This window comes from Arthrobacter sp. NPDC058288, assembly GCF_042880995.1.
Classification (GTDB): domain Bacteria; phylum Actinomycetota; class Actinomycetes; order Actinomycetales; family Micrococcaceae; genus Arthrobacter.
Map to the genome: position 1 here is coordinate 57672 of NZ_JBHVYH010000004.1, position 57671 is coordinate 115342.

At 65.5% G+C, this 57671-nt stretch carries 53 protein-coding genes, 1 tRNA gene and 2 riboswitches (2 of these 56 cut by a window edge); of the genes, 39 read left to right on the forward strand and 15 right to left on the reverse strand.

The genetic code is table 11. The annotated features are described in order from the left end of the window. Nucleotides 1-500 carry the 5' portion of a response regulator transcription factor gene (locus tag ACFVWT_RS12905; RefSeq protein WP_390248296.1) on the reverse strand. Its footprint begins 211 nt before the window's first position, so the window shows 500 of its 711 coding nt (coding positions 1-500); it begins with the start codon at nt 498-500; its stop codon lies off the left edge, out of view. A gap of 279 nt (nt 501-779) precedes the next feature. Between ACFVWT_RS12905 and ACFVWT_RS12910 the strand changes: the two genes are divergently transcribed. Both ACFVWT_RS12910 and ACFVWT_RS12915 read left to right on the forward strand, forming a co-directional pair. Then, nucleotides 780-1037 (forward strand): hypothetical protein, encoded by a 258-nt coding sequence (locus ACFVWT_RS12910; protein ID WP_043479064.1) that lies wholly within the window; start codon nt 780-782, stop codon nt 1035-1037. 7 nt (nt 1038-1044) lie between these two features. Then, nucleotides 1045-1914, forward strand: a complete 870-nt coding sequence (locus ACFVWT_RS12915; protein WP_390248298.1) for an FHA domain-containing protein — start codon at nt 1045-1047, stop codon at nt 1912-1914. 77 nt (nt 1915-1991) lie between these two features. On the opposite strand, the gene ACFVWT_RS12920 is transcribed toward ACFVWT_RS12915, so the two are convergent. From ACFVWT_RS12920 to ACFVWT_RS12930, 3 genes are read right to left on the reverse strand one after another with little or no spacing between them, the layout of a single operon-like run. After that, on the reverse strand, nt 1992-3647 hold the full coding sequence (locus tag ACFVWT_RS12920; RefSeq protein ID WP_390248300.1) for a DNA repair helicase XPB: 1656 nt from the start codon (nt 3645-3647) through the stop codon (nt 1992-1994). A gap of 40 nt (nt 3648-3687) precedes the next feature. Continuing rightward, nucleotides 3688-6192 (reverse strand): helicase-associated domain-containing protein, encoded by a 2505-nt coding sequence (locus ACFVWT_RS12925; RefSeq protein WP_390248302.1) that lies wholly within the window; start codon nt 6190-6192, stop codon nt 3688-3690. Between the two features lie 10 nt (nt 6193-6202). Further along, complete coding sequence (locus ACFVWT_RS12930; RefSeq protein ID WP_390248304.1) at nt 6203-6436, reverse strand: hypothetical protein; 234 nt, start codon at nt 6434-6436, stop codon at nt 6203-6205. A gap of 184 nt (nt 6437-6620) precedes the next feature. Between ACFVWT_RS12930 and ACFVWT_RS12935 the strand changes: the two genes are divergently transcribed. Genes ACFVWT_RS12935 through ACFVWT_RS12945 form a run of 3 tightly spaced genes read left to right on the forward strand, consistent with a single transcriptional unit; the run spans nt 6621 to nt 8941 of the window. Further along, a complete protein-coding gene (locus tag ACFVWT_RS12935) occupies nt 6621-7004 on the forward strand; it encodes a cold-shock protein (protein ID WP_011690655.1) in 384 nt (127 codons plus the stop codon). An 8-nt stretch (nt 7005-7012) separates the two neighbouring features. Then, the gene (locus ACFVWT_RS12940; protein ID WP_390248306.1) at nt 7013-7546 is read left to right on the forward strand and encodes a DUF3027 domain-containing protein; all 534 of its coding nucleotides are present in this window, start codon (nt 7013-7015) and stop codon (nt 7544-7546) included. 45 nt (nt 7547-7591) lie between these two features. Further along, nucleotides 7592-8941, forward strand: coding sequence for an MFS transporter (locus ACFVWT_RS12945; RefSeq protein ID WP_390248783.1), 1350 nt, complete (start codon nt 7592-7594; stop codon nt 8939-8941). Nucleotides 8942-8963: 22 nt separating this feature from the next. On the opposite strand, the gene serC is transcribed toward ACFVWT_RS12945, so the two are convergent. After that, nucleotides 8964-10094 carry a phosphoserine transaminase gene (serC, locus tag ACFVWT_RS12950; protein ID WP_390248308.1) on the reverse strand — a complete coding sequence of 377 codons (1131 nt, stop codon included), beginning with the start codon at nt 10092-10094 and terminating at the stop codon, nt 8964-8966. Nucleotides 10095-10475: 381 nt separating this feature from the next. Between serC and ACFVWT_RS12955 the strand changes: the two genes are divergently transcribed. From ACFVWT_RS12955 to ACFVWT_RS13000, 10 genes are all read left to right on the forward strand, one after another. Further along, complete coding sequence (locus ACFVWT_RS12955; protein ID WP_390248310.1) at nt 10476-11171, forward strand: metal-dependent transcriptional regulator; 696 nt, start codon at nt 10476-10478, stop codon at nt 11169-11171. A 110-nt stretch (nt 11172-11281) separates the two neighbouring features. After that, nucleotides 11282-11525: riboswitch (cyclic di-AMP (ydaO/yuaA leader) on the forward strand. 3 nt (nt 11526-11528) lie between these two features. Continuing rightward, nucleotides 11529-12347 (forward strand): M23 family metallopeptidase, encoded by an 819-nt coding sequence (locus ACFVWT_RS12960; protein WP_390248312.1) that lies wholly within the window; start codon nt 11529-11531, stop codon nt 12345-12347. 113 nt (nt 12348-12460) lie between these two features. Continuing rightward, nucleotides 12461-12654: riboswitch (cyclic di-AMP (ydaO/yuaA leader) on the forward strand. A 52-nt stretch (nt 12655-12706) separates the two neighbouring features. Then, entirely contained in the window at nt 12707-13399 is a 693-nt protein-coding gene (locus tag ACFVWT_RS12965) for a C40 family peptidase (RefSeq protein WP_390248314.1), read from the forward strand. 140 nt (nt 13400-13539) lie between these two features. Next, entirely contained in the window at nt 13540-14304 is a 765-nt protein-coding gene (locus ACFVWT_RS12970; RefSeq protein WP_390248316.1) for an NlpC/P60 family protein, read from the forward strand. Nucleotides 14305-14527: 223 nt separating this feature from the next. Next, complete coding sequence (locus ACFVWT_RS12975) at nt 14528-15028, forward strand: HNH endonuclease (RefSeq protein WP_364121712.1); 501 nt, start codon at nt 14528-14530, stop codon at nt 15026-15028. Between the two features lie 47 nt (nt 15029-15075). Further along, nucleotides 15076-15693, forward strand: coding sequence for a molybdenum cofactor guanylyltransferase (locus ACFVWT_RS12980; RefSeq protein ID WP_390248318.1), 618 nt, complete (start codon nt 15076-15078; stop codon nt 15691-15693). A 60-nt stretch (nt 15694-15753) separates the two neighbouring features. Continuing rightward, the gene (locus ACFVWT_RS12985) at nt 15754-16125 is read left to right on the forward strand and encodes a DUF6457 domain-containing protein (RefSeq protein WP_390248320.1); all 372 of its coding nucleotides are present in this window, start codon (nt 15754-15756) and stop codon (nt 16123-16125) included. Next, nucleotides 16122-17612, forward strand: a complete 1491-nt coding sequence (locus tag ACFVWT_RS12990; RefSeq protein ID WP_390248322.1) for a molybdopterin molybdotransferase MoeA — start codon at nt 16122-16124, stop codon at nt 17610-17612. The genes ACFVWT_RS12985 and ACFVWT_RS12990 overlap by 4 nt, the downstream gene beginning before the upstream one ends. A 71-nt stretch (nt 17613-17683) precedes the next feature. Further along, entirely contained in the window at nt 17684-18556 is an 873-nt protein-coding gene (gene fdhD / locus ACFVWT_RS12995; RefSeq protein ID WP_390248324.1) for a formate dehydrogenase accessory sulfurtransferase FdhD, read from the forward strand. Nucleotides 18557-18732: 176 nt separating this feature from the next. Continuing rightward, nucleotides 18733-21759 carry an alpha-mannosidase gene (locus ACFVWT_RS13000; RefSeq protein ID WP_390248326.1) on the forward strand — a complete coding sequence of 1009 codons (3027 nt, stop codon included), beginning with the start codon at nt 18733-18735 and terminating at the stop codon, nt 21757-21759. 189 nt (nt 21760-21948) lie between these two features. Here the strand turns inward: ACFVWT_RS13000 and ACFVWT_RS13005 are convergent, their stop codons facing one another. Both ACFVWT_RS13005 and ACFVWT_RS13010 read right to left on the reverse strand, forming a co-directional pair. After that, nucleotides 21949-22680, reverse strand: coding sequence for a hypothetical protein (locus ACFVWT_RS13005; RefSeq protein WP_390248328.1), 732 nt, complete (start codon nt 22678-22680; stop codon nt 21949-21951). Beyond that, nucleotides 22677-23426: a hypothetical protein gene (locus tag ACFVWT_RS13010; RefSeq protein WP_390248330.1), complete on the reverse strand. Its 750-nt coding sequence runs from the start codon at nt 23424-23426 to the stop codon at nt 22677-22679. Before ACFVWT_RS13010 ends, ACFVWT_RS13005 begins: the two co-directional genes overlap by 4 nt. A gap of 182 nt (nt 23427-23608) precedes the next feature. Here ACFVWT_RS13010 and ACFVWT_RS13015 point away from each other — a divergent pair, with 182 nt between their 5' ends. Both ACFVWT_RS13015 and ACFVWT_RS13020 read left to right on the forward strand, forming a co-directional pair. Then, nucleotides 23609-25306 (forward strand): ABC-F family ATP-binding cassette domain-containing protein, encoded by a 1698-nt coding sequence (locus tag ACFVWT_RS13015; protein ID WP_390248332.1) that lies wholly within the window; start codon nt 23609-23611, stop codon nt 25304-25306. Next, nucleotides 25303-27216, forward strand: coding sequence for an ABC transporter ATP-binding protein (locus ACFVWT_RS13020; RefSeq protein ID WP_390248334.1), 1914 nt, complete (start codon nt 25303-25305; stop codon nt 27214-27216). Before ACFVWT_RS13015 ends, ACFVWT_RS13020 begins: the two co-directional genes overlap by 4 nt. Here ACFVWT_RS13020 and ACFVWT_RS13025 read toward each other — a convergent pair. The 3 genes from ACFVWT_RS13025 to ACFVWT_RS13035 form a co-directional block, all read right to left on the reverse strand. Next, nucleotides 27213-27653, reverse strand: a complete 441-nt coding sequence (locus ACFVWT_RS13025; RefSeq protein WP_390248336.1) for an NUDIX domain-containing protein — start codon at nt 27651-27653, stop codon at nt 27213-27215. The two genes, ACFVWT_RS13020 and ACFVWT_RS13025, sit on opposite strands and share 4 nt — an antisense overlap. Further along, complete coding sequence (locus ACFVWT_RS13030) at nt 27650-28207, reverse strand: DUF6314 family protein (RefSeq protein WP_390248338.1); 558 nt, start codon at nt 28205-28207, stop codon at nt 27650-27652. The genes ACFVWT_RS13025 and ACFVWT_RS13030 overlap by 4 nt, the downstream gene beginning before the upstream one ends. Before the next feature lies 1 nt (nt 28208). After that, nucleotides 28209-28281, reverse strand: a tRNA-Arg gene (locus ACFVWT_RS13035). Nucleotides 28282-28366: 85 nt separating this feature from the next. Here ACFVWT_RS13035 and ACFVWT_RS13040 point away from each other — a divergent pair. Further along, a complete protein-coding gene (locus ACFVWT_RS13040; protein WP_390248340.1) occupies nt 28367-29167 on the forward strand; it encodes a DUF998 domain-containing protein in 801 nt (266 codons plus the stop codon). Here the strand turns inward: ACFVWT_RS13040 and ACFVWT_RS13045 are convergent. Then, entirely contained in the window at nt 29139-29762 is a 624-nt protein-coding gene (locus ACFVWT_RS13045) for a hypothetical protein (protein ID WP_390248342.1), read from the reverse strand. The two genes, ACFVWT_RS13040 and ACFVWT_RS13045, sit on opposite strands and share 29 nt — an antisense overlap. 115 nt (nt 29763-29877) lie before the next feature. On the opposite strand from ACFVWT_RS13045, the gene ACFVWT_RS13050 reads away from it, so the two are divergent. From ACFVWT_RS13050 to sucD, 6 genes are all read left to right on the forward strand, one after another. Further along, nucleotides 29878-30726 (forward strand): inositol monophosphatase family protein, encoded by an 849-nt coding sequence (locus tag ACFVWT_RS13050; protein ID WP_390248344.1) that lies wholly within the window; start codon nt 29878-29880, stop codon nt 30724-30726. Nucleotides 30727-30770: 44 nt separating this feature from the next. Continuing rightward, nucleotides 30771-33263: a DNA helicase PcrA gene (gene pcrA, locus ACFVWT_RS13055; protein WP_390248346.1), complete on the forward strand. Its 2493-nt coding sequence runs from the start codon at nt 30771-30773 to the stop codon at nt 33261-33263. A 55-nt stretch (nt 33264-33318) separates the two neighbouring features. After that, complete coding sequence (locus ACFVWT_RS13060) at nt 33319-34650, forward strand: glycosyltransferase (protein WP_390248348.1); 1332 nt, start codon at nt 33319-33321, stop codon at nt 34648-34650. Nucleotides 34651-34664: 14 nt separating this feature from the next. Then, nucleotides 34665-35372, forward strand: a complete 708-nt coding sequence (locus ACFVWT_RS13065; protein ID WP_390248350.1) for a hypothetical protein — start codon at nt 34665-34667, stop codon at nt 35370-35372. Nucleotides 35373-35596: 224 nt separating this feature from the next. Then, entirely contained in the window at nt 35597-36766 is a 1170-nt protein-coding gene (gene sucC, locus ACFVWT_RS13070; RefSeq protein ID WP_043478540.1) for an ADP-forming succinate--CoA ligase subunit beta, read from the forward strand. Between the two features lie 11 nt (nt 36767-36777). Continuing rightward, complete coding sequence (gene sucD, locus ACFVWT_RS13075) at nt 36778-37680, forward strand: succinate--CoA ligase subunit alpha (protein WP_043478543.1); 903 nt, start codon at nt 36778-36780, stop codon at nt 37678-37680. 142 nt (nt 37681-37822) lie between these two features. On the opposite strand, the gene ACFVWT_RS13080 is transcribed toward sucD, so the two are convergent. Both ACFVWT_RS13080 and ACFVWT_RS13085 read right to left on the reverse strand, forming a co-directional pair. Then, nucleotides 37823-38305: an SRPBCC family protein gene (locus ACFVWT_RS13080; protein ID WP_390248352.1), complete on the reverse strand. Its 483-nt coding sequence runs from the start codon at nt 38303-38305 to the stop codon at nt 37823-37825. After that, complete coding sequence (locus ACFVWT_RS13085; RefSeq protein ID WP_390248785.1) at nt 38302-38664, reverse strand: ArsR/SmtB family transcription factor; 363 nt, start codon at nt 38662-38664, stop codon at nt 38302-38304. The genes ACFVWT_RS13080 and ACFVWT_RS13085 overlap by 4 nt, the downstream gene beginning before the upstream one ends. Nucleotides 38665-38841: 177 nt before the next feature. On the opposite strand from ACFVWT_RS13085, the gene ACFVWT_RS13090 reads away from it, so the two are divergent. The 9 genes from ACFVWT_RS13090 (at nt 38842) to ACFVWT_RS13130 (ending at nt 49423) form a co-directional block, all read left to right on the forward strand. Beyond that, a complete protein-coding gene (locus tag ACFVWT_RS13090; protein WP_390248354.1) occupies nt 38842-39246 on the forward strand; it encodes a tautomerase family protein in 405 nt (134 codons plus the stop codon). A 206-nt stretch (nt 39247-39452) separates the two neighbouring features. After that, nucleotides 39453-40454: a 5-dehydro-2-deoxygluconokinase gene (gene iolC, locus ACFVWT_RS13095; protein ID WP_390248356.1), complete on the forward strand. Its 1002-nt coding sequence runs from the start codon at nt 39453-39455 to the stop codon at nt 40452-40454. Further along, nucleotides 40451-41422: a deoxyribose-phosphate aldolase gene (locus ACFVWT_RS13100; RefSeq protein ID WP_390248358.1), complete on the forward strand. Its 972-nt coding sequence runs from the start codon at nt 40451-40453 to the stop codon at nt 41420-41422. Before iolC ends, ACFVWT_RS13100 begins: the two co-directional genes overlap by 4 nt. 42 nt (nt 41423-41464) lie before the next feature. Further along, on the forward strand, nt 41465-43393 hold the full coding sequence (gene iolD, locus ACFVWT_RS13105; protein ID WP_390248787.1) for a 3D-(3,5/4)-trihydroxycyclohexane-1,2-dione acylhydrolase (decyclizing): 1929 nt from the start codon (nt 41465-41467) through the stop codon (nt 43391-43393). A 51-nt stretch (nt 43394-43444) separates the two neighbouring features. Beyond that, complete coding sequence (locus tag ACFVWT_RS13110) at nt 43445-44956, forward strand: CoA-acylating methylmalonate-semialdehyde dehydrogenase (protein ID WP_340532004.1); 1512 nt, start codon at nt 43445-43447, stop codon at nt 44954-44956. Between the two features lie 39 nt (nt 44957-44995). After that, on the forward strand, nt 44996-45907 hold the full coding sequence (locus ACFVWT_RS13115; RefSeq protein ID WP_390248360.1) for a sugar phosphate isomerase/epimerase family protein: 912 nt from the start codon (nt 44996-44998) through the stop codon (nt 45905-45907). A 36-nt stretch (nt 45908-45943) separates the two neighbouring features. Beyond that, complete coding sequence (locus tag ACFVWT_RS13120; protein ID WP_390248362.1) at nt 45944-46957, forward strand: Gfo/Idh/MocA family protein; 1014 nt, start codon at nt 45944-45946, stop codon at nt 46955-46957. 116 nt (nt 46958-47073) lie between these two features. Continuing rightward, nucleotides 47074-47946 carry a sugar phosphate isomerase/epimerase family protein gene (locus ACFVWT_RS13125; RefSeq protein ID WP_390248364.1) on the forward strand — a complete coding sequence of 291 codons (873 nt, stop codon included), beginning with the start codon at nt 47074-47076 and terminating at the stop codon, nt 47944-47946. A gap of 10 nt (nt 47947-47956) precedes the next feature. Beyond that, a complete protein-coding gene (locus tag ACFVWT_RS13130) occupies nt 47957-49423 on the forward strand; it encodes a sugar porter family MFS transporter (RefSeq protein ID WP_390248366.1) in 1467 nt (488 codons plus the stop codon). 109 nt (nt 49424-49532) lie between these two features. Here the strand turns inward: ACFVWT_RS13130 and ACFVWT_RS13135 are convergent, their stop codons facing one another. Then, complete coding sequence (locus ACFVWT_RS13135; protein WP_390248368.1) at nt 49533-49982, reverse strand: MarR family winged helix-turn-helix transcriptional regulator; 450 nt, start codon at nt 49980-49982, stop codon at nt 49533-49535. Nucleotides 49983-50146: 164 nt separating this feature from the next. Between ACFVWT_RS13135 and ACFVWT_RS13140 the strand changes: the two genes are divergently transcribed. From ACFVWT_RS13140 to ACFVWT_RS13165, 6 genes are all read left to right on the forward strand, one after another. Then, nucleotides 50147-51397, forward strand: a complete 1251-nt coding sequence (locus ACFVWT_RS13140) for an MFS transporter (protein ID WP_390248370.1) — start codon at nt 50147-50149, stop codon at nt 51395-51397. A gap of 196 nt (nt 51398-51593) precedes the next feature. Continuing rightward, nucleotides 51594-52589 (forward strand): substrate-binding domain-containing protein, encoded by a 996-nt coding sequence (locus ACFVWT_RS13145; protein WP_390248372.1) that lies wholly within the window; start codon nt 51594-51596, stop codon nt 52587-52589. A gap of 52 nt (nt 52590-52641) precedes the next feature. Then, nucleotides 52642-53691, forward strand: a complete 1050-nt coding sequence (locus ACFVWT_RS13150; RefSeq protein ID WP_390248374.1) for an ABC transporter permease — start codon at nt 52642-52644, stop codon at nt 53689-53691. Nucleotides 53692-53704: 13 nt separating this feature from the next. Beyond that, on the forward strand, nt 53705-54622 hold the full coding sequence (locus ACFVWT_RS13155) for an ATP-binding cassette domain-containing protein (protein ID WP_390248376.1): 918 nt from the start codon (nt 53705-53707) through the stop codon (nt 54620-54622). 37 nt (nt 54623-54659) lie between these two features. Next, on the forward strand, nt 54660-55766 hold the full coding sequence (locus ACFVWT_RS13160; RefSeq protein ID WP_390248378.1) for a Gfo/Idh/MocA family oxidoreductase: 1107 nt from the start codon (nt 54660-54662) through the stop codon (nt 55764-55766). Then, nucleotides 55763-56797: a Gfo/Idh/MocA family oxidoreductase gene (locus ACFVWT_RS13165; RefSeq protein WP_390248380.1), complete on the forward strand. Its 1035-nt coding sequence runs from the start codon at nt 55763-55765 to the stop codon at nt 56795-56797. Before ACFVWT_RS13160 ends, ACFVWT_RS13165 begins: the two co-directional genes overlap by 4 nt. Nucleotides 56798-56903: 106 nt before the next feature. Here ACFVWT_RS13165 and iolB read toward each other — a convergent pair whose 3' ends face one another. After that, a protein-coding gene (gene iolB / locus ACFVWT_RS13170) for a 5-deoxy-glucuronate isomerase (protein WP_390248382.1) crosses the window boundary here: on the reverse strand, nt 56904-57671 show its 3' portion. It continues 135 nt past the right edge of the window; the window shows 768 of its 903 coding nt (coding positions 136-903); the start codon falls outside the window, past its right edge; the stop codon is at nt 56904-56906.

The window sequence follows — 57671 nt, forward strand, 5'->3', positions numbered from 1 at the left end:
AGGAGCTTGAACTCGGTCGGCGAGAGTTCAATGACGGTGCCGCCGCGCCGCACCTCGTGCGCGTCGTCGTCGAGTTCAAGGTCGTCCACACGGATGACCGCGTCGTCGTCGACAAGGGGCTGGGTGCGCCTCAGCACGGCACGGATCCGGGCCACCACCTCGTCCAGGCTGAAGGGCTTGGTGACGTAGTCGTCACCGCCCACGGTGAGGCCGGTGACCTTGTCCTCGGTGTCGTCCTTGGCGGTGAGGAAGAGGACGGGGAAGTGCTTGCCGGAGGCACGCAGCCGGCGGGTCACCGTAAACCCGTCCATGTCCGGCAGCATGACGTCGAGCACGGCAAGGTCGGGGGCATGGAGCTCGGCGGCGGCGAGGGCGTCGCGTCCGTTGCCGGCCGAGACAACCTCGAAGCCTGCGAACCTCAAGGAGGTGGAGAGCAGCTCGCGGATGTTTGGTTCATCATCGACGACAAGCAGCTTGGCTTCGGGACCGTTCTTTTTCATACCTCCCATGATGCTCCCAGAATCTGGGAGTTTTCTGAATGAATGTTGGGTGTCCCATGAATGGACCCGGGTGCTGGGCACCGTATTGCGGCGTTGGCCCTGTCCAGGTGCCGGCGCGCAGGCTCACATGACCCCTGCCGGGAACCCTTTCCGTGGAAAATTCGTTCGCGCCGCGAAGGGTTTCCACCGCTACCAGCCGGTACTAGAGTGAGGCCACTGAGTCCACCAGGATTCGGGACAAATCGTACATGCGGCACCCAATGAAGGGGATTTTCCACCATGACGGAAATAAACGCGCCCGAAAGTACCCGTACGGCCGACCGCAGTATCCGCGACTGGGCGGACCTTGCTGAGGAAATGTGGTCCTACCTGACGGGGAAGGGCGCTGCGATCAACTACAACTTCATCGACATGACAGTGGAGGTTCCGCGTGACATCGGCCCCGACGCCCCGCGCGCTACCTGGAAGCTCAACGGCAGCCTTCGGGTAACCACCAGCGACAAAGATGCCCTGGGGTCAGACGAGAACCGGAGCTGAACCGGACGTGAACGGATTCCGCCTCGACATGGATCTGGACTTCTCCTTCACCGATGAGTCCGGAACGGTAACGCGGGGAACGGCCCGGGCCGGCGGCAGTGAAGTACGCATCGCCGTGGACGGCCTGGAATCGTTCAGTTCCAGTGGCATGCCGTCGCTCGATGACATCCGCCCGCTGGCCCAGACCTTGGCGGACCGGGGACTAACGGTGGTGGTTGACGGTCCGGACGGACATATCGTGAGCCTCGGCGCGGTCACCAGCCCGGCATCGCAGCGGCTCATCACACGCTCGCCCCATATCAAGCTGGGAAAGCTCGGTGCCTTGGCGCCGCTCATGAAGCGTGGACGGCGCCCGTCGCGGGGATTCTCGCTAATGCCCCCGCAGACACCGCTGCCGTTGCTGCCGACCGTCAGGCGGAAAATCGTCCGCCGTGTCACCACCACCCACCACACACGGGGGAGCGGCAGGCCACGGCTCATTTTTGTCCAGGACTCGGCCACTTGGAACGGCCAGGTGCCGCGCGAATTCACGCTGAGCAGGGAGATCGTGAGGATAGGCAGCGAAGCAGCCTCGGACGTCCAGCTTCCCGGGCTGGACGGCCTCCATGCGGAAATAGTCCATAACGCCGACGACGAGTATGTATTGGTGCCGCACGGAAAGGTCACTGGCAGCGTCGCGTCAACGGGCGAGTCCGTCCTTCGCACGGGGGCGCGAATCCAGATGGGGCAGTGGTGCCTGGCATACTTCCGCGAGGAATTCGCTGACCACGGGCGTCCCTTCGGCGGGCGCAGCGGCGGGGAACTGGCCTACCAGGCGCCGCAGCTTGATCCGCGGACCGGAACCACGGAGCGTGACGGTTCATGGGGGGTCAGCTGACCGCCGTCCGCGGGTAGCCTTGCGGGACAGCGGGACAGCGGGACAGCGGGAACACGGGGCCTGGCGCTGCGGCGGCCTCAGGTGGCGGTAGGATTCCGTCCAACGTCTTTAGCGTCCATGATCCGGTACGCGTATCCCTGCTCGGCCAGGAACCGCTGGCGCTTGGCCGCGAAGTCCTGGTCAAGGGTGTCCCGCGCCACCAGGGAGTAGAACCGCGCCGCGCGGCCGTCCTGCTTGGGGCGCAGCAGGCGGCCCAGGCGCTGGGCCTCCTCCTGCCGGGAACCGAACGAGCCGGACACCTGGATGGCTACCGAAGCTTCCGGGAGGTCGATGGAGAAGTTGGCCACCTTGGAAACCACCAGGGTCTGCACCTCGCCCGCGCGGAAGGCCTCGAACAGCTTCTGGCGTTCCTTCACTGACGTGTCACCTTTGATCACGGGGGCCTGGAGCCGTTCACCCAGCTCGTCCAGCTGGTCTATGTACTGGCCGATGACCAGGAGCTGCTCACCCCGGTGCTGCTCCACGAGTTGTTCCACCACGGTGGTTTTCGTTTCGGAGGTGGCGCACAGCCGGTACTTGTCGGCGTCCTCGGCCATCGCGTAGGCGACACGTTCGTCGTGCGGGAGGTCCACCCTCACTTCCACGCAGTCCGCGGGCGCGATGTAGCCCTGGGCCTCGATGTCCTTCCAGGGGGCGTCGTAGCGCTTCGGACCGATCAGGCTGAAGACTTCGCCCTCGCGGCCGTCCTCGCGCACCAGCGTTGCCGTCAGCCCCAGCCGCCGCCGGGCCTGCAGGTCCGCGGTCATCCGGAAGATGGGTGCCGGCAGGAGGTGGACCTCGTCGTAGATGATCAAACCCCAGTCGTGGCCGTCCACCAGTTCAAGGTGGGGGTAGAGGCCTCCGCGTTTTGTCGTCAGGACCTGGTACGTCGCGATGGTGACCGGGCGGACTTCCTTGACCGAGCCCGAGTACTCGCCGATCTCGTCCGCCGTCAGCGAGGTCCGCTTGAGCAGTTCGTCCTTCCACTGCCGGGCGGACACGGTGTTGGTCACCAGGATCAGGGTTGTGGTGGAGCTCGTGGCCATGGCCGCCGCACCCACCAGCGTCTTGCCCGCACCGCAGGGGAGCACCACGACGCCGCTGCCGCCGGCCCAAAAGTTCTCGGTGGCCAGTTGCTGGTACGGCCGGAGCTTCCAGCCGGATTCGTTGAGCATGATGGGGTGCGGCGTGCCGTCCACGTAACCGGCCAGGTCTTCGGCGGGCCAGCCGATCTTGAGGAGCAGCTGCTTCAGCTGCCCGCGTTGGGAGGAGTGGACCACCACGGTCTCGCCGTCGATCCGCGGACCCAGCAGCGGCTGGATCTTCTTGGCGCGGCAGACCTCCTCGAGCACTGGATAGTCGCTGGTCCGCATCACCAATCCGTGCTGCGGATCCTTTTCCAGCCGCAGCCTGCCGTACCGGGACATCGTTTCTTCGATGTCTATCAGCAGGGAATGCGGTACGGGAAAGCGCGAATACTTTAACAGCGTGTCCAGTACGCGTTCCGCGTCCAGCCCTGCCGCGCGGGCGTTCCACAGGCCCAGCGGAGTAAGGCGGTAGCTGTGCACGTGTTCCGGCGCCCGCTCCAGCTCGGCGAAAGCGGCGATGGCGTGCCTGGCTTCCGTTGCCTTCTCATGGTCCACTTCGAGCAGGATTGTCTTGTCGCTCTGGACGATCAGGGGACCGTCGTTCACGGCGTCCAGGCCCTTAGGCCGCAGGTTGGTGGGGTGCTGGTCACTGCTGGAATTCCTCTTCCGCCTCAATGTCGATGATCCGGTGGATGGAGAGCACTCGTTCAGTTTCGCGGGCCGGGTCGAAGACCCTTACCCGTCCGCCGCTCACAGAAACCGGAACAACTGTTTCCCTGCTGGAATTCCCTTGGCTGTCCACAACGTTCATTACCACTGCCTGCCGGAGACGGATGGCCCTTTGCAGGGTTTCGAGCCCGAGCTGTGTTGCTGCCTCTCCGCTTGTTCCCGACGACGGGCGGTGGCCCCCGTTGCCGTTCGCGCCGTGGGGCGCGGCGTGGCTGCGAAGAATCGCCAACTGGGCATCGACGTCGGCCTCCGCCGGCGCCGTGCGCGGCGCGCTGTACACGGGCCGTCCGCTGCCTGGAACCGATGTGGTCCGGCGCAGCCGGATCAGCGTTGACTGCGGTTCCTCGACGGCCGGTGACAATCCCAGTGCACGCAATACCTGCGCAGTTTCCTTCGGGGCCGCGTGGGAGATGAGGACAGTAGGGGCAATGCGGACCAGCCCAAGCCCTGACGCGCTGGATTCCTTGACCAGTTCGAGCAGGGCATCTTCGTCATCGCTCTGAATGAAGCTGGAGGCCACGCCCACCCGAAGTCTGCCGTGCCGTGCAGCGGTGTCCTCCACCAGGTATTCGAGCGGCTGCGGTACGGCAGTGGCCGAGTGTTCGCGCAGGAAACCCAACAGGCTGGCGGCATCGTGGCCGGCGTCGAGCGCGCGGCGGACGGATGCCACGGAGAACCGGTAGATGGTGGCGGGTCCCTGGCCTTCGGCGTCGGCCATCACGAGGAGCTTCTCGCTCAACTCCGGTGCCAGGTAGCCCGGTGCCACGGCGGTGAGGTCAGCCTGCAGCAGGACGTGGTTGAGAGCGGCCGGCAGATGCTCTCCCAGGATTTCCAGAGCCTCATCGGGTCGTTCCGCGGCGATGGCCGAGCCCAGCTGGCTGAGTGCGCCCGAGCCGATGAGGCCGAGCATCTCCGCTTCGGCCAGGACACCCCGGATCAGCGAACTGAACCGCCTGGCCATCCGGGGCTGGGTCCATTCGGCCCGTTGAAGCACCGCCGCGGCGTCCAGTACCGGCGCCTTGCCGTCCGCTTCCTCGGCCTCAAGGGTCAGTTCGTTGAGGATCTCCAGGATCCGCTTCCGGACCACGGGCGCGTCCGGCCGCTGGGCTTCGGCGGATAGTGCGTTGATGGTGGCGCCGGCTGCTGCCCGGTGCGGAGCGGGACCCGCACCCGGACCCGTGGCGGGCTGGCCCACCAGGGACGGGGCGCGCTCGCTGGCCAGCCATGCGTTCACGAGCCAGAGCCACTGTTCCTGCCGCGGCAGAGTCAGCCACTCCAGCTGTTCCGGCTGAACCCATGAGGAGCTGTCAACATCCAGCCGGAGCAGTCCGGCCAGGGCGCAGAGCTCAACCAGCAGACCGGCGCGGTGCAGATCGATCCGGAGCGAGTCGGCCAGCCGCTTCATTTCACGGACGCCGACGCCGCCGCTCCGCAAGGTAACGAGCGGTTGCTCGCGCACGGCGTACAGCAGTTCGCCGGTCAGGCGGAGGGTTTCGGCAATGGCGCCCAAGGCGGCGTTGCGCCGCAGCGCCGCCGTGGTCTGTCCAAGCCTGGGTGCCGGGGGAGTCAGTGTGAAGTCCTCGATTACGGCGCCGCCGCGGAGGGCGATCCCCACGCTGTGCGGCAATTCCACGTGGGCGGCATCCAGTGGGACCAGCAGGCCCCTTGCCAGGAGCCAGTCCACGGGGCCGACGTCGGAGCCTTCGTTGAGCACGGACGCCCGCCGTTGCGCCTGCGGTACGGCCCCCATGGCCCAGTTCCCGAAGCGGGCAAGGAGGGCCGTGGTGCGCTCCGGGGCGGTGGCGAGGATCTGTTGCAGGGCATCCGGCGTGGCCGTCCAATGCTGCAGCGACAGGGCTGCTTCCATGGGAGTCGTGGCGGGATGGATGGCGGCTCCGCTGTGGTGCAGTTCGGCCACAAGTTGCACCACGCGCTGGGCGAACGCCGGCTGCAGCCGGACCAGTTCCGTATAGCTCCGGCCCAGTCCTGCCGGGTAGATCCCGACGACGTCACGGAGGCTTCCCACCGGAAGGTAGAAACGTTGGCGGGGACCGGCCGGCACGACGGCACCGTGCGGCGGCTCTGCACGGTGCACAAGGGCCAGTTCTTCAAGGGACTGCAGGATCCGTTCGATGGCGGACAGCGAGGCGCCGTGGATGGCTTTCTTGAGTCCTGCAGCCGAAGCGCTGTGGGCCGTGTCCGTATTCGTGCAGAGATGGAGGGTCTCCAATACCTGCATCTGCGGCCGGTTCAGCCGCTCCAGGGCCCGTTGCACGCTGACCCTCGCGCTGGCCCGGGCAGCGAGGGCCGCAAAGTCCGGAACGTTCGGTGAGACCAGGTCCGGCCGCGCGGAGAACAAGGCCCGCAACGAGTCGTCGCTGCGTGCCTCCAGTTCCTTGCTGAGCGCGCGAATAAAGGACATCAGTCCAACGTTACCGCCCGCCGGACTTTCCTGCCCGGCGGCGGGCGGCAACGCCGTCGATCACCAGGACGATCATGATGAGGAAAGCCAGTGGCAGGCCGTACAGGGCCAGGGAAGTCACCCACACCGGGGCGGCGCTGCCGGCAAAGGCAATGGCCATGACGGCGCCCACGGCAGCCAGCGAAAGAACGGCAATAACCGCCGCAACGATCATCAGTGGCCGCCGGTAGCGGGAGGGTGTCATGGAAGTAACGCTAACAGCCCGGCTGTGCCCGTGCCGCAAAGCGGGAATCCGGGCCCGGGCAGGATAACCTTGAAGATACAGACCAACATGGTCCAGGCAGTCATACCCTGAACCCGCATAACAATGCGGATGCGGTGGCCGCCGGCCGTGTCACAGGAAGTCCAGAACGAAGAAGGTTGATTACGTGCCTACCGGCAAGGTCAAGTGGTATGACAAGGAAAAAGGCTTCGGATTCCTCGCAGGTGAGGACGGCCAGGAAGTATTCCTGCCCAAATCCGCGCTGCCCGAGGGCGTAACGGAACTCAAGGCCGGTACCCGCGTGGAGTTCGGCGTTGCCGACGGGCGCAAGGGAGCCCAGGCCCTCGGCCTGCGCGTGCTGGACAAGACACCGTCCATTGCCAAGGCAAAGCGTCCCAGCGCCAAGGACCTGGCGCCCCTCGTCCAGGACCTGGTGACCGTGCTGGACAACCTGTCCGGAACGTTGTCAGCCGGTAAGTACCCGGAAGGCAACAAGGCCAAGGCGATCGCCGCTGCCCTCCGTAAGGTTGCCGACGAGCTGGACGCTTAGGCATCCGCATGACTTCCCAACCTGACCAGAGCACCCCCAGGCCGGCGTCAAAGCCCCGCACCGGCGTTCCTGTGTGGCGCACCGGCAAGCCGGATGCGGTGCTCGCCGCGGCCGTGGACTTTGCCCGGGCTGCTGTTGAGGGCATCGCCCCGGCCGAGCAGATCGGACAACATCTGGGCGCCAAGAGCGAAGGGGACCGTGTTGTCACTCATCTCTTCGAGTCGAGGCTGGCCGGGTACCAGGGGTGGCAGTGGTACGCCGTGATCACGCGCAATTCCCGGTCCAAGGTCATTACAGTGAACGAACTTGGCCTGTTGCCCTCGGAGGATTCGATCCTGGCGCCGGAGTGGGTGCCGTGGGCCGAACGGGTGCGCCCGGAGGACGCGCAGGAAGATGAATCCAGCGCCGACATCGTGGATGCAGGGCCGTCCGTTTCGGAGGGCGATGAGCTTGCCGACGCCGACGACGAGGATGCTGTTTCGGATGACGGCGCCGGCGACGCGCCGGAGGACGAATCCGGCTCCGCCCGCGAGGTCGACTAGCCAGTTGGAACCATGGGGGACTGAACTACCCGGAGGCCGGCGATGATGTCCACCTTCAAGTCCCTGCATATCCTCAATTACCGCCTGTGGTTTGTGGGCGCGTTGATTTCCAACATCGGGACCTGGATGCAGCGCACAGCCCAGGACTGGCTGGTCTTTGACCACCTGACAGACCACGACGCAGGGGCCATGGGTATCACCATGGCCCTGCAACTGGGGCCGCAACTGTTCCTCGCACCCGTGGCCGGGCTGGTGGCAGACCGTTTTAACCGGCGCCACCTCCTGGTGATGACCCAGTCCGCGATGGCCCTGCTGAGCACGGGCCTGGGACTTCTGGTGGTCCTTGGTGCCGGGCAACTCTGGCACGTCTACGCCTTTGCCCTGCTGCTGGGCCTTGTGTCCGCCCTCGATGCTCCCGTGCGGCAAACGTTTGTCTCCGAGCTGGTACGGGACGATTACCTCCCCAACGCCGTGGCACTCAACAGTGCCTCCTTCAACGTGGCCAGGATGATCGGGCCGGCAGTTGCCGGCGTGCTGACGGTGGCCGTGGGACCCGGGTGGGTGTTCCTGATCAACACCGCCACTTTCCTGGCCCTCCTGTTCAGCCTGTGGAAGATACCCGCGTCATCCCTGAGGGTCCTTCCCCGGGCGGCTGCCGGGAAGGGCCGGATCCGTGAGGGGCTGCGATATGTGCGGTTCCGTCCGGACATAGTGGTGGTGCTTGTTGCCGTCTTCATCGTGGGCACGCTCGGACTCAACTTCGTCCTGTTCATTGCGGCCATGGTGGGCACGGAATTCGGGCTGGATGCCAGTGCCTTCGGGCTGATGAACTCCATCATGGCCATCGGCTCCGTGGCGGGCGCATTGCTGTCCGCCGGGCGGTCCAAGCCCCGGCTCCGGATCATTTTCGGAGCAGCCGGCGCGTTCGGGGTCACCTCCGGGCTGGCGGCCCTGGCGCCCAACTACTTCTGGTTCGGCGTGGCCCTGGTTCCGGTAGGCCTCTTTGCCATCACGATGATGACCAGCGCCAACGGCTACGTGCAGACCACCACGGACCCGGTGATGCGCGGCCGGGTCATGGCCCTTTACATGGCCATCTTCATGGGCGGCACACCCGTCGGCGCTCCGCTGGTGGGATGGGTGGCCAATGTTGCCGGTCCCCGCTGGTCCATGTCCGTGGCAGCGGCATCCGGGCTCCTGGCCGCGCTGATCGGCATGGTGTGGATCATCCGGGCCAAGCAGCTGAAGCTCGGATTCAACCGCCGCGCCCGGGGACTGCGCTACTTCCGGCTGGTATCCGCAGGGTCCAACCACTCCGGCTCAACTGAAGGAAGAGAGCGCAACGACGAAGGCGCCGCCCGGGACAAAAACCCGGACGACGCCGTCGAACGCTAACGCGTCTGCGCTGGTTCGTGACTTACTTGCGCAGTTCGCCCACGACGTAGTCGATGCAGGACAGGAGGGCGGACACATCGTCCGGGTCGATCGCCACGAACGTGGCGATGCGCAACTGGTTGCGCCCCAGCTTGCGGTAGGGCTCCGTGTCCACAATCCCATTGGAGCGGAGGACCTTCGCGATGGCCGCCGCGTCGATCGAATCGTCGAAGTCGATGGTGGCGATCACGTTTGAACGGTCTTCGGCCTTGGCAACGAACGGCGTGGCGTACTCGGAGGCCTCAGCCCAGGAGTAGATGCGTCCGGCGGAATCGGCGGTGCGGGCAGCCGCAAAATCAAGTCCGCCGCTGGCGTTAAGCCACTGCACCTGTGCGTCCAGGGTGACCAGGGTGGCCAGCGCGGGCGTGTTGTAAGTCTGGTTGAGCCGGGAATTGTCGATGGCGGTCTGCAGGTTCAGGAAATCGGGGATCCACCGGCCGCTGGCCTTGATCCGCGCAGCACGCTCGAGGGCGGCGGGGGAGAAGAGGCCCAGCCACAGGCCGCCGTCCGACGCGAAGTTCTTCTGCGGCGCGAAGTAGTACACGTCCGCTTCCGACACCTCGACGTCCAGGCCGCCGGCAGCCGAGGTGGCATCGACCAGGACCAGCGATCCGTCATCCGCCCCCGCAACCCGCTTCACGGGGGCGGCCACGCCGGTGGACGTCTCATTCTGGGGCCACGCGTATACGTCGATGCCGGCTTCTGCCTGCGCCACGGGCCGGGTACCGGGCTCGGCCTTAATGATGGAGGAGGCGTCCAGGAAAGGAGCCTTGTTGGTGGCGGAGGCGAACTTGGAACCGAACTCGCCAAAGGAGAGGTGCTGGGCCTTGCTGTCCACCAGCCCGAACGCCGCGACATCCCAGAACGCGGTGGAGCCGCCCACTCCGAGGATGACTTCATAGCCGTCCGGGGCGCGGAAGAACTCGCTGAGGCCGTTACGGACGGACCCTACGAGGTTCTTGACCGGGGCCTGGCGGTGCGAGGTGCCAAGAAGCGTGGCAGAGGCGGCAGACAGGGCCTCGATCTGCTCGGGACGGACCTTTGAAGGCCCGGCGCCGAACCGTCCGTCCTTGGGCAGGAGGTTGGCGGGGATAGTGATGCTGGTGTCGCTCACAATGGCTCCAATTTTTCGGCGTGGACGTGGGAGAGGCCCGGCAGGTCACGGGTTGCTGCTGGGGGAATCCCCTATATTCTGCCTGACTCGCCAGCGGGGGACGGAACGGTAACCGTCATAGTCCAGTCACTGAGACATCCCAAACGCGCTAGCGGTCCCGTCGCTGCGAAGCTCCGCGCCGAATTATCCGGAGTAATTCAAAATAGGCTAAGCTGATCCCTGACGTATAGCGGGCCGCGATGGCGGCCGGGCTGATCCCGTGAGGCCGTTCCCCGAAGGCTGAGCGGTGGATGCAGGTCCACTTCGCCGAGGCCAACGGGAAACGCCTCCGCGCGGTACGGTGGGACTGACGCAAGGACTGTGCTCGAGGAGCTGAGCTGGATGACGGATCTGATCGACACCACGGAGATGTATCTTCGGACAATCTTGGAGCTTGAGGAAGAGAACATTGTTGCTCTCCGTGCGCGGATTGCCGAACGGCTGCGCCACTCCGGCCCCACCGTTTCGCAGACCATCGGCCGGATGGAACGGGACGGCTTGGTGGTTGTTTCCGGCGACCGGCACCTTGAACTCACCGAAACGGGCCGGAAACGCGCTACCGAAGTCATGCGCAAGCACCGCCTTGCTGAGCGGCTCCTCGCCGACGTCATCGGCCTCGACTGGGCGTATGTACACGACGAAGCGTGCCGTTGGGAACACGTCATGAGCGAGCGGGTTGAGCGGCGCATTTTCGAGCTTCTGGACCACCCAACGGTCTCCCCCTACGGCAACCCCATTCCCGGCCTGGCCGCACTCGGCGGCCAGCCCGCTCCCGCGTTCACCGATGGTGTGGTGAACCTTCTTGAAGCCATGGCCGGATACGGGGCCGACTCGCGCGTTACCGTGAGCCGCCTGGCCGAGCCCATCCAGGTTGAGCCGGAGTTGCTGGTGCAACTTGATGAAGGCGGCATCCGTCCCGGGGCATCCCTCGCCTTGGAACGCGTGGGGGAGTACATCTCGGTGCGAGTACCCGAGATCGAAGGCGCCCTGGAACTGCCGCCCGAAGTTGCGGCCCACGTGTTTGTTACGGTCCGCTAACCGCGCACTTCGTAGGACCACCTACAACACACTGAGACCCAGATAACGGAATTATTACCGCGCTGATTAATCACCTATAGTTGAGGACTAGCGCCGATACTAAAGCGTTACCTGATCCGAAGCCGAGCTCTGCCAGCGGATCAAGGAACGAAGCACCTCCTGGCAGAGGCGGGGGAACCACAACCGGCCGTTGAAAGACGGTCTTGGGGTGAAGTCCGTCAGCGGCAAGGCACCTCCGACGAAGGATTCCTTTGGGACACCCCTGTGTCGGATGCCTTGCATTGGCGGACCGGGTCTTTGATCTCTCTGACCCGAATCCGACAGCTAACTCCGCAGGCTTTCCAGAGAGGATAATTCTTGACCACGCAGACCGTCAGGGGCCGCCGCAGGGCGACAGGTCCCGCTTCGGAGTACCCCGTGGCCGAAGCCGTAATGACGGTCAGGCCGCGCGACGCACACCGTGATGCGCGCCGGCGACGGAGCCTGTTCAGCCAGGTGACGGAGTTCGCTTCGGCGAGCGGCGTGGGTCAGAAGGCAGGCATAGCGCTGGCCGCCACCGGACTGGTCCTTACCGTGACCGTCCCGTCAACAGGCCCCATGGTGGCCACGTCAGACACGGGAAACGCCGCCGCCGCAGTCGCGGCGCAGCCGGAGGTCTCCGCCGCCGCCAGCGCCAAGATCGATTTCAACCGGACCACCGTGGCCACCAAGGGGGATCCTGACGGCAAGCTCAAGCAATTGCTGAGCGCGCAGTCGGCGGGAACCATCACCCGCGCGGCATCCACCGGCAGCCTGGGTGCGCCGCTGGAACAGATGGTCACCGCATCGCCATTCGGGTTCCGCGTCAGCCCGATTACGGGCGGAGCCGGGGAGTTCCACCGTGGCCAGGACTATGCGGCCCAGTGCGGCACCAGCGTGTTCGCCGCGGCCAGCGGAACCGTGACCTTCTCCGGCTGGCACCCGTACGGCGGTGGAAACCGTGTGGTGATTGACCACGGCAACGGCTTGGAAACCACGTACAACCACCTCTCGTCGTCCAGTGTCCAGGTCGGCCAGAAGGTCACCCGGGGCGAGGTCATTGCGCTTAGCGGGACCACCGGAGCCTCCACTGGCTGCCACCTCCATTTTGAAGTGATGGTCAACGGCGAAGTCGTCGACCCGCTGGGCTGGCTCTGATCCAAGCGATGGGTCACTCTCGCATTCCTGTGACATGCCGTGACCTGAATGTGACATTCGTTCGGAAATCCTGTACCGTTTAGAGCACGCCAACTTTTCCGAAGTTGGCGCTCTTGAGTGGATTGCCTAACTCTGCCACCGCTCAAGGTCCGTTCGCATGACATCGTCTGGCAGAGGCGGGGGAACCAATTTTGGTCTTCGCAAGAAGACCTTGGGGTTAAGTCGCAACGCTTCCCAGGAAGCCGAGCGGCCGGGTGACTCCCATCCGAATCCGACAGCTCACCTCGTAGGCATTGGGAGAGGCTACCTTCGTGTCTGCACGTCACAATTCTGCGCGCCACCGCGCGCAAACGGTTCGTATGAACCCGTTGAACTCCGTTTCCAGGGCCGTTACTGCCAACGCCGGGACCGTAGGTCGCCAGGCAGCTGTCATCGCAGCTGCTTCCGGACTGATCCTCAGTGTTGGGATGCCGGCAAATGCCGCCGATACCAACCTGGGCGTTTCCGCTTCGACGGAGTCCGGCTCACAGTCGGCCCAGCTGACCGTAACTGCAGAACCGACTGCGACTGTTTCCTTCGAGCGTCCGGCAGTGACCACGAAGGCAGCGCCCAAGGTTGAAACCGTTCGGGCACAGTCCACCGGTACAGATGCCAGCGAGGCCTCCACTGAGGCTGCCGGAGAGGCCAAGGCGGGCAAGCTTGCCGACGCCGCTTCTTCAGCAGCAGCATCGGGCCTTGCTGCTATCGCTTACACGGGTATCGGCAGCCCCTACGTCTGGGGCGGCACCACTCCCAGCGGCTGGGACTGCTCAGGCTTCACCCAGTGGGTTTACGCCCAGGCCGGCATCAGCATCCCCCGCACCAATGCATGGACAGCCATGACGCCCACCTCCACTCCGGCGCCGGGCGATCTCGTCATGCAAAACGGCGGCGCCCACGTTGGCATCTACGTCGGCAACGGCATGATGATCAGCGCGCTCAACCCCTCGCAGGGCACCCTCCTGCACGCTGTGTCCGCCACGGGCACCTCTGCGTTCTACACGCTTCGCTAAAACACGCGCTTCCCTTCGCTGAAGCGCGCGTCCTTCGCTAAAAAACCCTGTTCGGGCCGTTCCGGCTTACCCCCAAGATGCCGGAGCGTCCAAAAACCGCGGCCTGCCATGCAGTCTGAGGAAAACGAAAGAGAGAACTAATGACTACACGTGCCATCGCACGGCATCGCGCCGAGGTTACCAAGACCAACTCGCTTGCTGTCATTGCCAAGGCCGTCGGCGACAATGCCGGTGGCATGGGCCGTCAGGCTGCGGTTATCGCTGCTGCCTCCGGTCTGGTCCTGACGAGCGGTATCGCAGCCAACGCTGCCGACACCAACGTTCAGCGCGAAGCGACCTCTGCTTCCACCCTGGAAGTTCAGTCTTCCGCTCCGGCCAACATTTCGGCCGCCTCCAGCATCGCCATCTCCTTCGAGAAGCCGGCTGTTTCCACCTCCCCGGCTCCGGTCGTTGAGGCTCCGAAGCCGGTTGTAGAGGTTCAGGAGGCTACCCCCGCGGCGGCTCCTGCTGCCGCCGCTGAGACTGTATCCGCACCGGCTGCCCCCGCGGCCCCGGCAGCTCCCGCCGCTGCCAGCGGAATGGGCGCTTCGATCGCAGCTGCGGCATACGCCCAGCTCGGAGTTGCCCAGGACTGCACCGCCCTTGCCACCAACGCCCTTGCAGCCGTGGGCATCAACTACCACGGCTGGCCGGCAGGTTACCTTTCCCTGGGCCGCACCGTGAGTGCAGCCGAGGCGCAGCCGGGCGACCTCGCATACTACGAGAACGGCGGCATGGGCATGGCCCACATCGCTGTGTACGTCGGCAACGGCCAGGCCGTGCACGGCGGCTGGAACGGCGGAACCACCTCCCTGTTCAGCGTCAACGTCGGCTCCGGTCCGGTCTTCATCCGCGTTGGCGGCTAAAGCCTCCAGCTAGTGCTTGACGGAAGAACCCCTGCCTCCGGGCAGGGGTTCTTCTGCGTTTCCGGCAGGTGAATTTTTGCCGACACGGAGTGTATGGTAAAGGCCCGATTCGGTGATCGGCCACTTGAGTGTTTACTCTTGTGTTGTCGATCCAAAGCCCGGACAAGCAGAGGGCAGCCGGCCCTCGAGCCCCTGACGGGTGTGGCCGTGAAGAGGTATGTGCATGCGCACTCTCGTTCTTAATGCTGGATATGAACCGCTGGCGGTTGTAACCTTCCGCCGGGCGCTGGTTCTTGTGCTGACCGGAAAAGCTAGCGTGGTGGCCGAGGGCGACGATCCTGTCGTTGGCCCGCAGGAGATTCTGGGCCGTCCGTCCGTGATTCTCCTAAACCGTTACATCCGGCCGCGGTACAACACCACCACAGCTGTGAGTCGCCGGGGCGTCCTGCGCCGTGACGGCCACCGCTGCGCCTATTGCGGTAAGGCAGCACACACCATTGACCACGTCCACCCGAAATCCAGGGGCGGTGCGGACTCCTGGGAAAACCTGGTGGCCGCCTGCCTTCGATGCAATAACGTGAAGGGCGACCACACGCCTGCCGAGATGGGCTGGAAGCTCAGGTTCGTGCCTGCACCTCCGCACGGCACCATCTGGCAGATCAAAGAGCTGGAAAAACCCACTCCCGCGTGGGACCCCTTCCTTCTCCCGGAATCCGCCGCCTAAGTCATCATCTGTGCGCCGGTCCTGCCGTCAATGGCTAGGCTGGCCTTGTGGAGTTTGATGCCTTAATCCTGGCCGGCGGCCGGTCATCGCGCCTGGGCGGCGTGCCCAAGTCCCGGCTGCTATACGACGGCGCCACCCTCCTGTCGCGGGCGCTTTCGGCGGCTGCGGGGGCGGGCGCCGCGGTGGTGGTGGGTCCGGATCCGGGAGAACTGCCGTCCGATGTGCTGACGTGCCGGGAGGAACCGGCCTTTGCGGGACCTGCAGCCGCTATTGCTGCCGGGCTCGCGGCCCTGGATGACTCCCGCGGTCCGCAACGGGCCGCGATGACGCTGATTCTGGCTTGCGACATGCCGAAAGCGGATCAGGCTGTTGCCGCCCTTCGGGCCGCCCTCGCGGACCCTGGCCCGGACCATGCAGGGGTGGATGGAGTCATGTCTGCCTCTCCTGATGGCCGCAAACAACCGCTTGCAGGTTTTTATAGCACGGCCGCGCTAGAACATTCCGTGGACGAAATGGAGAAGAGCGGGGGGTTTGCAGGGGCTTCAGTCTTCGCCCTCCTTGCTAGGCTGGACGTGCGGACTGTTACCGTCCCTGCCGGTGCCACGGACGACGTGGATACCTGGGACGATGCTGCCGCGCTAGGCGTGTCCCGCCCAAGGTCTTGAGCCACCGTCGGTGGGACCGTGCGGTGGCACCGCAACCGAAATTTGAGTTTGGAGGCAACAGTGAAAAGCCAGGACGAAACGCTGGAGGACTGGTGCCGGGCGCTGCTGCAAGCCTTCGAGCTGGAGGACGTCGAGGTGGATGTCAATGAAGTGCTGGCGCTGGCCGGCGTCGCGGCCCACTCCGTCGTGCGTCCGGCAGCGCCGCTGACAACGTTCATCGCAGGCTTCGCGGCAGGTATGGCGACGGGTTCGGGGCAAGCCCCGGACGCGGTTTCCATGCAGGCGGCCCTGGGTGTGGCGCGGGCGCTCGCCGTGGACTATGCAGCAGTGGATCCGACTGCTGCGGGGCAGTCCGGCTCAGCAGCTTCAGAGCCGGTTCGGACCGATCACTCCTCCGGACCGTCCACCAACAGCGGAACCACCAGCGCATGACGGCTGCGCCGCCGGACGGCGGTGACGCCGCCAGCGACGTTCCTGACCACGGGGAACCCGCCCGCCGCGCCGCACCGGGCACACCCGCCGCGGCCGATGACGGGCACACACATATAGCGCACACCTGGCAGGAGGCCCGGCAGAGATCATTCGATTGCGCAACACCCATCCCGCCGGGGCCGGTGCCGCTCAGGAATGCACTGGGCCGGACGCTCGCGGCTGATATTACGGCGCTCCAGGACATGCCGCACTACGCCTCATCCGCCATGGACGGCTGGGCGGTGAACGGGTCGGGACCATGGATTCTGGCCGAACCCGGCCAGAGGCTGGCTCCGCACCAGGCCAGCCCCATTGTCACCGGCGGCCTCATACCCCCCGGCGCGAAGGCTGTGCTCCGCAGCGAAAGCGGCATGATGACGACGGACGATGAAGGGCTGCCCGTCCTTGCCCTGGGCGGGGCAGCAAGGCCCGGTGAACCTAAGAACGGCCAACATATCCGTAAGGCAGGCGAGGAAGCAGCAGCCGGCGACGTCCTGGTCAAGAGCGGCGCAGTCCTCAACCCCGCCCACCTGGCCCTCGCGGCACTGGCCGGCCACGACTCCCTCCAGGTCCAGGGGAAACCGGTGGTCAGGATCCTGCTGACAGGCTCCGAAGTGGTCACCGCGGGCCTGCCTGCGGCGGGGAAGGTGCGCGACACCTTCGGCCCGCAGCTGGGGGCTGTGGTCGAGATGCTCGGGGGTATCTGCGCCGGGCAAGTAAAAATCGGCGACGACTACGGTGAATGGCTCGCTGCCCTGGCCGACGACGGGCCGGAATCCGCCGGCCGGGAGGACGGCGCCGGGCCGGATCGCGGATCGGTACTGCCGAAGGACCCGGGGGAGACGGCAGCTGACGAGGCGCCTGCCGACGTCGTGATCACCACCGGCGGAACCGGCAGGTCCGGGACCGACCACCTCCGCCGTGCAGTCGCGGAACTCGGCGGGCGCCTGCTGATAGACGGCATTGCGATGCGCCCGGGACACCCGGCGGTCCTTGCTGAGCTGCCGGATGGCCGGTTCATCCTTGGCCTGCCCGGCAATCCGCTTGCCGCGATGATGGCCCTCTGCACCGTGGGCGCACCCCTTCTGGCCGCCCTGGGTCACGGAAACCTCCCCCCTGTCCATGATGTGCCCTGCGGGGAGATGATCGAGGCTGATCCGGGGCGGACCCGGCTCATGCCCTTCAGGCTGCTGTACGGCATGGCGTCACCTGCCCGGCACACGGGGCCCGGCATGATGCGCGGTCTGGCTGCTGCCGATGGCGTCCTTGTTGTTCCGCCGCACGGCGTTCAACTGGGCGAGCCGGTGGCCGCCTTCGCCTTGCCCTGGGGCGCTCCGATCCAGGCTGCGGAACCCGCCGCCGCGAAGGCCAAGGCCGCCCCCCGCAACGCTCCGCGTAAGCCATCAGCTTCGGACGGCCCGGTGGACTGGAGCGCGCTGCTTGGCTAGGGCGGTCCCGGCTGGTGAAGGCGGTCCGGGCTTGCAATGATGGTCATATCCCGCACTATAAGGAGCACATCGTGGCCCGCATGACGCAACGCCGCAAGATCCACAGGTTCGTCCTGGACGGTTCACCCCAGTCCCTCGAATTTCCCGTGCGGCACCGGGAGGATGTCCTCGCTGTGGAGGAACCGCTGGAAATACGCCTGGATTCCCTTCCGTTTACCGTCACCATGCGCACGCCCGGCGACGACTTCGACCTAGTGGCCGGTTTCCTGGTCTCGGAGGGCATCATCTGGAACCCCGAGCAGCTCATCTCCCTGCGGTTTTGCGCGGGCGAGGACGAGAACGGCGTGCAGACGTTCAACGTCGTGGAAGCGCAGCTCAGGCCGGACGTCGTCCGCCCTGACAGGGGACGCAACATCTTCACGTCAAGCTCGTGTGGCATCTGCGGGACCGATTCCATTGATGCCGTCCGCAAGTCGTCGCATTTCAGCCCCGCGGCGGATCCGATGACCGTGCCCGTGGAGACGCTGTCCGGGCTCCCGGACAAACTCCGTGCCGCACAGGCCGTCTTTGACGCCACCGGGGGTGTCCACGCAGCGGGTCTCTTCAGGATCAACGACGACGGCGGCGCGGAGCTGCTGTGCCTGCGCGAGGACGTGGGGCGCCACAACGCCGTGGACAAGGTGGTGGGCTGGGCGCTGCGCGAACGGCTGCTGCCGCTGGCCGGGACCGTGTTGCAGGTCTCCGGCCGGGCATCCTTCGAACTCGTCCAGAAAGCGGCGCTCGCCGGTATTCCGGTGCTGGCGGCCGTCAGCGCCCCCTCCAGCCTGGCCGTTGAGCTTGCCGCCGCCAGCGGCATGACCCTGGCCGGCTTCAGCAGGGGTTCAACCCTGAACGTCTATGCCGGAGACCACCGCGTAACTGCTCCCGCCCCGGTGGCGGGATAGCGCAAGAATGCTTGGCTTATTGGACCCGGCACAGTAGATTTTATCCATCGAATGGACGCGCCGATCCGCTCCTTCGGCTGAGTTCAAGGGCTTGCACATAAGCTGAAGCCAACGTCCGGGCGCATACCGCGAACCCGCTTTCAGCTTCCATACAACAGGCATTAAAGAGGATCACATTGCACGACGACCGCCGCATCACGGAAGTCCGTCTTGACCGCTTCATGCGTGAACGCGTGGACCCGGCGGTGTACTCCCGCAGCGTCCCGCTGAACCTTAGCGCCTGGGACGTTCCGGACGAGCCCGTTTCCGTTCTGGAAGCCCTGCGCCACGACTTCGTGCCGCTGGAACACGGATCGGCGTGGGGGCGTCCGTGGAGTACCAAATGGCTGAGGCTGCAGGGCGAGGTGCCCGATTCGTGGGGCACTGCCCCCGATACCGCGGTTGAGGTTGTGGTGGACCTCGGGTTCACCCGTGAGCTCCCGGGCTTTCAGTGCGAAGGCATCGCGTGGCGTCCGGACGGCACCATCATCAAGGCCATCTCCCCGAGGAACCAGTACATCCCGTTGAAGCTGCTTGGGAGCGGAATGGCAGTGGACTTCTACGTGGAGGCCGCCGCCAATCCCGATGTTGCCCAAGGGTGGACTTTCGCGGCCATGCCCTACGGTGACAAGGCGACGGCGGGAAGCGATCCCAAGTACCGGCTGGGCGCCATGGCCATCGCCGAGCTTAACCAGACTGTGTGGGAACTGCAACAGGACGTATGGACGCTCAGCGGACTCATGCATGAGCTCCCGATGGAACTGCCGCGCCGCCACGAGATCCTGCGCGCCCTCGAGCGGATGCTGGACGTCATGGATCCCGACGATGTTCCCGGCACCGCTGCCGCGGGCCGTGCAGCCCTGGCTGAGGTTCTCTCGCGACCGGCTTATGCCTCAGCACATCAGCTGGTCGCGACGGGCCACGCGCACATCGATTCGGCCTGGCTGTGGCCGGTCCGGGAGACCATCCGCAAGTGCGCGCGCACGTTCTCCAATGTCGTGGCCTTGATGGACGAGTCTCGGGACTTCGTTTTCTCCTGCTCGTCCGCGCAGCAGCTCGCTTGGATGAAGGAGTTCTACCCCGAGCTGTTCGGCCGGATCCGCGAGAAAGTCAAGGCGGGCCAATTCGTGCCGGTAGGCGGAATGTGGGTGGAATCCGACACCAATATGCCGGGCGGCGAGGCCATGGCCCGGCAGTTCATCGAAGGCAAGAAGTTCTTCCTCGACGAGTTTGGCGTGGAGTGCCGGGAGGCATGGCTGCCCGATTCCTTCGGCTACTCGGCTGCATTGCCGCAGATCGTCAAGGCTGCCGGGAGCAAGTGGTTCCTGACCCAGAAGATCTCCTGGAACCAGGTCAACAGGATGCCGCACCACACCTTCAACTGGGAAGGAATCGACGGCACACGGCTGTTCACCCACTTCCCGCCCGTTGACACCTACAACTCGGAGCTGAGCGGCCGCGAACTGGCACACGCGGAACGGAACTACCGGGACCACGGCCGCGGTACTGTCTCCCTGGTTCCGTTCGGCTACGGCGACGGCGGCGGCGGACCGACGCGGGAGATGATCGCCGCAGCCCACCGCACCGCCGACCTCGAAGGATCGCCGAAGGTCCGGATCGGAACGGCTGCGAATTTCTTCACCCAGGCGCAGGCCGAATACACGTCCCTGCCCGTGTGGGTGGGGGAGATGTACCTGGAGCTGCATCGCGGAACCTACACCAGCCAGGCGAAGACCAAACGGGGCAACCGGCGCAGCGAACACCTGCTCCGCGAGGCCGAACTTTGGTGTGCCACTGCGTCCGTCCGCACCGCCGGCGGGTTTGTGTATCCGGCGGCCGAGCTGAAGCGACTGTGGCGGCTGGTCCTGCTCCAGCAGTTTCACGACATCCTGCCCGGCAGTTCGATTGCCTGGGTCCATCAGGACGCAGAGCGGAACTATGCGGCCATCTCGGAAGCCCTTGAGGCCATCATTGCCGACGCCGCGCGCACCATGCTCGGTGAGGGCGGCCGCGAGTTCCTGCTGAACGCCGCGCCGCACGAACGCAGCGGCGTACCCGCTCTGGCGGCCGCCGAACCGGTCCGGAGCGACCACGCCGTGACGGTTACCGAGCACGCCGGGGGGTACATCCTGGACAACGGCGTGATCAGGGCAGTGCTCGACTCGAACGGACTCCTGACCTCGCTCATCGACCACGCCAGCGGCCGCGATGCTATCGCACCCGGCCAGTTCGGCAACCATCTTGAACTCCACCGTGATACGCCCAACGAATGGGACGCATGGGATATTGACGAGTTCTACCGCCGCAACGTGACGTCACTGACCGAAGCGCGGTCGGTGACGCTCGAGCGGGGCGGCTGGGACGCCGTCGTTGTGGTGGAACGGCTGGCGGGGGCGTCCGCCATCACCCAGCGCATTTCGCTGGAGGCGGGTTCCGCCTCGCTGGGCATCCTGACGTCCGTGGATTGGCAGGAACGCGAAAAGCTGCTCAAGATCGGTTTCCCCCTGGACGTACGGGCGGACCGCTCGGCATCGGAGACGCAGTTCGGGCACGTCTTCCGGCCCACCCACACCAACACGTCCTGGGAGGCAGCCAAGTTCGAAATCTGTGCCCACCGCTGGATTCACGTGGCGGAGCCGGGTTACGGCGTGGCGGTTACCAACGCTTCCAGCTACGGACACGATGTCACCCGCTCTGTGAGGGACGACGGCGGGACCACCACTATCGTGCGCACGTCGCTGCTGCGCGCGCCCAAATATCCGGATCCCGACGCGGACCGCGGGCGGCACGAGCTATTGGTGACCATCAGGCCCGGGGCGGCCATCGCCGATGCCGTGGAGGAGGGCTACCGGACCAACCTCGCACCTCGGATTGTCAGTGGTGCCAACGCTGTCAGCCCCCTGTTCACGGTGTTCAACCAGGGAATTGTGGTGGAGTCGGTGAAGCTGGCGGAGGACGGGTCCGGTGACGTCATTGTGCGTCTCTATGAGTCCCTGGGGGAGCGGTCCGAGGGGATCGTGACGGCTAATTTTGATGCCAGGGAAGTGCGCGTAGTGGACCTGCTGGAGCGTCCGGTTACGGGCCCGGGCGTGGAAAGCGGCCGGGATTCCGCCAAGCTGACGTTGCGCCCGTTCCAACTGGTCACGCTGCGGTTTGTCCGCTGAGGCCGCCCGGCTATTAAACAGGCTGAGTGGGGGCGGTCCCCAACGGCCCGCCACCACTCATCCCCCCAATAGCGCTCAGTGGGCCGCCCGGCGCCGAACGGATTGTCCCCGTTCTCGACCCCAGCCGGCAGTCACTTTCACACATTCATGATTCTCTCACGTTCTAATGATTTTGTGAAAGTCCTAAGGCTACTTTGCAGTAGATGACCTTCGCGTGGCCGCCTGCATCCGAACCCGGGCAAACCAGATCGTCAGCAGGCCCGCCACCAGCGTCAATGCGGCCACGTAGTTGATGAGGGCCTTCAGCGGACCCAGCTCGTCCGGCAAGAGGGGATAGAACGTCCCTGCCGGGAGTGCAATAAACGCCACGGACAGCAGGCCTGCGCCCCAGCGGATTGACGTGGCCAGGCTGGAAGAAGCAGCGGCTAAAGTCGCTGGAAGAAGGCAGGCCGCCACGTACGCCGGATAGAGGCGGCCAGCAGCGGCATAGAGCTCGATGAGCTGCGCATTCCGGGGGCTTCGGGACGGTAGCGTGGTGAGTCCCGTGACGCTGCCGTCTGTATCAGCCAGAAGGAAGAGGACTAGAGTAGCCGCGGCAATCACCGCCAAGATACCAAGCCCCATTGGGCCCAGGATCAGCCGGACACTTTTGGGGGCGCTGAAGCCCCTGGCGATGCGGTAGCCGGCTAGGAGAATGACGATGTAGATCACGAACCGCAGGACGAGGTTGGCGACGTTGGTGCCGCCGAGCAGTCGATCGATCGCCATGTAGGGGCCATCGATGCTGAGGAGAATCGCGAGGGTGGCCAGCAGGAAAATATAGAAGATCGACCTGTTTTCACCCCTGACGGCACTCGGAATGCGGGCCGCAGCCGCGGCACAACAAATGGCCAGGGTGGACCATTGCAGGATCTCGATCATCCGAGGTTCTCCCAGATCGTTTTGGTTTGTTCGTGGTCTTGTTCCTGGCGCTTGAGCGTCTTCCCCAGTGCCTGCAGCCTGTCGCCGGCCAGGGCGGCGAGCTCGCCGTCGGACAGAGCATCCAGGGCTCCCTGCCTGGCACCCGGCGGCCATCCGGCCTCCGCTTCGGTAATCATTCCGGTTGCCACCAGTCCGCCCGTCAGTCCCACCCCTCCAGCCCTGGACGTGGCGATGGCAAGCTCCGGAGTCAACCGGTTGGCGGTCAGCTGCGCGGAGTAATTCTGTGGTGCGATTCCCGTGGCTGAGGAAACCCGGTGCCGAAGCTCGCCGTCGTCGATCGCATCAACCCAGTTCTTCACGGACGTTGCATGCGGTACGGGGGTCAGCGCGGGGACCGGCCGCGGCCGGGCCCCTTCGACCACTCCTTCCGCTCCACGGTCGGAGCGGGCAATAACCGCCCTCAGCAGGTCCATGGTGGCGATCTGGCTGACCAGCTCCGCGGCAGTGGGCGGCAAGGGGCTTTCGGCCAGCTCGCTGTAATTCTGGAAGGTGGCCAACGCCGCCACGGGGTTGATGTTGAAGGCCCGGCTGATGCTGACCACGGTGCTTTCGGCCACTTTCCCGCGGACCAGCTGCTGCGCCAGGGTGGTCCGCTTGACCCCGGAGATCCTGCAGATGTCGGCAGTGCTGGCCTGGGGCGCGATTCCGTGGAGCCAGCGTTGGAACGCCTTGGCGGGGAGGGGCATGAATGGCTTCCTGCAGGGTGGGGCGGTCGGTTGTCGTCGCTCGATTTTACGGCGGGGGGTATATGAACTATGCTAAATGGTCGAACCCGTTGGTCCGTACACCCCCCAAGTCCGGACCAGCGGGTTCTTCCATGCCCGGCGGGATTTCAGGCCGTTTTGGCCCGCAGTGAGAGGATTGACTAATGACTGCAACCCTTGTTGCCAAAGACCTTTCGGGCGGTCACGACCACCGCACACTCTTCTCAAAACTTTCCCTCACAGTGGCACCCGGCGACGTTGTGGGCGTTGTGGGCGCGAACGGCGCCGGCAAATCCACCCTGCTGCGACTTCTGGCCGGTGTGGACCAGCCCCTGGCGGGCTCGGTGAACCTGGCCCCCTCGGACGCCTTCGTTGGCTGGCTGCCGCAGGAGCACGAACGTGTTCCGGGGGAGACCGTTGCCGACTACGTTGCCCGCCGGACCGGCTGCGCGCAGGCAACAGCGGACATGGAATCCACCGCCGAGGCGCTCGGCTCGGGCGCCCCCGGCGCCGACGACGCCTACTCCCTGGCATTCGACCGCTGGATGGCCTCCGGCGCGGCGGACCTCGACGAGCGCATTGCGCCCGTCCTCGCCGACCTCGGCCTGGAGGTGGGGCCCGAAGCGCTCATGACGGGACTTTCCGGCGGCCAGGCCGCGCGGGTGGCACTTGCTGCGCTGCTGCTGAGCCGCTTCGACGTGGTGCTCCTCGACGAGCCCACCAACGACCTGGACCTCAACGGGCTCGCCAAGCTCGAATCATTCGTGCAGGGCCTCCGCGGCGGTGTGGTTCTGGTGTCCCACGACCGTGAATTCCTGGCACGTTGCGTCACCACCATCGTGGAACTGGACCTGGCCCAGAACTCCGTGGCCGTGTACGACGGCGGCTACGAGGCTTTCCTGGAGGAACGTGCAGTGGCACGCAGACACGCCCGGGAGCGTTACGAAGAGTTCGCCTCCACCAAGGCGGACCTGGTCTCCCGTGCCAGGACGCAGCGCGAATGGAGCTCCCAAGGCGTGCGTAACGCCATGAAGAAGAGCCCGGACAATGACAAGATCCGCCGTGCGGCCTCCACTGAATCATCGGAGAAGCAGGCCCAGAAGGTGCGGCAGATGGAATCCAGGATCGCCAGGCTCGACGAAGTCGAGGAACCCCGCAAGGAGTGGCAGCTGCAGTTCAGCATTGGCCAGGCCCCGCGGTCCAGTGCAGTGGTGGCGACGCTGCGTGACGCCGTCGTCCGCCAGGGCGACTTCACCCTCGGGCCGGTGAACCTGCAGCTCAACGCCGGGGAGCGGATCGGCATCACGGGGCCCAACGGGGCCGGCAAGTCCACGCTTCTGCGGCTCCTGCTGGGGATCCGGGAGCCCGATTCCGGCAACGCCGCGATGGGCGCCTCGGTGGCGGTCGGGGAAATCGACCAGGCCCGCGGGCTGCTGGCCGGCCACCTCATGCTGGGCGCCGCTGTCGAAGCTGTCTTGACCGGGCTGACCCCGGCGGAGGTCCGAACCCTGCTCGCCAAATTCGGCCTCAAGGCGGACCATACCTCCCGCCCCGTCGACTCGCTCTCCCCGGGCGAGCGGACCCGCGCGGCGCTGGCGCTGCTGCAGGCGCGCGGCGTGAACCTCCTGGTCCTGGATGAGCCCACGAACCACCTGGACCTGCCTGCGATCGAGCAGCTCGAAGAAGCATTGGAAAGCTACGACGGCGCGCTGCTCCTGGTGACCCACGACCGGCGACTGCTGGAAAACGTGCGCCTGGACGTCCGCTGGAATGTCCAGGACGGTGTGGTAACCGAACAGCACTCCGGCGCAACATCATCACCAGGCGCGGCCGACCGCGCCATGAAAGGCCAGCCAAGATGAGCATGGACCGGGTAGCCTGGAGCTCCCTTTACAACATCACACGGGCCTCCAGCGGTTCCAAGCCGTTCTCCAAGGCCACCCTGAAGCGCGTGTTCGGCTTCGCCCGGCCGCACCGTGGCAAGCTGATCGCCTTCGTGCTGCTGTCCATCGCCACGGCAGTCCTTGCGGTGGCCACACCCGTCCTTGCCGGCCAGGTGGTGGACGCCATCATCGCCGGCGTGGGCGTTGACGTGGTGATCCGGCTGGCCGTGCTGATCGCCGTCGTGGCCGTCGCCGAAGCCGGGCTTGGGCTGGTGACGCGCTGGCTGTCCTCCACCATCGGCGAGGGCGTGATCGTGGACCTGCGCACCAAGGTGTTCGACCACGTTCAGAAGATGCCGATCGCCTTCTTCACCCGTACCCGGACCGGGGCCCTGGTCAGCCGGCTGAACAACGACGTCATCGGCGCGCAGTCCGCTTTCGCCGGCACGCTGTCCGGCGTGGTCAGCAACGTGGTGGCTTTGGCGCTGACCCTCGTGGTGATGCTGGGCAAGTCCTGGATCGTGACCGTGCTGGCCATGATCCTGCTGCCGATCTTCCTTATTCCGGCACGTCGGATGGGGTCCAAACTGGCCGACCTTCGGCGCGAGGCCGCCGAACACAACGCTGCCATGGGCACGCAGATGACCGAACGCTTCTCCGCCCCCGGTGCGACGCTGGTCAAGCTTTTCGGCCGCCCCGACGAGGAATCCCGCGAGTTCGCCGTCCGTGCCGGCCGCGTCCGGGACATCGGCGTACGGACCGCCATGCTCCAGTTCACGTTCGTCACCGCACTGACCCTGGTCTCGGCGCTGGCTCTCGCCTTGGTGTACGGGCTGGGCGGCTTCCTGGCGCTGCAGGGGCAGCTGGCTGCGGGCGACGTCGTGGTGCTGGCACTGCTGCTCACGCGCCTCTACGCGCCGCTCACCGCCCTTTCCAACGCCCGGGTGGAGATCATGAGCGCCCTGGTGAGCTTCGAGCGGGTCTTCGAGATCCTGGACCTCAAGCCCCTCATCCAGCAGAAGCCCGACGCCGTGGAGGTGCCGCCGGGACCGGTGTCCGTGGAGTTCGACGACGTCCGCTTCGCCTACCCGTCGGCCGACAAGGTGTCGCTGGCTTCGCTCGAGGATGTGTCCACCTTGGACACCCGAGGCGGCGAGGAAGTGCTGCACGGCATCAGCTTCCGGGTGGAACCCGGCCAGACCGTGGCCCTTGTGGGTTCCTCCGGCGCCGGCAAGTCCACCATCGCCCAGTTGCTGTCACGCCTGTACGACGTCGATTCCGGCGCCGTACGCCTTGGCGGCACGGTCCCCGGAAGCGGCCTGGACGTCCGTGACGCCACCTTTGATTCGATGCGGGCGACGCTGGGAATGGTGACCCAGGACGGCCACCTGTTCCACGAATCCATCGCGTCCAACCTGCGGCTGGCCCGTCCGGACGCCACGGAAGAGGACATGTGGGACGTGCTGCGCCGGGCCCGCCTCGAGTACATGATCCGGTCCCTGCCGGACGGCCTCGATACGGTGGTGGGGGAACGCGGCTACCGGCTCTCCGGCGGCGAACGCCAGCGCCTCACGATTGCCCGGCTCCTGATCGCGCAGCCGCGGGTAGTGATCCTGGACGAGGCCACGGCAGCCCTGGATTCCACCAACGAGGCGGCCGTGCAGGCTGCCCTGGGGGCGGCGCTCGAGGGCCGCACCGCCGTGGTCATCGCCCACCGGCTGTCTACCGTGCGCGCCGCGGACATGATCCTGGTGGTGGAGGACGGCACCATCGTGGAGCGCGGCACCCACACCGAACTGCTCGCCGCGGAAGGCCGCTATTCGGAGCTCTACCGCACGCAGTTCGCGGAAGCCAGTGCCGTAGTGGAAGAGGCCGTTCCGGAGTTCTAGGCCCGGCCCTGGACCCGGCCCTGGGCGCTGCCCCGGCCCTGGCCCGCGGCGAGGGCGGGCAGGATGTGGTCCGTCAGCAGCGGTGCAAGGTCGGCCGGCAGCTCGCCGGCGAGGTCGAGCCAGCGGATTTCGGCTATCTCCGCCGAGGGGTGCGCACCCCAGGTGCCCGGGGCGGCGAAAACCGTGGCCTCGATGTCCGTGGCTGCCTCGTTGGCGGCGTCGGCAAGCCACACGCCCATGAGCCGGAGTTCTTCCGGCGCCACAGCGATGCCCACCTCTTCCAGCAGTTCACGCGAGGCGGCCTGGGCCGCGGTTTCGCCGGGTTCGGGTTTGCCGCCGGGGTGCATGAACTTGTCCGTGCCGCGCTTGCGGACGGTTAGCAGGCGGCCGGCATGGTCATAAACGCAGACGGCGGACACAATAATGCGGTCTTTCACGGCTCCGACCCTAGCCCATCCGTGGCTGGCCGATCCGCGGCGGGCCGGTCTTCGCCCGGACCGAGCCTGCGCAGCCTCGAATCGAGGAGCAGGTCCTTCCTGGGCCCCTGGACGTCCCACGTATAGCTGAATTCGTCGGGTCCGTGGTGGGCGTACGTCACGCGGTAGGTGTCCGGATCACACCAGTGGTGGTCCTGCCTTGCCTTCTCCCGGAAGCTCATCCGGTGGAAGGGGCGCCCGTCGGGGAACGTCATGTCCATCGCATCGGAGGTATCCGCGGGCTGCAGGATGTAGTCCCGGCTTGCGGGGCCTGTGAAGGTGCCGCCGGCCGGAGCAGGCCAGCGCATGGTGCCCTCTTCATGGAAGTGAAGGCCGCCGTCGTCGGCCTTCGCGGAAAAGCGGGCGACGCCGGTAAACGTGCCTCGCGCGCCGGAACTGCGGTCCCACAGGGTGCGGTCCACGGACCAGCTGCCCAGCAGGTAGGACCGCAGATCGAAATCCTGCGCCTCACCCTGCGCTGCATTCTTAGCTGCATCCTGCGGCTGGAAGTTCAAGTGCCCTCGATTGGAATCGAACCAACGACACCGGCTTTAGGAGAGCCGTGCTCTATCCACTGAGCTACGAGGGCGGGCGTCCGAAGCGGTTGGCACAGGCCGTCCTGTTCGGGCACGGATACAAGCATACAAGGTGCCGGCCCGTACTACGCTCTTGGCATGACTGCAGCAACACCAGCAACTTCCTACCGGGCCGGCTTCCTGCCGGATATCGCCTCAAGCCGGGAGTATTTCGGCGCGTGGGCCAAGCTGAGCGTGCTGCAGTATTTCGTGGCTGAGTCCGCTGTGATCGCGGCGTGGGCTGGGCCGGAACCCTATGACCGGCGCACCGGCTACATCAGCGATCTGGGCGCCACCCATTGCGCCGTCTACGAGGGCCGGGACGTGTGCTCGCCCCTGCACGCGGTGATGAATGCCTCGTTCGTGGTGCAGGGCGTGGGCATGCTGGTGGGGGCGCTGCTGCTCAGCTCGGCGCTCTTGTGCGTGGCTGCCCGGCCCGGAGTCCGCCTCGCTTTCGGGCCCGGCCACCGCATTCCGTGGTTCACCGCCCTCGCGGCCAAGGTCCTTACCTTCACAGCTGGAACCGGGACAATCATCGTTGGGGTGGTGCCCGAAGACGCCGGATGGTTTGCCGTGCATCTGACCGGCGCCGTGATGTTCTTCCTGGCGGGAGCGCTGGCGCTGCTGCTGTTGGGAGCGCTGTGGCTGAGGCAATCGCCCCTGGCCTGGTTCATCCTCGCCTGCGGAGCGGTTTCCTTCGTGGCGCTGGTGATCGGCGGCCTGACCGGCATGGATGTCCCGGAACCGGGCACCCTGGAACGCTTTATGGGTTACCCCGTCACTCTTGGCCTGGCCACCGCGGGACTGGTGATCGCCCAGCGCGTGCGCCACGAACTGAAAGTGCGGAAAGCTGCGCGAGCCGCAGCCGGGGCTACTGCTTCCGCGGTTTCCGGCCAATAAATACGGCGGCGCCGCCGGCCAGCAGGCTCAGGACGAGAAGTACCCAGCCGGCAACGGTGAGGGCGGACGCGAGGGCTACCTGGCCGGCGTCCAGCGCTGAAGCGGACATCATCGAATCAACGGCTGCATTCCCCCACAACCTCACGGCGGCGAAGAGGAGCGGAAGGGCCCAAAGCGCCCAGCGGAGTGCCTTGCGCGCAACGTTGGTCCCGATCAGCAGCAGCCAGGTGAAGCTGAAAATCAGCGGGAACAGGGTGCCCGCCGTCTTGTGGAGGTAGTTGAGCTGGCCGCGTGCGTCGTCGTTCATTGCCGACCTCAGCTGCTCCACGAAGCCCTGGTCAAAGCCCCCGATTAGCGAATCCGGCATGGGCAGGCCGCCGGAGAGCTGGGTGAGCTGGTTCAACGTCAGCAAATGCAGGTACCAGAACAGGAAGAGGCTCGCCACGACCCCGGCAATGAGGATCAGGCTGCTGTTGTTCTGCGCCTTCTCCGGGGACCGCTGCGTGGTGGGGTTGATCACCGGCGGCAGATGGTGCTGGGGAACGGACGCCTTGGCGCCGTGCTTCTTGATCCGCTGTGCTGGTGTCTTGGCCATGCGTTCATTATCGCTGGTCCCGTGCACGCTGCTGTTCCCAGCTCCTGTCCTTGGCCTGTCCTTGGAGCCTGTCGTTGGCCTGTCCTTGGCCGAAGGCCACCTATAGGCTGGACGCGTGACGGAACTCGGAAGACACAAACTTGGCAGGCACAGCGCTGCGGAACTCAACGCGGGCCTGGACGACTACGAGCTGGCCGAAGCGCTGGTCAGGGAAGCAGGAATGCTGGCCCTCATGATGCGCCAGGGTGGCCTGGAAGGGCACCAAAAGACCTCGGTCTCCGACGTTGTCACGGCAGCCGACCATGCTGCCGAAAACTATGTGCTGGAGCAGCTGCGCCGCTGCCGGCCGTACGACGGCATCCTGGGGGAGGAAGGCGCCTCCGTGAAGGGGAGCAGCGGCCGGACCTGGGTGATCGACCCCGTGGACGGGACTTACAACTTCCTGCACGGCTCCACGTACTGGTGCTCCGCGCTCGCCCTCAAGAACAGTGCCGGCACGGTCCTGGGTGCCATTTTCCAGCCCGAAGAGGACAAGCTTTGGCTCGGCGGAGCCACGCGCCCGGCAACCCTGAACGGTGAACGGCTCACTTCCTTCCAGGAGGACGGCGGAGCCAGGACCCTCAAGCCGCTGGCCGAGCAGGGCGCCGCAACGTACATCCACCCCTCCTGGCTGGCGGACCCGCTGTGCGCCATGCCCTGGCATGCCGCAGCCACCGGCGCAGCGGCGCTGCGGATGTTCGGCTCGGGATCCTGTGACCTGGGCAGGGTGGCCGACGGCGAACTGGACTGCTGGTTCCAGCACAGCTGCCCCGAATGGGACTGGCTGCCAGGAAAGGCAATCGTGATTGCCGCCGGCGGCACCGCCGACGTCGTCCGGATCAACGGACTTGAGTGGTTCGTCGCGGGCGGCACGACGGCGGTCCGGCAGCTCCGCGCGGCCCTGGAATCGGGCTCGGTGGAGTAGCCACGGAAGTTAGTGTCGGCCCCACCGCTTAGACTTGTAGCACCATGGATATGTTGTTTGACCCGTATGCTGACGGACCGTTCAAGGCTGCCCCGCAAGCGGCAGCGCCCACCAAGTCGCGCCCCGGGGCCGGCGAAGATCCGGCGCGCTACGGGAACGGCGGGCCGGAATCCGAAGGGGAACGGTCACGTCCGAAGCTGCCCGGCGTGGACGAACTCCTGCAGGGCCTGAACCCCCAGCAGGAAGAAGCGGTCAAACACACCGGCGGTGCGCTGCTCATTGTCGCCGGAGCCGGATCCGGCAAGACACGCGTGCTCAGCAACCGGATCGCCTACCTCATCGCCACGCGGAGGGCACATCATGGCGAGATCCTGGCCATCACCTTCACTAACAAGGCCGCCGCGGAAATGCGGGAGCGCATCGAGGCCCTGGTGGGCGGCCACGCCAAGATCATGTGGATTTCCACCTTCCACTCGTCCTGCGTGCGCATCCTCCGGCAGGAAGCCGCCAACGTTGGGCTGAAGTCCAATTTCTCCATCTATGACTCCGCGGATTCGCTCCGCCTGGTCACGCAGGTGTCCAAGAGCCTTGACCTGGATCCCAAGAAATTCGCACCCAAGGCTATCCAGCACAAGATCTCGGCGCTGAAGAACGAGCTCATCGACGCGGATTCCTATTCGTCCTCCGCCAACCACAACGATCCCTTCGAGTCCGCTGTGGCCGATGTCTTCAAGGGCTACACCCAGCGGCTGCGCCAGGCGAATGCCATGGACTTTGACGACCTCATCGCCGAAACCGTCTACATGTTCCGTGCCTTCCCGGCGCTCGCCGAATCGTACCGCCGCCGCTTCCGGCATGTATTGGTGGACGAGTACCAGGACACCAACCACGCCCAGTACGCACTGGTCCGTGAAATCGTGGGCGAAGGTCCCGGAGCGTCCGAACTCACCGTGGTGGGTGACTCGGACCAGTCCATCTACGCGTTCCGCGGCGCGGACATCCGCAACATTGTCGAGTTTGAAAAGGACTACCCGAACGCCCGCACCATCAAGCTGGAGCAGAACTACCGTTCCACCCAGAACATCCTCACCGCCGCTAACTCGGTGATTTCCCGCAACCCCAACCGGCCGGAGAAACGGCTGTGGACCGCCGAGGGGGAAGGCCACAAAATCATCGGCTACGTGGGCGAAAACGAGCACGACGAAGCCCAGTTCATCGCCAAGGAAATTGACCGGCTGCAGGACGAGGACAACCTCCGTCCCGGCGACGTCGCCATCTTCTACCGCACCAACGCCCAGTCGCGTTCCATCGAAGACGTCCTGGTGCGCGTCGGGCTGCCGTACAAGGTGGTGGGCGGCACGCGCTTCTACGAGCGCAAGGAAATCAAGGACGCCCTCGCCTACCTGCGCGTGCTGGTGAACCCCGACGACGACGTCAACCTGCGCCGGGTGCTCAACGAACCCAAGCGCGGCATCGGCGACCGCGCCGAGGGCGCCGTGGCAGCCCTGGCCGAACGCGAACGGACCTCGTTCATGGCCGCGGCACGCCGGGCGGACCAGGCGCCCGGCATGGCTACCCGCTCGGTCAACGCGGTGCTGGGCTTCGTGAAACTCCTGGACGATCTCGCCGAGGTGGCCAGCGGCTCCGGTGCGGCGGCCGCCCTGGAAGCGGTCCTGGAACAGACCGGCTACCTCGCCGGGCTGCGGTCCAGCACGGATCCCCAGGATGAGTCCCGGGTGGAGAACCTCGCCGAGCTGGTCGCCGTCGTGCGTGAATACGAACAGGAAAACCCCGAAGGTTCCCTGGGCGCCTTCCTGGAGCAGGTGTCCCTCGTGGCGGACGCGGACCAAATCCCGGATGCTCCGGGTGCGGATATCGACGCCGCCGTGGCGGAAGCCAAACGGCTGGGCGTCGTTACGCTCATGACCCTCCACACGGCCAAGGGGCTGGAGTTCCCCGTGGTCTTCCTCACCGGCATGGAGCACGGCCTCTTCCCGCACCAGCGCTCCGCCACGGATCCCAAGGAACTCGCGGAGGAGCGCCGGCTGGCCTACGTGGGCCTGACCCGTGCCCGAAAGCGCCTCTACGTGACGCGGTCGGAAGTCCGCAGCATGTGGGGCCAGAGCCAGTACAACCCGGCCAGCCAGTTCATCGAGGAAATCCCGGCCGAGCTGGTGGAATGGCGTCGCGAAGGCACCAGCCGCCAGGTCAGCGGCTGGGGGAGCGGAGCCGCCATCGGGTCCAGCCGCTACAGCGGTTCATTCTGGGGCGCCGGGACGGCCCGCGGCCAGGGGGCCAGCCCTTCCGCCGGCTTCAATGCCGACGTTCCGGCTGCCGTCGCGAAGAACCGCGTACAGCCGCAAAAGGAAGTGGTGGCCGTCAGTGTGGGGGACAAGGTCAACCACACAAGCTTCGGCAACGGTACGGTCCTGGCCGTTGAAGGCGCCGGCGACAAGACGGTCGCTAAGGTGAAGTTCAGCGTTGGCGAGAAGCGGCTATTGCTAAGGTACGCGCCGCTGACCAAACTGGACGCATAGCGCCGCAGTCTCGCGGCGCGGAGCCGCTCAGGCTCAGAGCGAGTCCGGGGGGACCATGAAGATCCTGTTCGCCAGCCAGGCCATTGACGGCCATTTCAATCCCATGACCGGCGTTGCCGTGCGGCTCAGGGAGCGCGGCCACGATGTCGGCTGGTACACGGGTCCTGTTTTTGAGGACAAACTTCGGAAGCTCGAGGTTCGGCACTTCCCGTTCCGCCGCGCCATCGAGCACCGGGGCGACAACCTGAACGAGCTGTATCCGGAACGCGCCCGGCTCAAAGGTCCAAGGGCCATCGGATTCGACGGCGAAAAGATCTTTGCCAGCAACATCAGCAACTTCTTCGAGGACATCCGGGAGCTCCACAGCGACTTCCCATTCGATGTGGCCGTGGTGGACAGCTCCATGTTCATCCAGCGGCTGGTTTCCCGGTTGATGAGCACACCGGTGGTGACGTTCGTGGCGATTCCCAACATGGAAAGCGACCCGCTGGTGCCGCCGCTCTTCTTCGGTTTCAGACCGCCCCGCAACCTGGCCGAGAAGACCGCCCAGGCCGCCGCGGGGCTGCTGTCAGACAAGGTCATCCTCCGGCCGGCCAGCCAGAGCTACCGGCGGCAGCACGCGGCGTACGGCCAGGAGGTCCCCCGCCGGGGACGGCTGACCGACGAACCGTACCGCTGCGCGGCTGCCGTCATCCAGACAGGCACGGAATCGCTGGACTTCCCGCGCCGGAACGTGAACCCGAAGGTCCACTACGTCGGCGCCCTTCTTCCCTACCGGGCACCGGAGGGCGTCGGTTCAGGGACGGACACCACCCGCTCAACGGCGGCGGTGCCGGGCGGAGACGACGAATGGCCGCGGTCCTACCCGGCCACCATCGTGGTGACGCAGGGAACCGTGGACAACATTGACCAGGGCAAGCTGATCGGTCCCGCGCTCGAAGCCGTGAAGGACATGGATGCGTTGGTGATCGTGGCCACCGGCGGCCGCGGGACCGAGGAATTGAAGGCCAGATATCCGCAGCCCAACATCATCGTGCGCGATTATGTGGATTTCGCCAAAGTCTTCGAGTACACGGATGTGTTCATCAGCAATGGCGGTTTTGGCGGTGTGCAGCTGAGCCTCTCCAAGGGCGTCCCGCTGGTGGTGTCCGGCATCAACGAGGGCAAGAGCGACGTCAACGCCCGGGTGGAATACGCCGGCGTGGGCATCAGCCTGCGGACCGAGGCGCCCAGGTCCGGCGACATCGCCCGGGCGGTGGCTGCCGTCCTGGGGGATCCTGGCTGGAAGAGGCGGGCGGTGCAGATGCGTGAGCAGTTTGATCTGGCGGACCCCGCCGAGGCGGCTGCCGCCGTCGTTGAAGGTGCAGGGCCCGCCGCCGGCTCCTAGCCGGTGACGGCATAATGGAGCGCATGCGACGGACTGTACCGGGGATCCTGGCCGCCCTCATCCTGCTGGCCTGCACTGCCTGCACCATTACGCAGAAGGACCCGGACTATGTTCCGCCGCCGCCGCTTCCCGCGCTGGAACAGCTCGAGCAGACGCCGGTGGCTGACGGAACCCGGTTCTCTGCGGGCAGTGACGTGCTCAGTTTCGTCACCGCCGACCACAGCGTCGTCTGCTCGCTGACCTCGGCGCGCGGCGAGCATGTCAGCCTGCCCTATGAGCAGAATGCTTACAGCGACGGCGCCAACAACAAGCTGGCAATCGTCCCGGTAGCGCACTGCGAACTTGCCGCCTACCCCAAACCCGAGGCTGCGGACGTCAGGGATGACTGTGCCGGCACGGGCCTGGGCTACCTCGGCGGCACCGCGTTGCTCACGCCGGATAAGGCAAGCTACGGCGAATGCCGCTCCGGTGTTACCCAGATGGAGGCCGAGTTCGGGCCAAAGGGCAGCAAGAACGGGCCGGTGTCCCAGCTGCCCGTGCTGGAAGACGGGCAGAACCTCGAGCGCAACGGCCTGCGATGCTCGGCCTATAACGGCGGCGTGGCCTGCGGAAACGTCTCGGCTGGCGTCGCCTTCTTCGTTTCGCGGGACCGTTACGAACTAATTTCCGCGGACAGTGCAAACCCCTCCGCGACGCCGTCAGAGGCCCCAAAATCCCCGTAATCTAGGGGTTTTTCTACGCTCCATAGAATAGTGTCCTTACTCACATAACGGGTACTCTGGAACGGGCCGGTCCGCAGAAAGGACTAGAGTTCCGAGAGGAGCATTGCGCCGTGTGGCTCGTTTCCGAACCAGTCGCAGGGTGCGTTTATTCCGCAGCCCGGTAACCACGATTACGTGGGGTCCGGCTGTACAGAAACTACTTCGACGTAGAAGGACACTAAACCGTGGACCTGTTTGAATATCAGGCGCGCGATATGTTCGAGGCGCACGGTGTACCCGTGCTTGCTGGCATCGTGGCGCACACCCCTGAAGAAGCAAAGGCAGCTGCCGAGAAGATCGGCGGCGTAACTGTCGTCAAGGCACAGGTTAAGGTCGGTGGCCGCGGCAAGGCCGGCGGCGTTAAGGTCGCAAAGACCGCCGATGAGGCGCTGGAGCACTCCACCAACATCCTGGGCATGGACATCAAGGGCCACACGGTCAACAAGGTCATGATCGCCCAGGGCGCGGACATCGCCGAGGAATACTACTTCTCCGTTCTGCTGGACCGGGCCAACCGCAACTACCTGGCCATGTGCTCGGTTGAAGGCGGCATGGAAATCGAACAGCTCGCCGTCGAACGCCCCGACGCCCTCGCCAAGATCGCCATCGATCCCGCAGTGGGTATCGACCAGGCAAAGGCCGACGAAATCGTTGCCGCTGCCGGCTTCGCTGAGGAACTGCGCGGCAAGGTCGCCGCCGTCATCCTGAAGCTCTGGGACGTTTTCAAGAAGGAAGACGCCACCTTGGTGGAGGTCAACCCGCTGGTCAAGACCGGTGCCGGCGACATCGTCGCCCTTGACGGAAAGGTCTCGCTGGACGAGAACGCCGACTTCCGCCACCCCAAGCACGCTCACCTTGAAGACAAGGACGCTGCTGATCCGCTCGAGGCCAAGGCCAAAGCGCAGGACCTGAACTACGTCAAGCTGGACGGCGAAGTAGGCATCATCGGCAACGGCGCCGGCCTGGTCATGTCCACCCTGGACGTCGTTGCCTACGCCGGTGAAAACCACGGCAACGTCAAGCCGGCCAACTTCCTGGACATCGGCGGCGGAGCCTCCGCCGAGGTCATGGCAGCCGGCCTGGACGTCATCCTGGGCGACGAGCAGGTCAAGTCCGTGTTCGTCAACGTCTTCGGCGGAATCACCGCCTGCGACGCCGTGGCCAAGGGCATCGTCGGAGCACTGGCCGAGCTGGGCCACTCCGCGAACAAGCCGCTGGTCGTCCGCCTCGACGGCAACAACGTCGAGGAAGGCCGCCGCATCCTGGCCGAGGCCAACCACCCGCTGGTTACCCTGGCCGCCACCATGGACGAGGGCGCCGACAAGGCCGCCGAGCTCGCCAACGCAGCTAAGTAAAGGGACGCACCATGTCTATCTATCTGAACAAGGACTCCAAGGTCATCGTCCAGGGCATCACCGGCGGCGAAGGCACCAAGCACACCGCCCTGATGCTCAAGGCCGGCACCAACATTGTGGGCGGCGTCAACGCCCGCAAGGCCGGCACCACGGTCCTGCACGGCGATAACGAAATCACCGTTTTCGGTACCGTCAAGGAAGCCATGGCCGAGACCGGCGCCGACGTCTCCATCGTCTTCGTCCCCCCGGCATTCACCAAAGATGCCGTCGTTGAAGCCATCGAGGCCGGCATCGGCCTGGTCGTCGTCATCACCGAAGGCGTGCCGGTCCAGGACTCCGCCGAGTTCTGGGCACTGGCCCAGTCCAAGGTTGACGCGAACGGCAAGCAGGTCACCCGAATCATCGGACCGAACTGCCCCGGCATCATCACCCCGGGCGAGGCACTCGTAGGCATCACCCCGGCAAACATCACCGGCAAGGGCCCCATCGGCCTCGTCTCCAAGTCAGGCACCCTGACCTACCAGATGATGTACGAACTGCGCGACCTGGGCTTCTCCACCGCCATCGGCATCGGCGGCGACCCGGTCATCGGCACCACCCACATCGATGCTCTCGAAGCGTTCGAAGCTGACCCGGAGACCAAGGCGATCGTGATGATCGGCGAGATCGGTGGCGACGCTGAAGAGCGTGCTGCGGACTACATCAAGGCGCACGTCACGAAGCCGGTTGTCGGCTATGTGGCAGGCTTCACCGCTCCGGAAGGCAAGACCATGGGGCACGCAGGCGCCATCGTCTCCGGTTCTGCGGGCACCGCGCAGGCCAAGAAGGAAGCCCTCGAGGCTGCCGGCGTGAAGGTCGGCAAGACGCCGTCCGAAACCGCCAAGCTGCTGCGCGAGGTCTACGCAGCCCTCTAGGCCAAACAACAGAGCACTACGACGCGGGGTCACCCCGCCGTCCTTCGGGACGGCAGGTTGGCCCCGCGTTTCTGGTTAAAGTACGACGTCGGACGGTCGCCTGCTCCGGGAGGGCGACCGTCCGACGTCGTACTTTTGTGTCTTAGACTTTGGCGCTGCTGAGCAGCTCATCCAACCGCTCGTAGCCCTCTGTCATGCCGCCTTCCATGCCGGACTGCGCCATGCCGTCACGGGCTTCCTGGCTCGGGTAGACCGAGTGGCCAGTCAGCCGGCACCGGCCGTCGCCGAGGTCTGCGAAGGTCAGGAACTCGATGCTCACCACATCCGGGTAGCCGTCGAATTCGAAAGTCTGAATGGCGAAGTCGTTCTCCCGGACAATGTGGAAGACGCCATTGAAGCCATAACTTTCGCCGTCGGGTGCGGTGTGGGTATAACGGTAGCTCCCGCCGGTGCGGAAGTCGTAGTGGTCCACATCCATCTTCAGCCGCCGCGGTCCAAGCCACTGGGCGATCAGTTCGGGCTCCTTGTGGGCGCGGAAGACATCCGCCACGGGGAAATCGAACTCCCGCTCGAAGTCAATGAAGGGCAGCCCCTCCGGAACGGAGACTTTCAGGGCGTTGGTCATGATGGGTCCTTTGCCTCTGCGCCGCGTGAGGCGGCGTTTGATTGGAGCACGGCGTCAAGGCTGCGGAACTGGCTCTCGCGGACCAGCCGGTACTGGTCGATCCATGCGGTGAGTGCCTCCAGCCGTGCAGGGTTCAGGTGGACGGGCCGGCGCTGGGCGTCACGGGTGCGGGTGACCAGCTGTGCCTGCTCGAGGACCTGGATGTGCTTCGAGACTGCCTGTTTGGTGATCGCGAAGGGTTCCGCCAATTCATTTACGGTGGCCGGGCCACGGCTGAGCCGGGCGATGATGCGGCGCCGGACGGGGTCGGCAAGGGCCAGGAAGGCCGCATCGAGCAGTTCGTCGTCGCCGGTGTCCACAGCCTGCCAATCACCCCGGTCCGTTATCCCGCTGGTATTCAATTAATTCTTTTATCAACCTATCGGTTGTTTAAGGCTACTCCCGGAGTGGATCGTCAGCAAGGGCCTTTGTGGAGGTCTTGTCAGCACTTGCCATAGTTTGTTAGTATGACAGGACAAACTACTCAAGGAGCTAAAGTGCCGCTGGTACGTATTGATGTCAATCAGGGGCGCAGTCCCGAAGGCCTGAGCCGGCTTAGCCGGGCGATCCACGATGCGATCCTGGCCGAGTACGGAATTCCGGAACGTGATTACTTTCATGTCATCACAGAACATCCCCGCGGGCAGATCTTCGCGCAGGACGCGGGACTTGGCTTTGAGCGCACGTCCGACGTGGTGATGATCCAGATCTTCACCCAGGGTGGCCGCAGCCAGGAAGCAAAGCAATCCCTCTTTGCCGCGATCGCGGACAGGCTGGCGGAGCTGGGTGTGGCTGGCGAGGACGTGTTCATTGGATATGTGGAGAACGCTGCCAGGGACTGGTCCTTCGGTTTCGGGCGGGCCCAGTATGTCACCGGCGAGCTGGAAGTTCCGCAGAAATAGACCCGCCATGAGCCCGGTTTCGGCGCCCCGCGCAGACTAAAGCGCACCTCTATGCCAAGTTGTAAATATGTCAGTACAAACCTTTGACAGGACAATGATTCTAGGGCAAAGTAGTGGTTGTGGCCCCGCTCACGGGGGTCCGCCAGGCACCGGAGCTCTATCTGTTCAGAGGTACAGAGTTCAAACCAGAAAGGTCCGCGATTACCGTGACCCACGAACTGCTCACGATCGGGCGCATCAGCGTTGATATCTACCCGAACGACATCGGGGTTGATCTGGAGGACGTCACGTCCTTCGGAAAGTACCTCGGTGGATCACCGTCCAACGTTGCTGTTGCTGCCGCCCGGCATGGCCGTCGGACCGGAGTGATCACCCGTACCGGCGACGACGCCTTCGGGAAATACCTGCACCGCGAACTCCGCAAGTTCAACGTGGACGACACCTTCGTGACGCCGGTGAAGGAATGGCCCACCGCGGTCACGTTCTGCGCGATCAAGCCGCCGGAGGATTTCCCGCTGTACTTCTACGGACGTTTCCCCACGGCCCCGGACCTGCAGATCAAGGCCGAAGAGCTGGACCTTGACGCCATCCGGGACGCACGGATCTTCTGGTCCACCGTCACCGGCTTGTGCCAGGAGCCCAGCCGTGAAGCGCACATCAAGGCCCACGAAGCCCGCCCGCGTGAAGGGCTCAAGGAAGGCCAGTACACCATCCTTGATTTGGACTACCGCCCCATGTTCTGGGCCTCCGAAGAGGAAGCCCGGGAGCAGGTGGCCAAGATCCTGCCGCATGTCACGGTGGCCATCGGCAACGACAAGGAATGTTCCGTAGCCGTGGGCGAGGGGACCCCTGACGAGCAGGCAGACCGGCTCCTGGCCGCCGGCGTCGAAATCGCCGTCGTCAAGCTCGGCCCGGAAGGCGTCATGGCCAAGACCCGCACCGAGCGCGTGGTGTCCGCCCCCGTTCCGGTGGAGACCGTCAACGGCCTGGGCGCCGGGGACTCCTTCGGCGGAGCCTTCTGCCACGGACTGCTGTCCGGCTGGAGCCTCGCCGAGGTCCTCGATTACGCGAACGCCGCCGGCGCGATTGTCGCGTCACGCCTGTCCTGCGCCGACGCGATGCCGACGCCGGACGAGGTCACCTCGCTGCTGGCCGAACGCGGCCGCCTGGTTCACGGGCAGTTTGCCATCGAAGGAGCAGTACTGTGACTCTCAACGTTTCCCGGACCAACCCGGATACCGTCCCGGCCGCTGCGGGCGTGGACGACGATCCCCGCCGTTACGCCCACCTGAGCACCATCCGCCTGGAGGATCCCGACGCTGTTGCCCGCGCCGCGAAGGCCCGGCGCCGGCACCCCGGCCTCAAATATGGCCGGCAGAACTTTATCGTGGCAGCTGACCACCCGGCCCGCGGCGCCCTCGCGGTTGGCAATGACCCGGTGGCCATGGCCGACCGCCGGCAGTTGCTGGACCGGCTGCAGATCGCCCTGGCTAACCCGGATGTGGATGGCATCCTCGCTTCCCCGGACATCATGGATGACCTGCTGCTGTTGGGCGCGCTCGACGGCAAACTGGTCTTCGGCTCCATGAACCGCGGCGGGCTCACGGGCCTGGTTAACGAATTCGATGACCGCTTCACGGGCCATACGGCGTCCGCTCTGGAAGCATTAGGGGCCGACGGCGGCAAGATGCTCACGCGCATCTGCCTGGGTGACCCCGATACCGTCTCCCTGCTGGAGGCGACGGCCCGGGCCATTGATTCGCTGGCCGAACGCAAGCTGATCGCCATGGTGGAGCCCTTCCTGTCCGTGTGGCAGAACGGCAAGGTCCGCAACGACCTCTCCACCAACGCCGTCATCAAGTCCATCGCCATCGCCGAAGGCCTCGGCTCCACCAGCGCGTACACCTGGATGAAGCTGCCCGTGGTGGCCGAGATGGAACGCGTCATGGCCGCCACTACCATGCCCACCGTGCTTCTGGGCGGAGACCCGGAAGGTACCCAGGACGAAGTGTTCGCCAGCTGGGAAGCCGCCTTGGCCCTTCCCGGCGTGCAGGGCCTGACTGTCGGCCGGACCCTCCTGTACCCGCAGGACGGCGACGTCGCCGGCGCCGTGGCCACCGCAGCGTCCCTTCTTCACCACACCGCATCAGCCCACACCGCAGAAGTATCGGAGTAAGGTCCCATGGGGATGAGAACTGGAACAGCAGGAACCCGCCGCATGACCGTGGCGCAGGCTGTCGTTGAATACCTTTCCAAGCAGTACACCGTCGACTCCATCGGCGGCCTGGACTACCGCGAACGGCTGATCCCGGGAACGTTCGGCATCTTCGGGCACGGCAACGTTGCCGGCGTGGGCCAGGCGCTCAAGCAGTACCAGCAGCTGGATCCGGCGATCATGCCGTACTACCAGGGCCGCAACGAGCAGGCGCAGGCGCACCAGGCCGTGGGCTACGCACGCCACACCCGCCGCCGCCAGACCTTCGCGATCAGCACCTCGATCGGGCCCGGCTCCTCCAACCTGCTGACCGGGGCGGCGCTGGCCACCACCAACCGGCTTCCTGTCCTGCTGCTCCCCAGCGACACCTTCGCTACCCGGGCCGCGGACCCGGTGCTGCAGCAGCTCGAGCAACCCTATGCCTACGACATCACGGTCAACGACGCGTTCCGGCCGCTGTCCAAGTTCTTCGACCGTGTCTCACGGCCGGAGCAGCTGTTCTCCGCCTTCCACCACGGCCTTCGCGTCCTGACGGACCCGGCCGAAACCGGCGCCGTCACCATCTCGCTGCCACAGGACGTCCAGGCCGAAGCCTTCGACGTGCCCGAGGAATTCCTGGCCGAACGGGAGTGGCGGATCCGCCGCCCCGACGCCGACGACGAGGACATCCGCCGGGCAGCCGAAGCCATCCGCGCCGCGAAGCGCCCGCTGATCATCGCCGGCGGCGGCGTTCTCTACGCCTTCGCCAACGACGAACTCGCGAAGTTCGTCGAACTCACCGGCATTCCGGTGGGCAACACCCAGGCCGGCGTCGGCGTCCTGCCATGGGACCACAAGTTCTCCCTCGGCGCCATCGGCTCCACCGGCACGACGGCGGCAAACGCCATCGCAGCCGAAGCGGACCTGATCATCGGCATCGGCACCCGTTACGAGGACTTCACCACCGCTTCCCGGACCGCGTTCCAGAACCCGGACGTGAAGTTCATCAACATCAACGTCGCCGCCATCGATGCGTACAAGCACGGCACCACGCTGCCGATCGTGGCCGACGCCCGCAAGGCCCTGGTCAAGCTGAACCAGGCGCTTGGCGGCTACCGCGTGGGCGCGGACCTGGAACAGCAGGTCGCTGCCGAGAAGAAGCGCTGGGACGCCACCGTGGACGAAGCGTTCGACACCCGGTTCACCCCGCTGCCGGCCCAGAACGAAATCATCGGCGCCACGTCCCGTGCCATGGCTGCCCAGGACGTCGTTATCTGTGCCGCCGGCTCCCTGCCCGGGGACCTGCACAAGATGTGGCGCGTCCGCGACCCCTTCGGCTACCACGTCGAATACGCCTACTCCTGCATGGGCTACGAAATCCCCGGCGGACTCGGCGTCAAACGCGCAGCGCTGGCCGAAGCCGCAGCAGGCGGAACCCAGCGCGACGTCGTCGTCATGGTGGGGGACGGCTCCTACCTGATGATGCACACCGAACTGGTCACCGCCGTCGCCGAACGGATCAAACTGATTGTTGTCCTCATCCAGAACCACGGCTACGCCTCCATCGGCTCGCTCTCCGAATCCCTCGGCTCGCAGCGCTTCGGCACCCAGTACCGCGCCCTGAACGAGGAACAGCACAGCTTCGACGAAGGCGAAACCCTCCCGGTGGACCTGGCCCTGAATGCCGAGAGCCTTGGCGTGAAGGTCATCCGGATCGAACCGGGGGAGAAGGTCATCGCCGAACTCGAACAGGCCATCCGCGACGCCAAGGCGGCACCGGAGCGCGGCGGACCCATCCTGATCCACGTCGAATCAGACCCCCTGCTGGATGCCCCGGGCTCCGAGTCGTGGTGGGACGTTCCTGTCTCCCAGGTCTCCGAGCTCGAGTCCACGCAGCAGGCCTTCAAGACCTACACCGATCACAAGAACCGCCAGCGCAAGCTGCTCGGCTGAATCCCCAGGCACGCAGCCCCCTTCCCCCACAGACCAAGGAAGTCCACCACCATGTCAACGACGACCGTCACCACCACCATCAACCACTTCATCAACGGGGCCGAGACCGCCGGCGAAGGCGACCGCACCCAGCCCGTCTACAACCCCGCCACCGGCGCGGTCTCCGCAGAGCTGCGGCTGGCCAACCGGGCGGACCTGGACGCCACCGTAGCCGCCGCCCGCAAAGCCGCCGACAGCTGGGGCGACATCTCCCTGGCCAAGCGCACCGCGGTCCTGTTCAAGTTCCGCGAACTCGTCGCCGCCCACGTGGACGATCTTGCCGAGCTGATCACCGCCGAGCACGGCAAGGTCCTCTCCGACGCCAAGGGCGAGATCGGCCGCGGCCTGGAGGTCATCGAGTTTGCCTGCGGCATCCCGCAGCTACTCAAGGGCGACTACTCCGACCAGGTCTCCACCGGAATCGACGTCTTCTCCTTCCGCGAACCGCTTGGCGTCGTCGCCGGCATCACCCCGTTCAACTTCCCCGTCATGGTGCCGCTGTGGATGGCTCCGATGGCGATTGCCACCGGCAACGCCTTCATCCTCAAGCCCTCCGAGCGCGACCCCTCCGCCTCCATGCTGCTGGCCAAGCTGTGGAAGCAGGCCGGCCTGCCCGACGGCGTCTTCCAGGTCCTGCACGGCGACAAGGAAACCGTGGACGGCCTGCTGACCCACCCGGACGTGGACGGCATCTCCTTCGTCGGCTCCACCCCGATCGCCCAGTACGTCCACGAGACCGCCACCAAGCACGGCAAGCGCGTCCAGGCCCTGGGCGGTGCGAAGAACCACGCCATCGTGATGCCCGACGCCGACCTGGACAACGCCGCCGACCACCTCGCGGCAGCTGCTTTCGGTTCCGCCGGTGAACGTTGCATGGCCATCTCTGTTGCCGTCGCCGTCGGCGATGCCGCCGAACTGCTGGTCAAGAAGGTCGAAGAGCGCGCCCTCGCCGTCAAGGTCAACAACGGCACCGCGCCGGACGCCGAAATGGGCCCGGTCATCACTCCGGCTTCCAAGGAACGCATCGTGAAGATCGTCACCGAAGCGGAAGCCGCCGGCGCCGCAATGGTGGTGGACGGCCGCGACCTGGTGGTCCCCGGCCACGAGGAAGGCTTCTGGGTGGGCCCCACGGTCCTGGATCACGTCAAGACCGAAATGACCGCCTACACGGAGGAGATCTTCGGACCGGTCCTCGTAGTGGTCCGGGTCGAGGACCTGGATGCAGGCATTGCCCTGATCAACTCGAACCCCTACGGCAACGGCACCGCCATCTTCACCTCGTCCGGCGCGAACGCCCGGAAGTTCCAGCGCTCCGTGACCGTGGGCATGATCGGCATCAACGTACCGCTGCCTGTTCCGGTGGCCTACCACTCCTTCGGCGGCTGGAAAGCTTCGCTGTTCGGCGACAAGCACATCTACGGCCCGGAAGGCGTCTCCTTCTACACCCGTGGCAAAGTAGTTACCTCACGCTGGCCCGAGCCCACCCACGCCTCGGGTGCCTCGTACAACTTCCCCTCCAACTGACGCCGCTCCAGCGGAAGACCAGAGAAAGACATTGCTGTCATGACTGAGAACAAACTGATCATCGGCACCGCACCGGACTCCTGGGGTGTCTGGTTCGCGGACGATCCCAAGCAGACCCCGTGGGAGCGGTTCCTCGATGAGGTGGCCGAGTCCGGTTACAAGTGGATCGAATTGGGCCCCTATGGCTACCTCCCGACGGACCCCGCCCGGCTGGCCGAAGAACTCAAGCAGCGCGACCTGAAAGTCACCGCAGGAACGGTCTTCACCGCGTTCCACCGCGGGCTGGATCAGTGGGAGACCGCCTGGGAGCCGGCACGCAAGGTCGCCGAGCTCACAGCGGCCATGGGCGGCGAACACATCGTTGTCATCCCGGCCATGTGGCGCGACGACGTCACCGGCGAAGCAGTGGAAAGCGGCCAGCTGACCGAAAAGGCCTGGAGCGACCTGTTCGCCGGCCACAACCGGTTGGGCAAGACCCTGCTGGAGGACTTCGGCCTGAAGCAGCAGTTCCACTCCCACGCCGATTCCCACGTAGGAGCCCAGGAGGACATCGAAACCCTTCTGGCTGCTACGGACTCCAAGTACCTGAACCTGTGCCTGGACACCGGCCACGCCGAATACTGCGGAGCATCCAGTCTTGAGCTCATCAAGAACTACCCGGACCGCATCGGGTACCTGCACCTGAAGCAGATCAACCCGGACATCCTCAGACAAGTCAACGAGGAAAACATGACCTGGGCCGCGGCCAACCTTGCCGGCGTCATGACCGAGCCGCCGAACGGGCTGCCGGACCTGCGCGCCGTCATCGAAGCAGTGGAGGCGCTGAACCGTCCCATCTTCGGCATCGTGGAGCAGGACATGTACCCAGTGGCCTTCGACGTCCCCATGCCGATCGCCAAGCGCACCCGCAACTACTTGCTGTCCTGCGGCTCCCGCACGGCAGTCAACTAACAGCCGCCCAGGCACCCGAAACGTAAGGAAAGAACAATGACTGAAACCCTTCGCGTCGCCGTCATCGGCGCCGGCCGCATGGGCGCGGACCACATCCAGCGCCTCAGCAAGCGCATCCACGGCGCTGAAGTTGCCGCCGTCGTCGACGTCGACCTTGCCCGTGCACAGGCAGCCATCGAAGGCATCCCGGGCGCAGTGGCCTTGGCCGATGCGGAAGAGGCCCTCAACAACGGCGACGTCAATGCCGTCTTGATTGCCACCCCCGGCTTCCTGCACGAGGACATCCTGTTGAAGGCCCTTGCCAAGGACATTCCGATCCTCTGCGAGAAGCCGCTCACCCCGGACGCCGAATCCTCCTGGAAGATTGTCGAGGCAGAGGTGGCACTGGGACACAAGCGCATCCAGGTGGGCTTCATGCGCCGCTTCGACGCCGAGTATGCGGCCCTGGGACAGGTCATCCGGGATCACGAGCTGGGTGAACTGCTAATGCTGCACCACCAGCACCGCAACCCCACCACGCCTCCGGGCTTCACCAACGAGATGCTGATCAACGATTCGGTGGTGCACGAGTTCGACGCCATCCGGTTCTTTACCGGCGAAGAAATCACCAGCGTGCAGGTCCGCCTGGGCAAGGCCACAAAGAACGCCCCGGCCGGCCAGCACGATCCCCAGCATGTCCTGGTGGAAACCGAGTCCGGTGTCCTGGCCGACGTCGAAATCTACGTCAACGCCAAGTTCGGCTACGAAGTGGCCACGCAGGCGTCCTTCGAAGACGGCATCGTCAGCATCGGCGGCGATAGGGGACCCTACACCCGCAGCGCCGGCCGCTGGGGCGGCAACGTCACGCCCGGCTTCGAAGAGCGCTTCGGCGCGGCGTACGACGTCGAAATCCAGTCCTGGGTGGACGCGGCCCTCCGCGGCGAAATCGGCGGCCCCACCGCCTGGGACGGCTACGCCACCGCAGCCTGCTGCGAGGCCGGCGTCGAGGCACAGAAGAACGGCGAGAAGGTGGCCGTGAAGCTGAACGCCAAGCCTGCCCTTTACAGCTAGGCCCGTTAGCCCCAGGAGTTTTTGTCCAGATAACGCGACATCAAGGCCCTTTTGGGCGCGTTATCCGGACAAAAACCCGGTTCGACAACTGACTCATCCACAATGGAGTGTTCCCCGTGAAAATCGCACTTGATCCAACGCCGTTCCACCACTCGCACGGCCTGCTCGAATTCCCGCGGGTGGTGGCGGACCTCGGCTACAAGTACATGCAGATGACCCCGCACGCCGATTTCATCCCCTTCTACAACCACCCGAAGGCCGACGACGAACTGGTGGGCAAGCTCAGCAAGGCCTGCAAGGACGTGGGAGTCGAGATCGCCTCGGTCCTGCCGGTGCTCCGCTGGTCCGGTCCGGACGAGGACGCCCGTGAAGCCGCCGTCCGCTACTGGAAGCGCGTCATCCAGATCACCGTGGACCTCGGGGTCAGCACCATCAACACCGAGTTCAGCGGACGCCCGGAGAAGGCCGAGGAATCAGAGCGTGCCTTCTATCGCTCCATGGAAGAGCTGCTGCCGATCATTGAGCGTGAAGGCCTCGACGTCCTGATCGATCCGCACCCGGACGACTTCGTGGAGGAAGGCCTGGCCGCCATCCGCGTCATCCGCGGCCTGAACTCCAAAAATGTCGGCCTGGTCTACGTGGCCTCGCACAGCTTCCACATGAAGAACGCGCCGTTGGACATCATGCGCGCCGCGGGGGACAAGCTCCGGCTGGTCCACGTGGCAGACACCATGAACCACCACGCCTCGCACGGCCTGCGCTACATCACCAACCCGCCCGGCAACCCCGTGCGCGTGCACCAGCACCTGAAAATTGGCGACGGCGACGTTAACTGGGAGGAGTTCTTCGGCGGCCTGCAGGAAATCGGCTTCCTGGACCGTGAAGACACCGTGATGGTGTCCAGCGTCTTCGCCGAAGACGAGAACGCCGCGGAGGTTTCCCGCTACCAGTTGGACACGATGAACAACTACATCGCCAAAGCCAGGTAGCGGCCGCCCTATGAAGCAAACGGAAAATACGCTCCCCGGAACTTCTACCCGGTCGCTGGCCGGTCCGGCGGGTTCTGCTGCGCCGGTTCCCAATCCCAAAGGGTTTATGCGGCGGGTGGCCCTGTTCTCCACGTTCGGCGGCCTGCTCTTCGGCTACGACACCGGTGTCATCAACGGTGCCCTGCCGTTCATGCAGCGCGACCTCGGGCTGACGCCGCTGACCGAAGGACTGGTTACATCCACCCTGCTGTTCGGCGCGGCCTTCGGCGCCATTACCGCAGGCAGGTTGTCTGACCGCTTCGGCCGCCGCAAGACCATCATGGCGCTGGCGCTCATCTTCGCCTTCTCCACCATTGCATGTTCATTTGCGCCCACCACCGAACTGCTGGTGGCGGCCCGGACGGTTCTGGGCCTGGCAGTGGGCGGCGCATCGGTGATCGTCCCCGTCTACCTTGCGGAAATGTCCCCGGCTGCCCAGCGTGGGCGGATCGTTACCCAGAACGAGCTCATGATCGTCACGGGCCAGTTCCTGGCGTTCACGTTCAACGCCGTCCTGGGCAACGCCTTCCCCGAGGCGTCCCACGTGTGGCGCTGGATGCTGGTCATCGCCACGCTTCCGGCCGTTGTCCTCTGGTTCGGCATGCTGGTGCTGCCCGAAAGCCCCCGCTGGCTGGCCTCGGCCGGACGCTTCGGCGAGGTCCTTGACGTGCTGCGCAAGACGCGCGCCCCGGCGGACGTCTCCACGGAGTTCGATGAAGTGCGGCAGGCAGCCCGGGAAGACTACCAATCCAAGCTCGGAACATTCCGGGACCTTACCGTGCCATGGATCCGCAGGATCTTCGTGGTGGGCCTGGGCATGGCGGTCATTAACCAGATCAGCGGCGTCAACGCCATCATGTACTACGGCACCTCGATCCTCTCCAGCTCCGGCTTCGGGGACCAGGGCGCCCTGCTTGCCAATGTCGTCAACGGCATCACCTCCGTAGTCGCCGTCATCATCGGCATGTCCCTGATGACGAAGGTGCGCCGGAAGTCCATGCTGATTGTGGGCCTGGCGGGGACGGCATCATCGCTGCTGGCGATCGGCTTGATTTCGATGCTGATCCCCGAAAGCACCCTGCGCGGCTACCTGGTGCTGCTGTTCATGGTGACCTTCCTGGCGTCCATGCAGTCCTGCATCGGCACGGTGACGTGGCTGACCATGTCTGAGATCTTCCCGCTGCACGTACGCGGCATCGGCATGGGCATCTGCGTGTTCGTGCTGTGGATGATCAACTTCCTGATCGGTTTCTTCTTCCCGCAGATGGTCGCCTGGATCGGCGTTTCAACGACGTTCTTCATCTTCGTGGCCATCCAGCTGGGAGCCATCGTCTGGGTGAAACGGGTGGTCCCGGAAACCAAGGACAAGAGCCTTGAGGACCTGGAGCACTACTTTAAAGACGCCGCAGCCAAGGACCTGGCCGGAGTCGCCAAGTAACCACAACTAAATCGAGTTTTTGTCCAGATAATGCCTCTTGAACGATTCAAAGGGGCATTATCTGGACAAAAACTCTTTAAGGGGAGCTACGGCGATGGCTGGGGCGGGCCTAGGCGTGCGTGTGCAGCCTGGGCAGGGCGTCCACCAGCGGGGCCAGCTCCGGGATTTCCTGCGCCTCCGCAAGGGCCCGTTCCAGTGTGGCGTCGTGGGTGGGCCGCGCCTCGTCCAGCAGCTTGATGCCGCTCTCCGTCAGTTCGGTATAGATGCCGCGGCGGTCATCCGCGCAGAGGATGCGCGTGAGCAGGCCCCGGTCTTCGAGCCTGTTGACCAGGCGTGTGGTGGCGCTGGCGCTGAGGGCGGTGGCACGGGCCAGCTGCTGCATGCGCATGTGCCAGCCGTCCTGCCGGCTCAGGGCGTCGAGCACGGTGTACTCGACGACGGACAGCTGGGCCTCGGCCTGGAGCGAGCGTTCCAGCTCCGACTCAATCAGGCCGTGCAGGGCCGCCAAGGTACGCCATCCCTGTGCGCGGACCTCCACGGCGTCGTCCTTGATGCCCATCGTGTACTTCCCTTCAAATCGCGTACCCCACGGAGATGAAACGGGGCACAACAAATAATAGTTGCTTGCGCGCGCTATCTGCTTGTGCAACAATAAATAACGCGTCTGCAACTATTAGCCTACGCGCCCTACCCCATTCCGTACAGTTTTGAAGGAGCTCCGCCATGCCCATTGGCCTGTTAGCCCTAGCCCTCGGGGGATTCGGAATCGGACTCACCGAGTTCGTGATCATGGGCCTGCTGCCCGAGGTTGCCGCCGACTTCAGCGTCAGCGAGGCCACGGCCGGCTGGCTGATTTCCGGCTACGCCCTCGCCGTCGTCGTTGGCGCCCTGCTGCTCACGGCGGCCGTGACACGCTTCGAACGCAAGCCGGTCCTGGCCGTCCTGCTGGTGCTGTTCATTGCCGGCAACCTGGTCTCCGCGATTGCCCCCGACTACTCCGTGATGATGATCGGCCGGATTGTGGCCGCCTTGGCCCACGGCGCGTTCTTCGGCATTGGGGCCGTGGTTGCCGCGGACATGGTGGCCCCCACCAAGAAGGCCGGCGCTATCGCCATCATGTTCACGGGCCTCACGGCCGCCAACGTCCTCGGCGTCCCGTTCGGCACCATGCTCGGACAGGCCGCCGGTTGGCGCTCCACCTTCTGGGCGATCACGGGCATTGGTGTCCTCGCCCTGGCGGGCATCCTGACGCTGGTGCCCCGGACCGGCCAGGGGAGCGCTGCGGCCCAGGCCGCCTCCGGCGGGCTCCGCGTCGAGCTGCGCGCCTTCCGGTCCGGCCAGGTGTGGCTATCCATCCTTGTCACCATCCTCGGCTACGGCGGTATGTTCGGTGCCTTCACCTACATCGCCTATACCCTCACCGAGGTCTCCGGGTTCGCGGCGTCCACCGTGCCGTGGCTGCTGATCCTCTTCGGCATCGGACTGTTCATCGGGAACACCGTGGGCGGGAAGGCCGCGGACCGCAACGTCGACCGCACCCTGCTGGTAGTCCTCGCCGCGCTGGTGGTGATTCTGGCGGCCTTCGCCCTGACCGCCGGCAACCAGCCCCTCACCATCGCCGCCATTGTGCTTATGGGCGGCTTCGGCTTCGCCACCGTTCCGGGGCTCCAGATGCGCGTCATGAAGTACGCCGATAGCGCCCCCACCCTGGCCTCCGGCGCCAACATTGGCGCCTTCAACGTCGGCAACGCCCTTGGGGCCTGGCTGGGCGGCGTGACCATCACCGCAGGCCTCGGCTACACCTCGCCGATCTGGGCCGGTGCGGGAATCACCCTTCTCGGCCTGGGCGTGATGGCTTTCGCAGCCGCCAAAGCCCGGCGGCACGGAGGGGGCAGTACGACGGCGGCGACTTCCGTTCCCGCCGTTGCCGAAGTACCCGCTGTTGTCGACGCGCTGGCCGGTCGGAAGGGCTAATCATGGAGTGCCGGGGGTGACGGAAGTAGCCGTCATCCCCGGCTTTTTCGGGTCGGAATACGCGTTATCAAGTAAAAACATCCTAATGTCAGGACAAACTATTGACATTAGTGAGCCGAATCACCATGATCGAGGTAGACAGTGCTCCGGCGGTTGCAGAGTGGCAGCCCGGAACCTGAGATCAAAGGAGATTAAGGTGGCTAATTTTTCCTGGCGCAAGGCGGCCCTGGTTGCGGCGGTAGTGCCGATGATGGCGTTGAGCGCGTGTTCAAGCACCGGCGGAAAACCCGCCGAGACGGGTGGCGGCGCAGGTGGCGGCCAGGCTGCAAGCACGGACCGCATCAAGGTGGCTCTCATCACCCACGCTGCCGCGGGTGACACCTTCTGGGACATCGTCCGCAAGGGCGCCGAAGAAGCGTCGGCGAAGGACAACGTTGAGCTGCTCTACACGAGCGATCCGGAGGCTGGCCGTCAATCCCAGCTCGTCCAGCAGGCCATCGACCAGAAGGTTGACGGAATCGCGGTCACGCTCGCAACCCCGGATGCTTTGAAGGACGTCCTGAAGAAAGCCAGTGATGCCGGGATCCCCGTAGTGAGCCTCAACGCCGGTGAAGGCGTCTCGGCCCAGCTCGGGGCGTTCACCCACTTCGGCTCGAACGAAAAGCTCGCCGGCGAGGCCGTCGGCACCAGGCTCGCCTCCGAAGGCTACAAGCACCCGGTCTGCGTTATCCAGCAGCAGGGCCACGTGGGCCTCGAAGCGCGGTGCGCCGGCGTCAAGGCCAAAGTGCCCGGGACTGAAATCCTGTACGTCGACGGCAAAGACATGACCGCAGTCCAGTCCACCGCGACCGCCAAGCTGCAGGCGTCCAAGGACGCCGACGTCATCATCGGCCTGGGCGCACCCATTACGCTCACCCTCCTCAAGTCGGTCACGGACGCCGGCAGCGCTTCCAAGGTGGCAAGCTTCGACCTGAACGCGGATCTCGCGCAGAAGATCGTTGACGGAAATGTCCTCTTCACCGTGGACCAGCAGCCGTGGCTGCAGGGCTACATGTCGGTTGACGCGCTCTGGCAGAACAAGCGCGGCGGCTTCAAGCTCGGCGGCGGCCAGTCGGTTCTCACCGGTCCGAGCCTCGTCGACAAATCAAACGCGGCCGACGTCCTGAAGTTCGCTCAGCAGGGTATCCGCTAACAGCCCGCTGGCCGGGCCGGCCCGCGCCGGCCCGGCAGCAAGGAGAACCATCATGACCATCACCCAGACCAAAACAAAGACGGCGGCGCCCGATGAGCGCGTCGCCAAGCGCAGTCCGTTCCAGAAACTGCTGGGACGTCCCGAGGTTGGTGCCCTCGTGGGCGCCATTGTCCTTTTCATTTTCTTCGCGTTGGTTTCCCCGACGTTTACCCAGCCCAATGCGCTGGCGACCATCCTTTACGGCAGCTCGACGATCGGGATCATGGCGGTGGGGGTGTCCTTGCTGATGATTGGCGGGGAGTTCGACCTCTCCACCGGTGTCGCCGTGATCAGCTCGGCGCTGACGGCCTCGATGTTTAGCTGGTACTTCAGTATGAATGTGTGGGTGGGGGTCGGCCTGGCGTTGCTCGTGTCCCTGGGAATCGGGTACATCAACGGCTGGATCCTCATGAAGACGAAGCTGCCCAGCTTCATTGTCACCCTGGCCACGTTCCTGATGCTGACCGGGCTGAACCTGGGCCTGACCCGACTGATCGGCGGGGGTGTTTCCTCGCCGTCGATCTCCACCATGGATGGTTACAAGTCCGCGCAGGCCCTGTTTTCCTCCTCGGTGAACATCGGCGGGGTGGACGTGAAGAACACGGTCTTCATTTGGTTCGCTCTGGTTGCTGTGGCCTCCTGGGTGCTGCTGCGGACCAAGGTGGGCAACTGGATCTTCGCCGTCGGCGGTGACGCGAACGCGGCCCGCGCCGTGGGTGTACCGGTCAAGGCCACGAAGATTGGCCTGTTCATGGCCGTGGGGTTCTGCGGCTGGATCCTGGGCATGCACAACCTCTTCGCCTTCGACGCCGTGCAGTCCGGCGAGGGCGTGGGCAACGAGTTCCTCTACATCATTGCCGCGGTCATCGGCGGCTGCCTCCTGACCGGCGGTTACGGCTCGGCGGTGGGCGGTGCGATCGGCGCGTTCATCTTCGGCATGGCCAACAAGGGCATCGTCTACGCCCAGTGGAACCCGGACTGGTTCAAGTTCTTCCTGGGCCTGATGCTGCTGCTGGCCACCATCGTCAATCTCATCGTCAAGCGCCGCGCAGAGCTCAAGTAAAGGGGCCGGAGAAATGAATGCCAAACAGATTGACCAGCAGACCCTGCTCCAGAACGAAACCGATCCGCTGACGCACACCCCGGTGCACCTGCTCTCGCTGGACAAGGTCGGCAAGCACTACGGCAACATCGTCGCCCTGACCGACGTCACCATGGCCGTGGACAACGGCCGCGTCACCTGCGTCCTGGGTGACAACGGCGCCGGCAAGTCCACCCTGATCAAGATCATCGCCGGCCTGCACCAGCACGACGAGGGCGTCCTGAAGGTCATGGGGGAGGAACGGAAGTTCACCTCCCCTCGAGACGCCCTCGACGTCGGCATCGCCACCGTCTACCAGGACCTCGCCGTGGTGCCGCTGATGCCGATCTGGCGGAACTTCTTCCTCGGCTCGGAACTTACCTCCGGCTTCGGCCCGTTCAAGAGCATGGACGTCGAGAAAATGAAGGCCATCACCAAGCACGAACTCGCCGAGATGGGCATCGACCTCCGCGACGTGGAGCAGCCGATCGGCCAGCTCTCCGGCGGTGAACGCCAGTGCGTGGCGATCGCCCGTGCCGTGTACTTCGGCGCGAAAGTGCTGATCCTGGACGAACCCACCGCGGCCCTGGGCGTGAAGCAGTCCGGCGTGGTGCTCCGTTACATCCTGCAGGCCCGCGACCGCGGCCTGGGCGTCATTTTCATCACCCACAACCCGCACCACGCCTTCCCGGTCGGGGACCGGTTCCTGCTGCTCAAGCGCGGCAAGTCGATCGGCTACTACGAAAAGAAGGACATCACGCTCGACGAACTCACCGCCCAGATGGCCGGCGGCGCCGAACTCGCCGAACTCGCCCACGAGCTCGAACAGCTCGGCGGCCACGGCGACGTGGTCAAGGAAGTCAAGGGAGACGTGGCCGAGGTAGCACAGACTACCGGCAAGGCCTACAGCTGAACCCCGCCCGGACCAGACCTGTTGAAAGGACCATCTTTTGGCCTACATCACTCAAGACCCCGCCGGTGTTCCGGCTCCCGTGCAGATCGGCCTCATCGGCTCCGGCTGGATGGGGGCATTCCACGCAGAGAGCATCGCCCGCCGCGTTCCGGGCGCAGTCCTGGCGGCCATCGCAGACCCCAACGTTGAATCCGCGGAAGCGCTGGCCCGGTCCCTGGGCACCGCCAAGGTGACGCCTTACGCCGAAGACATCCTGGCTGACCCGGGAATCGACGCAGTCATCATCGCGAGCCCGGCCCGCTTCCACTCCTCCCTCATCGCCCAGGCTGCCGCCGCCGGCAAGCATATTTTCTGCGAGAAGCCCGCCGGCCAGGGGCTCGACGAGCTCGACGCCGCACTCGCGGCCGTCGAATCCGCCGGCGTGCACTTCCAGATCGGGTTCAACCGCCGGTACGCGGACGATTTCCAGGCTGCCAAGAAAGACCTTGCCGCCGGCGTGGCCGGAACACCGCAGCTCCTGCGGTCGCTGACACGGGACCCGGGCAACGGCAGCATCCCGAACGCCGCCAGGGTTCCGGCGTGGACCATCTTCCTGGAGACCCTGATCCACGACTTTGACACCCTCAACTGGTTCAACGAAGGCGCCGAGCCTGTTGAGGTGTACGCCGTGGCGGACGCCCTGGTGGAGCCGGACCTGCGCGAGCAGGGGTTCCTGGACACCGCGGTGGTGACCATCCGCTACAGCAACGGTGCGATTGCCGTGGCCGAAGCCAGTTTCAGCGCACTGTATGGCTACGACATCCGCGGAGAGGTTTTCGGCTCCAAGGGAATGGTCCAGGCCGGCCGTGCCACCGAAACCGCGGCCCGCCGGTATACCGCAGAAGGGTTGTCCGCCGACACGCCGCGGCTCAACGTCGAACTCTTCCGGCAGGCCTACACGGACGAACTTGCCGATTTCGCTGACGCGGTGCGTGCACAGCGCGACGGCGTGCCGCCGTCGTCGTCCGCTTTCACCCTCGCACCGGGGGCAGCCGACGCCCGGCGCGCGCTGGCGGTGGCGCTGGCCTGCATCGAATCAGTCAAGCTGGGCGCCCCGGCGGCGGTGGCGGCATCACCGGTGGATTATGCCGAGGAGAAATCATGAAGGACGTCATTCTTGGCCTGGTCGGAGTCGGGCGGATCGGCGTCATGCACGCCAACAACATCGCCGCGCTGAACGGGGTCCTCAACCCGGAAGGCATCAACGTCAGGCTCCGGCTCACCGACGTTGCGGAAGAGCACGCGCGGACCGTCGCGGCCGGGCTTGGCGCCGAGTTCCATCCCTCGGTGGGGGCACTCCTGTCCTCCGGGCTGGACGGGCTGGTCATTGCCACCGGAACGGCAACGCACCCGGAACTGATCAAAGCCGGTGTGGACGCAGGGATCCCGGTGTTCTGCGAGAAGCCGGTGGCCTTGAACGTGGCGGACGCGCTGCCGGTGCTGGACTATATCCGGGACCGGAAGGGCGTGGTGCAGATCGGGCACCAGCGCCGCTTCGACGCCGGCTACCTCGAAGCCCGGCGCGCCTACCAGGCCGGCGAGCTGGGCTGGATCCACTCACTGCGGGCCGTCACGTGCGACATGGCACCGCCTCCGGTGGAGTTCCTGGCCAGCTCCGGCGGCCTCTTCCGGGACTGCTCCGTCCATGACTTCGACATCCTGCGCTGGCTGACCGGCCGGGAAATCATCGAGGTGTACGCCAAGGGCTCCAATAACGGCGACCCGGCCATCAGCGGGGTGGGGGACGTGGACACCGCGCTCGCGCTGGTGACGTTCGACGATGGCACGGTCGGGACCGTCTCCGCCACCCGGTACAACGGGGCTGGCCACGACGTCCGCCTTGAGATCCAGGGCTCGCGCCGTTCGCTCATGGTGGGGCTGGATGACAAAACGGCGATGGCCTCGGCCGAAGCCGGCATCCACTTCCCCGCGGGGGAGCCGCACAAGACCTTCGCCGAACGCTTCGACCAGGCGTACCGCTCCGAGATGGCAGCCTTCGTGGAGCTGATCCTGGGCCGCAGGGAGAACCCGTGCACCCCGGAGGACGCCGTGGCCGCATCCCGGGTGGCGGACGCCGCCCAGGAATCGCTGGCAACGGGCGTCCCGGTCCGCGTGGCCCAGAAAGTGCCCCGCTGACCCCGGCGGACGCTGGTCCCGGCACATAACGCCCACCGTCAAACACGGAAGCCCCTGACCGGCTGAACCGGTCAGGGGCTTCTTCTCGTCTCTACGAGGTGAAGATCTATGCGGTGAAGGGCAGCCGCGGGTCCACGTCCTTGCCCTCCCAGGTCTGGCGGATCCAACCGTGGTGGGGGTCGTCGCTGATGAGCCACTCACGGACGGGGCCGGGGCCGGCCATCACGTTCAGGTAGTACAGGTCGTACCCCGGGGCGGCCATTGCCGGGCCGTGCCAGCCGTAGGGCACCAGGACAACGTCGCCGGTACGGACCTCAGCCGAGACATCGATGGGCCGGTCGTCGGAGGCGTAGACACGCTGGTAGCCGATGGCATCGCCTTGCACGCCTGAGCCGGCGGCGGGACCGTCCGGCGCCACGCGGGTCTCGAAGTAGTAGATTTCCTCGAGGTTGGTTTCGCCGTCTTTTTCCTCGTCATGCTTGTGCGGGGGATAAGAGGACCAGTTGCCGGCCGGCGTGATGACTTCGCAGACGATGAAGCGGTCCGCCTCCAGCGCGGCCGGGGTACCGAAGTTGTGGACCTGCCGCGAGCAGTTGCCAGCCCCCCGCAGTTCCACGGGAGTCTCGGCGGCGGTCACGAGCCGGGTCGGGTAGAACGTCTTCGCGGGTGCCGTTGCGACCGCAACCCTGCCGCCGTCCGCAGAACTGATGGTGACAGCCTTCTCCGTGCCCGTGTACAGCACGTCGCTGGGGCCGTGGAAAACACTGGCCCTGCCGGCCAGCCGGAAGTCTTCACCGTCCACCGTGGCGGTGAAGGAACCGCTGAGCGGAACCACGATCCGTTCCTCGCCGGCGGCGGGGAGTTCGACGGCGGC

Excerpts from the sequence above, each read along its gene's own strand:
- ACFVWT_RS12910 (WP_043479064.1), top strand. The coding sequence starts at position 780 with ATGACGGAAATAAACGCGCCCGAAAGTACCCGTACGGCCGACCGCAGT.
- ACFVWT_RS12925 (WP_390248302.1), bottom strand. The coding sequence starts at position 6,192 with ATGTCCTTTATTCGCGCGCTCAGCAAGGAACTGGAGGCACGCAGCGAC.
- ACFVWT_RS12930 (WP_390248304.1), bottom strand. The coding sequence starts at position 6,436 with ATGACACCCTCCCGCTACCGGCGGCCACTGATGATCGTTGCGGCGGTT.
- ACFVWT_RS12940 (WP_390248306.1), top strand. The coding sequence starts at position 7,013 with ATGACTTCCCAACCTGACCAGAGCACCCCCAGGCCGGCGTCAAAGCCC.
- ACFVWT_RS12945 (WP_390248783.1), top strand. The coding sequence starts at position 7,592 with ATGTCCACCTTCAAGTCCCTGCATATCCTCAATTACCGCCTGTGGTTT.
- ACFVWT_RS12955 (WP_390248310.1), top strand. The coding sequence starts at position 10,476 with ATGACGGATCTGATCGACACCACGGAGATGTATCTTCGGACAATCTTG.
- ACFVWT_RS12965 (WP_390248314.1), top strand. The coding sequence starts at position 12,707 with ATGAACCCGTTGAACTCCGTTTCCAGGGCCGTTACTGCCAACGCCGGG.
- ACFVWT_RS12970 (WP_390248316.1), top strand. The coding sequence starts at position 13,540 with ATGACTACACGTGCCATCGCACGGCATCGCGCCGAGGTTACCAAGACC.
- ACFVWT_RS12975 (WP_364121712.1), top strand. The coding sequence starts at position 14,528 with ATGCGCACTCTCGTTCTTAATGCTGGATATGAACCGCTGGCGGTTGTA.
- ACFVWT_RS12990 (WP_390248322.1), top strand. The coding sequence starts at position 16,122 with ATGACGGCTGCGCCGCCGGACGGCGGTGACGCCGCCAGCGACGTTCCT.
- ACFVWT_RS13005 (WP_390248328.1), bottom strand. The coding sequence starts at position 22,680 with ATGATCGAGATCCTGCAATGGTCCACCCTGGCCATTTGTTGTGCCGCG.
- ACFVWT_RS13010 (WP_390248330.1), bottom strand. The coding sequence starts at position 23,426 with ATGCCCCTCCCCGCCAAGGCGTTCCAACGCTGGCTCCACGGAATCGCG.
- ACFVWT_RS13015 (WP_390248332.1), top strand. The coding sequence starts at position 23,609 with ATGACTGCAACCCTTGTTGCCAAAGACCTTTCGGGCGGTCACGACCAC.
- ACFVWT_RS13020 (WP_390248334.1), top strand. The coding sequence starts at position 25,303 with ATGAGCATGGACCGGGTAGCCTGGAGCTCCCTTTACAACATCACACGG.
- ACFVWT_RS13040 (WP_390248340.1), top strand. The coding sequence starts at position 28,367 with ATGACTGCAGCAACACCAGCAACTTCCTACCGGGCCGGCTTCCTGCCG.
- ACFVWT_RS13045 (WP_390248342.1), bottom strand. The coding sequence starts at position 29,762 with ATGGCCAAGACACCAGCACAGCGGATCAAGAAGCACGGCGCCAAGGCG.
- pcrA (WP_390248346.1), top strand. The coding sequence starts at position 30,771 with ATGGATATGTTGTTTGACCCGTATGCTGACGGACCGTTCAAGGCTGCC.
- ACFVWT_RS13060 (WP_390248348.1), top strand. The coding sequence starts at position 33,319 with ATGAAGATCCTGTTCGCCAGCCAGGCCATTGACGGCCATTTCAATCCC.
- ACFVWT_RS13065 (WP_390248350.1), top strand. The coding sequence starts at position 34,665 with ATGGAGCGCATGCGACGGACTGTACCGGGGATCCTGGCCGCCCTCATC.
- sucD (WP_043478543.1), top strand. The coding sequence starts at position 36,778 with ATGTCTATCTATCTGAACAAGGACTCCAAGGTCATCGTCCAGGGCATC.
- ACFVWT_RS13080 (WP_390248352.1), bottom strand. The coding sequence starts at position 38,305 with ATGACCAACGCCCTGAAAGTCTCCGTTCCGGAGGGGCTGCCCTTCATT.
- iolD (WP_390248787.1), top strand. The coding sequence starts at position 41,465 with ATGACCGTGGCGCAGGCTGTCGTTGAATACCTTTCCAAGCAGTACACC.
- ACFVWT_RS13110 (WP_340532004.1), top strand. The coding sequence starts at position 43,445 with ATGTCAACGACGACCGTCACCACCACCATCAACCACTTCATCAACGGG.
- ACFVWT_RS13115 (WP_390248360.1), top strand. The coding sequence starts at position 44,996 with ATGACTGAGAACAAACTGATCATCGGCACCGCACCGGACTCCTGGGGT.
- ACFVWT_RS13120 (WP_390248362.1), top strand. The coding sequence starts at position 45,944 with ATGACTGAAACCCTTCGCGTCGCCGTCATCGGCGCCGGCCGCATGGGC.
- ACFVWT_RS13130 (WP_390248366.1), top strand. The coding sequence starts at position 47,957 with ATGAAGCAAACGGAAAATACGCTCCCCGGAACTTCTACCCGGTCGCTG.
- ACFVWT_RS13135 (WP_390248368.1), bottom strand. The coding sequence starts at position 49,982 with ATGGGCATCAAGGACGACGCCGTGGAGGTCCGCGCACAGGGATGGCGT.
- ACFVWT_RS13140 (WP_390248370.1), top strand. The coding sequence starts at position 50,147 with ATGCCCATTGGCCTGTTAGCCCTAGCCCTCGGGGGATTCGGAATCGGA.
- ACFVWT_RS13150 (WP_390248374.1), top strand. The coding sequence starts at position 52,642 with ATGACCATCACCCAGACCAAAACAAAGACGGCGGCGCCCGATGAGCGC.
- ACFVWT_RS13155 (WP_390248376.1), top strand. The coding sequence starts at position 53,705 with ATGAATGCCAAACAGATTGACCAGCAGACCCTGCTCCAGAACGAAACC.
- ACFVWT_RS13165 (WP_390248380.1), top strand. The coding sequence starts at position 55,763 with ATGAAGGACGTCATTCTTGGCCTGGTCGGAGTCGGGCGGATCGGCGTC.